The 55,882-nt window shown below is 57.9% G+C and carries 58 protein-coding genes (1 of these 58 cut by a window edge); 29 read left to right on the forward strand and 29 right to left on the reverse strand.

Going from position 1 to position 55,882, the window contains the following annotated elements; translation table 11 throughout:
* Positions 1 to 76: 76 nt before the first annotated feature.
* Positions 77 to 952, reverse strand: coding sequence for a LysR substrate-binding domain-containing protein (locus tag ACNA0J_RS20850; protein WP_415820790.1), 876 nt, complete (start codon positions 950 to 952; stop codon positions 77 to 79).
* 153 nt (positions 953 to 1,105) lie between these two features.
* Here ACNA0J_RS20850 and ACNA0J_RS20855 point away from each other — a divergent pair, with 153 nt between their 5' ends.
* Both ACNA0J_RS20855 and ACNA0J_RS20860 read left to right on the forward strand, forming a co-directional pair.
* Complete coding sequence (locus tag ACNA0J_RS20855) at positions 1,106 to 2,800, forward strand: thiamine pyrophosphate-binding protein (RefSeq protein ID WP_415820791.1); 1,695 nt, start codon at positions 1,106 to 1,108, stop codon at positions 2,798 to 2,800.
* Between the two features lie 63 nt (positions 2,801 to 2,863).
* Complete coding sequence (locus ACNA0J_RS20860; protein WP_415820792.1) at positions 2,864 to 4,057, forward strand: acyl-CoA dehydrogenase; 1,194 nt, start codon at positions 2,864 to 2,866, stop codon at positions 4,055 to 4,057.
* 95 nt (positions 4,058 to 4,152) lie between these two features.
* Here ACNA0J_RS20860 and ACNA0J_RS20865 read toward each other — a convergent pair whose 3' ends face one another.
* The gene (locus ACNA0J_RS20865; protein ID WP_415820793.1) at positions 4,153 to 4,782 is read right to left on the reverse strand and encodes a TetR/AcrR family transcriptional regulator; all 630 of its coding nucleotides are present in this window, start codon (positions 4,780 to 4,782) and stop codon (positions 4,153 to 4,155) included.
* Between the two features lie 112 nt (positions 4,783 to 4,894).
* Here ACNA0J_RS20865 and ACNA0J_RS20870 point away from each other — a divergent pair, with 112 nt between their 5' ends.
* Together ACNA0J_RS20870 and ACNA0J_RS20875 are read left to right on the forward strand one after the other, a co-directional pair.
* A complete protein-coding gene (locus ACNA0J_RS20870; protein WP_415820794.1) occupies positions 4,895 to 5,647 on the forward strand; it encodes an SDR family oxidoreductase in 753 nt (250 codons plus the stop codon).
* Between the two features lie 71 nt (positions 5,648 to 5,718).
* Positions 5,719 to 6,021: an EthD family reductase gene (locus tag ACNA0J_RS20875; protein WP_415820795.1), complete on the forward strand. Its 303-nt coding sequence runs from the start codon at positions 5,719 to 5,721 to the stop codon at positions 6,019 to 6,021.
* Positions 6,022 to 6,125: 104 nt separating this feature from the next.
* On the opposite strand, the gene ACNA0J_RS20880 is transcribed toward ACNA0J_RS20875, so the two are convergent.
* The 5 genes from ACNA0J_RS20880 to ACNA0J_RS20900 all read right to left on the reverse strand — a co-directional run bounded on the left by ACNA0J_RS20880 (position 6,126) and on the right by ACNA0J_RS20900 (position 9,978).
* The gene (locus ACNA0J_RS20880; RefSeq protein ID WP_415820796.1) at positions 6,126 to 7,526 is read right to left on the reverse strand and encodes an MFS transporter; all 1,401 of its coding nucleotides are present in this window, start codon (positions 7,524 to 7,526) and stop codon (positions 6,126 to 6,128) included.
* A gap of 24 nt (positions 7,527 to 7,550) precedes the next feature.
* Positions 7,551 to 7,868, reverse strand: coding sequence for an EthD family reductase (locus ACNA0J_RS20885; protein WP_415820797.1), 318 nt, complete (start codon positions 7,866 to 7,868; stop codon positions 7,551 to 7,553).
* A gap of 237 nt (positions 7,869 to 8,105) precedes the next feature.
* Positions 8,106 to 8,573, reverse strand: a complete 468-nt coding sequence (locus ACNA0J_RS20890) for a GNAT family N-acetyltransferase (protein WP_415820798.1) — start codon at positions 8,571 to 8,573, stop codon at positions 8,106 to 8,108.
* 170 nt (positions 8,574 to 8,743) lie between these two features.
* Complete coding sequence (locus tag ACNA0J_RS20895; protein ID WP_415820799.1) at positions 8,744 to 9,439, reverse strand: aspartate/glutamate racemase family protein; 696 nt, start codon at positions 9,437 to 9,439, stop codon at positions 8,744 to 8,746.
* A complete protein-coding gene (locus ACNA0J_RS20900) occupies positions 9,436 to 9,978 on the reverse strand; it encodes a TetR/AcrR family transcriptional regulator (RefSeq protein WP_415820800.1) in 543 nt (180 codons plus the stop codon). Before ACNA0J_RS20900 ends, ACNA0J_RS20895 begins: the two co-directional genes overlap by 4 nt.
* 274 nt (positions 9,979 to 10,252) lie before the next feature.
* Here ACNA0J_RS20900 and ACNA0J_RS20905 point away from each other — a divergent pair, with 274 nt between their 5' ends.
* From ACNA0J_RS20905 to ACNA0J_RS20920, 4 genes are all read left to right on the forward strand, one after another.
* On the forward strand, positions 10,253 to 10,591 hold the full coding sequence (locus tag ACNA0J_RS20905) for a hypothetical protein (RefSeq protein WP_415820801.1): 339 nt from the start codon (positions 10,253 to 10,255) through the stop codon (positions 10,589 to 10,591).
* Between the two features lie 200 nt (positions 10,592 to 10,791).
* Positions 10,792 to 11,559 (forward strand): alpha/beta fold hydrolase, encoded by a 768-nt coding sequence (locus ACNA0J_RS20910; protein ID WP_415820802.1) that lies wholly within the window; start codon positions 10,792 to 10,794, stop codon positions 11,557 to 11,559.
* Between the two features lie 24 nt (positions 11,560 to 11,583).
* Positions 11,584 to 12,165 carry a sigma-70 family RNA polymerase sigma factor gene (locus ACNA0J_RS20915; RefSeq protein WP_415820803.1) on the forward strand — a complete coding sequence of 194 codons (582 nt, stop codon included), beginning with the start codon at positions 11,584 to 11,586 and terminating at the stop codon, positions 12,163 to 12,165.
* A 70-nt stretch (positions 12,166 to 12,235) separates the two neighbouring features.
* Positions 12,236 to 12,805, forward strand: a complete 570-nt coding sequence (locus tag ACNA0J_RS20920) for an NrsF family protein (RefSeq protein ID WP_415820804.1) — start codon at positions 12,236 to 12,238, stop codon at positions 12,803 to 12,805.
* A gap of 34 nt (positions 12,806 to 12,839) precedes the next feature.
* Here ACNA0J_RS20920 and ACNA0J_RS20925 read toward each other — a convergent pair whose 3' ends face one another.
* Entirely contained in the window at positions 12,840 to 13,658 is an 819-nt protein-coding gene (locus tag ACNA0J_RS20925; protein WP_415820805.1) for a GNAT family N-acetyltransferase, read from the reverse strand.
* 103 nt (positions 13,659 to 13,761) lie between these two features.
* On the reverse strand, positions 13,762 to 14,955 hold the full coding sequence (locus ACNA0J_RS20930; RefSeq protein WP_415820806.1) for an MFS transporter: 1,194 nt from the start codon (positions 14,953 to 14,955) through the stop codon (positions 13,762 to 13,764).
* 399 nt (positions 14,956 to 15,354) lie between these two features.
* On the opposite strand from ACNA0J_RS20930, the gene ACNA0J_RS20935 reads away from it, so the two are divergent.
* From ACNA0J_RS20935 to ACNA0J_RS20960, 6 genes are all read left to right on the forward strand, one after another.
* Entirely contained in the window at positions 15,355 to 16,248 is an 894-nt protein-coding gene (locus tag ACNA0J_RS20935; RefSeq protein WP_415820807.1) for an alpha/beta fold hydrolase, read from the forward strand.
* A 127-nt stretch (positions 16,249 to 16,375) separates the two neighbouring features.
* Positions 16,376 to 16,957, forward strand: coding sequence for a TetR/AcrR family transcriptional regulator (locus ACNA0J_RS20940; protein WP_415820808.1), 582 nt, complete (start codon positions 16,376 to 16,378; stop codon positions 16,955 to 16,957).
* Between the two features lie 169 nt (positions 16,958 to 17,126).
* Positions 17,127 to 17,762, forward strand: a complete 636-nt coding sequence (locus ACNA0J_RS20945; RefSeq protein WP_415820809.1) for a hypothetical protein — start codon at positions 17,127 to 17,129, stop codon at positions 17,760 to 17,762.
* A 57-nt stretch (positions 17,763 to 17,819) separates the two neighbouring features.
* The gene (locus ACNA0J_RS20950) at positions 17,820 to 18,683 is read left to right on the forward strand and encodes a cytochrome b/b6 domain-containing protein (RefSeq protein ID WP_415820810.1); all 864 of its coding nucleotides are present in this window, start codon (positions 17,820 to 17,822) and stop codon (positions 18,681 to 18,683) included.
* On the forward strand, positions 18,680 to 19,456 hold the full coding sequence (locus ACNA0J_RS20955) for a molybdopterin-binding protein (RefSeq protein ID WP_415820811.1): 777 nt from the start codon (positions 18,680 to 18,682) through the stop codon (positions 19,454 to 19,456). The genes ACNA0J_RS20950 and ACNA0J_RS20955 overlap by 4 nt, the downstream gene beginning before the upstream one ends.
* Before the next feature lie 44 nt (positions 19,457 to 19,500).
* Entirely contained in the window at positions 19,501 to 20,436 is a 936-nt protein-coding gene (locus ACNA0J_RS20960; RefSeq protein WP_415820812.1) for an AraC family transcriptional regulator, read from the forward strand.
* Positions 20,437 to 20,449: 13 nt separating this feature from the next.
* On the opposite strand, the gene ACNA0J_RS20965 is transcribed toward ACNA0J_RS20960, so the two are convergent.
* On the reverse strand, positions 20,450 to 21,391 hold the full coding sequence (locus tag ACNA0J_RS20965; protein WP_415820813.1) for a LysR substrate-binding domain-containing protein: 942 nt from the start codon (positions 21,389 to 21,391) through the stop codon (positions 20,450 to 20,452).
* 279 nt (positions 21,392 to 21,670) lie between these two features.
* On the opposite strand from ACNA0J_RS20965, the gene ACNA0J_RS20970 reads away from it, so the two are divergent.
* The 4 genes from ACNA0J_RS20970 (at position 21,671) to ACNA0J_RS20985 (ending at position 25,216) form a co-directional block, all read left to right on the forward strand.
* Positions 21,671 to 22,426 (forward strand): SDR family NAD(P)-dependent oxidoreductase, encoded by a 756-nt coding sequence (locus ACNA0J_RS20970; RefSeq protein WP_415820814.1) that lies wholly within the window; start codon positions 21,671 to 21,673, stop codon positions 22,424 to 22,426.
* Positions 22,427 to 22,508: 82 nt separating this feature from the next.
* Positions 22,509 to 23,294 carry a class II aldolase/adducin family protein gene (locus tag ACNA0J_RS20975; protein ID WP_415820815.1) on the forward strand — a complete coding sequence of 262 codons (786 nt, stop codon included), beginning with the start codon at positions 22,509 to 22,511 and terminating at the stop codon, positions 23,292 to 23,294.
* A 35-nt stretch (positions 23,295 to 23,329) separates the two neighbouring features.
* Complete coding sequence (locus ACNA0J_RS20980) at positions 23,330 to 24,295, forward strand: Bug family tripartite tricarboxylate transporter substrate binding protein (RefSeq protein ID WP_415820816.1); 966 nt, start codon at positions 23,330 to 23,332, stop codon at positions 24,293 to 24,295.
* Positions 24,296 to 24,325: 30 nt separating this feature from the next.
* Positions 24,326 to 25,216: an amidohydrolase family protein gene (locus tag ACNA0J_RS20985; RefSeq protein WP_415820817.1), complete on the forward strand. Its 891-nt coding sequence runs from the start codon at positions 24,326 to 24,328 to the stop codon at positions 25,214 to 25,216.
* A 77-nt stretch (positions 25,217 to 25,293) separates the two neighbouring features.
* On the opposite strand, the gene ACNA0J_RS20990 is transcribed toward ACNA0J_RS20985, so the two are convergent.
* Positions 25,294 to 25,602 carry a chorismate mutase gene (locus ACNA0J_RS20990; RefSeq protein ID WP_415820818.1) on the reverse strand — a complete coding sequence of 103 codons (309 nt, stop codon included), beginning with the start codon at positions 25,600 to 25,602 and terminating at the stop codon, positions 25,294 to 25,296.
* A gap of 146 nt (positions 25,603 to 25,748) precedes the next feature.
* A complete protein-coding gene (locus ACNA0J_RS20995; protein ID WP_415820819.1) occupies positions 25,749 to 26,654 on the reverse strand; it encodes a LysR substrate-binding domain-containing protein in 906 nt (301 codons plus the stop codon).
* A 287-nt stretch (positions 26,655 to 26,941) separates the two neighbouring features.
* On the opposite strand from ACNA0J_RS20995, the gene ACNA0J_RS21000 reads away from it, so the two are divergent.
* Positions 26,942 to 27,889: an aromatic alcohol reductase gene (locus tag ACNA0J_RS21000; RefSeq protein WP_415820820.1), complete on the forward strand. Its 948-nt coding sequence runs from the start codon at positions 26,942 to 26,944 to the stop codon at positions 27,887 to 27,889.
* Positions 27,890 to 28,080: 191 nt separating this feature from the next.
* A complete protein-coding gene (locus ACNA0J_RS21005) occupies positions 28,081 to 28,416 on the forward strand; it encodes a hypothetical protein (protein ID WP_415820821.1) in 336 nt (111 codons plus the stop codon).
* A gap of 323 nt (positions 28,417 to 28,739) precedes the next feature.
* Here the strand turns inward: ACNA0J_RS21005 and ACNA0J_RS21010 are convergent, their stop codons facing one another.
* From ACNA0J_RS21010 to ACNA0J_RS21030, 5 genes are all read right to left on the reverse strand, one after another.
* A complete protein-coding gene (locus ACNA0J_RS21010) occupies positions 28,740 to 29,183 on the reverse strand; it encodes a MaoC family dehydratase (RefSeq protein ID WP_415820822.1) in 444 nt (147 codons plus the stop codon).
* A 128-nt stretch (positions 29,184 to 29,311) separates the two neighbouring features.
* The gene (gene boxA, locus ACNA0J_RS21015) at positions 29,312 to 30,583 is read right to left on the reverse strand and encodes a benzoyl-CoA 2,3-epoxidase subunit BoxA (protein WP_415820823.1); all 1,272 of its coding nucleotides are present in this window, start codon (positions 30,581 to 30,583) and stop codon (positions 29,312 to 29,314) included.
* A gap of 44 nt (positions 30,584 to 30,627) precedes the next feature.
* Positions 30,628 to 32,055, reverse strand: coding sequence for a benzoyl-CoA 2,3-epoxidase subunit BoxB (gene boxB / locus ACNA0J_RS21020; RefSeq protein ID WP_415820824.1), 1,428 nt, complete (start codon positions 32,053 to 32,055; stop codon positions 30,628 to 30,630).
* A gap of 93 nt (positions 32,056 to 32,148) precedes the next feature.
* Positions 32,149 to 33,807: a 2,3-epoxybenzoyl-CoA dihydrolase gene (boxC, locus tag ACNA0J_RS21025; protein WP_415820825.1), complete on the reverse strand. Its 1,659-nt coding sequence runs from the start codon at positions 33,805 to 33,807 to the stop codon at positions 32,149 to 32,151.
* Positions 33,808 to 33,945: 138 nt separating this feature from the next.
* Positions 33,946 to 34,854 carry a helix-turn-helix transcriptional regulator gene (locus ACNA0J_RS21030; RefSeq protein ID WP_415820826.1) on the reverse strand — a complete coding sequence of 303 codons (909 nt, stop codon included), beginning with the start codon at positions 34,852 to 34,854 and terminating at the stop codon, positions 33,946 to 33,948.
* A gap of 185 nt (positions 34,855 to 35,039) precedes the next feature.
* Here ACNA0J_RS21030 and ACNA0J_RS21035 point away from each other — a divergent pair, with 185 nt between their 5' ends.
* From ACNA0J_RS21035 to ACNA0J_RS21075, 9 genes are all read left to right on the forward strand, one after another.
* The gene (locus ACNA0J_RS21035; protein WP_415820827.1) at positions 35,040 to 35,510 is read left to right on the forward strand and encodes a DUF4863 family protein; all 471 of its coding nucleotides are present in this window, start codon (positions 35,040 to 35,042) and stop codon (positions 35,508 to 35,510) included.
* A gap of 93 nt (positions 35,511 to 35,603) precedes the next feature.
* On the forward strand, positions 35,604 to 37,178 hold the full coding sequence (locus tag ACNA0J_RS21040; RefSeq protein WP_415820828.1) for a benzoate-CoA ligase family protein: 1,575 nt from the start codon (positions 35,604 to 35,606) through the stop codon (positions 37,176 to 37,178).
* Positions 37,175 to 38,023 (forward strand): alpha/beta fold hydrolase, encoded by an 849-nt coding sequence (locus ACNA0J_RS21045; RefSeq protein WP_415820829.1) that lies wholly within the window; start codon positions 37,175 to 37,177, stop codon positions 38,021 to 38,023. The genes ACNA0J_RS21040 and ACNA0J_RS21045 overlap by 4 nt, the downstream gene beginning before the upstream one ends.
* 40 nt (positions 38,024 to 38,063) lie before the next feature.
* A complete protein-coding gene (locus ACNA0J_RS21050; protein WP_415820869.1) occupies positions 38,064 to 39,227 on the forward strand; it encodes an ABC transporter substrate-binding protein in 1,164 nt (387 codons plus the stop codon).
* Positions 39,228 to 39,248: 21 nt separating this feature from the next.
* Entirely contained in the window at positions 39,249 to 40,130 is an 882-nt protein-coding gene (locus ACNA0J_RS21055) for a branched-chain amino acid ABC transporter permease (RefSeq protein ID WP_415820830.1), read from the forward strand.
* A 14-nt stretch (positions 40,131 to 40,144) separates the two neighbouring features.
* Positions 40,145 to 41,191, forward strand: a complete 1,047-nt coding sequence (locus tag ACNA0J_RS21060) for a branched-chain amino acid ABC transporter permease (protein WP_415820831.1) — start codon at positions 40,145 to 40,147, stop codon at positions 41,189 to 41,191.
* Positions 41,184 to 41,942 (forward strand): ABC transporter ATP-binding protein, encoded by a 759-nt coding sequence (locus ACNA0J_RS21065; protein WP_415820832.1) that lies wholly within the window; start codon positions 41,184 to 41,186, stop codon positions 41,940 to 41,942. The genes ACNA0J_RS21060 and ACNA0J_RS21065 overlap by 8 nt, the downstream gene beginning before the upstream one ends.
* Positions 41,930 to 42,640, forward strand: coding sequence for an ABC transporter ATP-binding protein (locus ACNA0J_RS21070; RefSeq protein WP_415820833.1), 711 nt, complete (start codon positions 41,930 to 41,932; stop codon positions 42,638 to 42,640). Before ACNA0J_RS21065 ends, ACNA0J_RS21070 begins: the two co-directional genes overlap by 13 nt.
* A 116-nt stretch (positions 42,641 to 42,756) precedes the next feature.
* A complete protein-coding gene (locus ACNA0J_RS21075; RefSeq protein ID WP_415820834.1) occupies positions 42,757 to 43,770 on the forward strand; it encodes a Bug family tripartite tricarboxylate transporter substrate binding protein in 1,014 nt (337 codons plus the stop codon).
* Here ACNA0J_RS21075 and ACNA0J_RS21080 read toward each other — a convergent pair.
* From ACNA0J_RS21080 to ACNA0J_RS21135, 12 genes are all read right to left on the reverse strand, one after another.
* Positions 43,763 to 44,686: a LysR family transcriptional regulator gene (locus ACNA0J_RS21080; protein ID WP_415820835.1), complete on the reverse strand. Its 924-nt coding sequence runs from the start codon at positions 44,684 to 44,686 to the stop codon at positions 43,763 to 43,765. The genes ACNA0J_RS21075 and ACNA0J_RS21080 overlap by 8 nt on opposite strands.
* 27 nt (positions 44,687 to 44,713) lie before the next feature.
* Positions 44,714 to 45,697 carry a Bug family tripartite tricarboxylate transporter substrate binding protein gene (locus ACNA0J_RS21085; RefSeq protein WP_415820836.1) on the reverse strand — a complete coding sequence of 328 codons (984 nt, stop codon included), beginning with the start codon at positions 45,695 to 45,697 and terminating at the stop codon, positions 44,714 to 44,716.
* Between the two features lie 46 nt (positions 45,698 to 45,743).
* Positions 45,744 to 46,838: a TauD/TfdA family dioxygenase gene (locus ACNA0J_RS21090; protein WP_415820837.1), complete on the reverse strand. Its 1,095-nt coding sequence runs from the start codon at positions 46,836 to 46,838 to the stop codon at positions 45,744 to 45,746.
* A 111-nt stretch (positions 46,839 to 46,949) separates the two neighbouring features.
* Positions 46,950 to 48,032, reverse strand: coding sequence for an L-threonylcarbamoyladenylate synthase (locus tag ACNA0J_RS21095; protein WP_415820870.1), 1,083 nt, complete (start codon positions 48,030 to 48,032; stop codon positions 46,950 to 46,952).
* Positions 48,033 to 48,066: 34 nt separating this feature from the next.
* Positions 48,067 to 49,260 (reverse strand): 5-(carboxyamino)imidazole ribonucleotide synthase, encoded by a 1,194-nt coding sequence (locus tag ACNA0J_RS21100; protein WP_415820838.1) that lies wholly within the window; start codon positions 49,258 to 49,260, stop codon positions 48,067 to 48,069.
* A gap of 37 nt (positions 49,261 to 49,297) precedes the next feature.
* Positions 49,298 to 49,819, reverse strand: coding sequence for a 5-(carboxyamino)imidazole ribonucleotide mutase (gene purE / locus ACNA0J_RS21105; RefSeq protein ID WP_415808532.1), 522 nt, complete (start codon positions 49,817 to 49,819; stop codon positions 49,298 to 49,300).
* A gap of 184 nt (positions 49,820 to 50,003) precedes the next feature.
* On the reverse strand, positions 50,004 to 50,885 hold the full coding sequence (locus ACNA0J_RS21110; protein WP_415820840.1) for a phosphoribosylaminoimidazolesuccinocarboxamide synthase: 882 nt from the start codon (positions 50,883 to 50,885) through the stop codon (positions 50,004 to 50,006).
* Between the two features lie 92 nt (positions 50,886 to 50,977).
* Positions 50,978 to 52,042, reverse strand: coding sequence for a class II fructose-bisphosphate aldolase (fba, locus tag ACNA0J_RS21115; RefSeq protein WP_415820841.1), 1,065 nt, complete (start codon positions 52,040 to 52,042; stop codon positions 50,978 to 50,980).
* Between the two features lie 155 nt (positions 52,043 to 52,197).
* The gene (locus ACNA0J_RS21120) at positions 52,198 to 53,385 is read right to left on the reverse strand and encodes an alpha-D-ribose 1-methylphosphonate 5-triphosphate diphosphatase (protein WP_415820842.1); all 1,188 of its coding nucleotides are present in this window, start codon (positions 53,383 to 53,385) and stop codon (positions 52,198 to 52,200) included.
* A gap of 3 nt (positions 53,386 to 53,388) precedes the next feature.
* The gene (gene phnL, locus ACNA0J_RS21125; protein ID WP_415820843.1) at positions 53,389 to 54,225 is read right to left on the reverse strand and encodes a phosphonate C-P lyase system protein PhnL; all 837 of its coding nucleotides are present in this window, start codon (positions 54,223 to 54,225) and stop codon (positions 53,389 to 53,391) included.
* Between the two features lie 4 nt (positions 54,226 to 54,229).
* Positions 54,230 to 55,006: a phosphonate C-P lyase system protein PhnK gene (gene phnK / locus ACNA0J_RS21130; protein WP_415820844.1), complete on the reverse strand. Its 777-nt coding sequence runs from the start codon at positions 55,004 to 55,006 to the stop codon at positions 54,230 to 54,232.
* Positions 55,003 to 55,882, reverse strand: the 3' portion of a protein-coding gene (locus ACNA0J_RS21135) for an alpha-D-ribose 1-methylphosphonate 5-phosphate C-P-lyase PhnJ (RefSeq protein WP_415820845.1). It continues 23 nt past the right edge of the window; only the last 880 of its 903 coding nucleotides appear in the window; its start codon lies beyond the right edge, outside the window — the gene reads right to left on this strand; the stop codon is at positions 55,003 to 55,005. The genes phnK and ACNA0J_RS21135 overlap by 4 nt, the downstream gene beginning before the upstream one ends.

Here is a 55,882-nt window from a genome sequence, read left to right on the forward strand (position 1 = left end):
CTACGGGCCAGCGCGCCCTTTACACGACGATCCCCGGCGCCTAAAGAACCCCGACCACCGCATTGCAAACGCCCCCCTACGCAACCGACCGCAACCACCGCTCAAACACCCTCAACGCCTCAGACCGTTCATCCCGTTGCGAATACCCAAAGTAATACCCCTGCCCCACCGTCAACACTTGCGGCACCGGCTGCACGAGCCGACCCTCCTCCAGTGCCGGATAAGCCAGAAAATGCGGCACCAACCCCACCCCTAACCCGGCCTCCGCAGCCGCCAGCATCATGGTGAAAAGCTCATAACGCGGCCCACCCGCCGCGTGCGGCCCGTAAGATTGATCATTAGCCGCATACCAGAGCCGCCAGGCATCCGGCCGGGAGCTCAAATGCAGATGAGTCAACCCAGCCAGACCGTCCTCCTCGCGGCGCGGCAAATGCGGCGCGCAAACCGGGACAAGTTCCTTTTCCGGAAATAGCAACACCCCTTGAGTCCCCGGCCAGAGACTGCTGGCGTGATACAGCGCGCCGTCGAACGGCTGATCCTTGAACTGAAATGGCAAAGTGCGAACAGACAAGCTCACACTAATGTCGGGATACTGCTGCTGAAAACCTGGCAAACGCGGAATCAGCCACGTCGTCGCCAAGGTCGGCACCACCGCAATGTGAATGCTGCGCCCCATGCCGGTGCGGCTGACCAGGCCGAACGTGTCCTTTTCGATCTGATCCAGATGATGGCGAATGCGGCCGGCATATTCGGCGCCGTGCTCGGTCAGCACGATACGCCGGCGCACACGCGTAAATAATTGCACGCCCAGGCGCGCCTCCAGGCTGGCCACCTGGCGATAGACCGCGCTATGCGTCAGTGCGAGCTCTTCCGCGGCGCGGGAAAAGCTCCCCAGCCGGGCAGACGCCTCAAAAGCCTGCAAGGCGCTCAGGTTCGGAATGCCGTTACGCATAAAAGAAACATCGCAAGGTTGAACACTACGTGCTGACAGGTCACTATATTGTGCAATTTTATCAATTGCATTGTGCAAGCGAGGAACATTATGCTCAGTAGCTTGCTATCCGGCTGATTTTGCCTGCCCGCTTATTTAATTACCGGCTTACCTATGACTATCGCGACGACTCCCTCCCGTGCCCGCCTGGGCGGACACATTCTGGTCGATCAACTGGCCGCCCACGGCGTCAAACACGTGTTCTGTGTCCCCGGGGAAAGCTACCTCGCCGTGCTCGACGGCCTGCATGACGCCAAGATCGACGTCACGGTATGCCGCCAAGAAGGCGGCGCGGCCATGATGGCCGACGCACACGGCAAGCTCACCGGCGAGCCCGGCATCTGCATGGTCACGCGCGGCCCCGGCGCCACCAACGCCATGGCTGGGGTGCACATCGCCAAACAAGACTCCACGCCGATGATCTTGTTTGTCGGCCAGATCGAACGTGGCATGCGCGAGCGCGAGGCCTTTCAGGAAATGGACTACCGTGCCGTGTTCGGCACGCAGGCAAAATGGGTCACCGAAATCGATCAGGTGGAGCGTATCCCTGAGCTGATCTCCCGTGCATTTCATATCGCCACCTCCGGCCGCCCGGGTCCGGTCGTGATTGCGCTGCCCGAGGACATGCTGACCGAGACCGCCACGGTAGACGATGCGCCGCATTATGAGGTCATCGAAAGCGCTCCGACCGCAGGCCAACTGGGCGATCTGGAACAATTGCTGTCTCAGGCGCGTTCTCCCGTGGCCATCCTGGGCGGCACACGCTGGAGCGCCGAGGCGGTCGAGCAGTTCACCGCCTTTGCCGAACGCCTGTCCCTGCCCACCGCGGTATCGTTCCGCCGCCAGATGTTGTTCCCCGCGGATCACCCCTGCTTTATCGGTGACGTAGGCTTGGGGATCAACCCGGCGCTGCTCAAACGCGTGGCCGATGCCGATCTGATTTTGCTGGTCGGCGGCCGCATGTCGGAAAACCCCAGCCAGGCCTATACCCTGCTCAACATCCCGGTGCCGGCCCAGAAACTGGTACACGTACACCCGGACAGCGCCGAACTGGGCCGCGTGTATCGCCCCACCCTGTCCATCAACACCTCGCCCGCCGCCTTTGCCCAGTCCCTGGCTGACGTCAAAGGCCCTGCGCAACCCGCCTGGGCTGCCGACACGGCGACCGCCCGCCAGTCCTATCTGGCCTGGAGCGATCCCACCACAGTACACACGCCGGGCCAGCTGCAGTTGGGCGAAGTCATGGCCTATCTGGAAAAAACGCTGCCTGCCGATGCCATCATGACCAACGGCGCGGGCAACTATGCCACATGGCTGCACCGTTTCCACCGCTTTACGCGCTACGGTACACAGTTGGCCCCGACGTCCGGCTCCATGGGCTACGGCCTGCCGGCAGCCGTCGGCGCCAAACGCGTCCAACCCGAAAAAACCGTCGTGTGTTTTGCAGGCGATGGATGCTTCATGATGCATGGCCAGGAATTCGCGACGGCCGTGCAATACAACCTGCCGATCCTCGTCTTGCTGATCGATAACGGCATGTACGGCACGATCCGCATGCACCAGGAAAAACACTATCCCGGCCGCATATCCGCCACCCAATTGCAAAACCCCGACTTTGCCGCGTACGCGCAGGCCTTTGGCGGCTATGGCGAGCGTGTCGAAACGACAGAGCAGTTTGCCCCGGCGTTTGAACGCGCCCTGGCCAGCGGCAAACCCGCCATCCTGCACTGCCTGATCGACCCGCAAACCATCACCCCGTCGACCACGCTGGACAAGATCCGCGACGCCGCGCTGCAGGCACAGCAATAAACAAATCAACGTATTAACCCGATATACGCATTCCCCGTATTTCGCTCTATACCGGAGACCCGCATGTCCTCGAATCCTTCTTTTCACTGGCAAGACCCGTTGTTGCTCGACCAGCAACTGACCGACGAAGAGCGCATGGTGCGCGACGCTGCTGCGGCCTATGCGCAAGACAAACTCGCGCCGCGCGTGCTCAACGCATTCCGCAACGAACAGACCGATCCGAAGATCTTTGCCGAGATGGGCGAGCTGGGTCTGCTGGGCGCCACGATTCCCGTCGAGTACGGTGGTGCTGGCCTGAACTACGTCAGCTACGGGTTGATCGCGCGCGAAGTCGAACGCGTGGACTCCGGCTATCGTTCGATGATGAGCGTGCAATCGTCGCTGGTCATGGTGCCGATCAATGAATTCGGCAGCGAAGTGCAAAAGAAAAAATATTTGCCCAAGCTGGCCAGCGGTGAATGGATCGGCTGCTTTGGCCTGACGGAACCCAACCACGGCTCCGACCCCAACGGCATGGAAACCCGCGCCGTGCTGACCGGCGACCGCTACAAGCTGAGCGGCGGCAAGATGTGGATCACCAACTCGCCTATCGCTGATGTATTCGTGGTGTGGGCCAAATGCGTGGGCGGTGAATTCGACGGCAAGATCCGTGGTTTCATCCTGGAAAAAGGCATGAAAGGCCTGTCCGCTCCGGCGATTCACGGCAAGGTCGGCCTGCGTGCGTCGATCACCGGTGAAATCGTGATGGACGAAGTCGACGTCCCGGCCGATCAGATGATGCCTGGCGTGTCGGGTCTGCGTGGCCCCTTCACCTGCCTGAACTCGGCTCGCTTTGGTATTGCCTGGGGTGCGCTGGGTGCCGCCGAGGCCTGCTGGCACACGGCTCGCCAATACACGCTGGACCGCAAACAGTTTGGCCGCCCCTTGGCTGCCAATCAGCTGATCCAAAAAAAACTGGCCGACATGCAAACCGAGATCACCTTGGGTCTGCAAGGCTGCCTGCGTTTGGGCCGCATGAAAGACGAAGGCACCGCCGCTGTCGAAATCACCTCGATCATGAAGCGCAATTCGTGCGGCAAGGCACTGGATATCGCGCGCCTGGCTCGCGATATGTTGGGTGGTAACGGGATTTCTGACGAGTTCGGCGTGGCGCGTCATTTGGTCAACCTCGAGGTGGTTAATACCTATGAGGGTACGCACGACGTGCACGCGTTGATTCTGGGTCGTGCTCAGACGGGGATTCAGGCGTTTAGCTGATCCTTTTCTTCGCGCCTTTTAGTTCTTTTTAGAATTCGCCTCAGCATCTTTGGATGCTGGGGCGTTTTCTTTGGGCAGCTCCTGGACTCGGGCGCTCAGGCCCTCACCAGCAGCGGCCAGGCCGCCATGGCCGAGGTGACGGCAGAGTTCAGCTCTTCCGAGCCAGTCCCGCCTCGCGCGCTAAGACTCAAACCCTTGTGGACGGTTGCATAGAAAGCGGCAACAGCGCGGATGTCGGTTCCGGCGGGAACATCGCCGTCCTCAACCCCCTGACGCAGCCGTGCCGAGAAGTTCTCGTCATTAGCTGCGCGCATTTCGCGAAGGCTCGCCACGAGTTCGGGAGACATATCGCAGGCCTCCCCGGCCGTCTGTTCGACCATGCATCCGCTCGGGAAATCGGTACGGGAAAAGACAGTGACGGCGTTGCGCAACAGGCCTTCAATACTTTCATGCGCCGTCGGCAATTCCATGATGCGCCGTACTACCTCCTTGTGAAGCGCCACGTAGTGTTCGAGGGCCGCCCGATAGAGGCTCTCCTTGGACCCGAAGGCCGCGTAGAGGCTGGGCGAGGCGATGCCCATGGCTGCAGTGAGGTCACTCATTGAGGCGCCGGCAAAACCCTTTGCCCAGAACACGCCCATTGCCTGTCCCAGCACCTCGTCACGATCGAAACTGACAGGGCGGCCCCGCTTCGGAGTGCGCGGCGTCGATGGAGGCTGCATCATAAGGTCCTTTTTTTACCGATCATTACATAATTATCTTTGCACTGGCAAAGCAAAAGCAGATACTATTTTTGTAATGATCAACACATAAATAATTTAACACAGGAGTCTCTCCATGAACATGCCCACCCTTCCCCTCGCTGGCAAGCGAGCCCTCGTTACCGGTGCAGCACGCGGCATTGGTGCGGCCATCGCACTGAAGCTGGCCGAAGACGGCGCAGACGTCGCTATCACCTACGAGAAATCGGCCGAAAAGGCTGAGGCGCTCGCTGCCAAGATTCGCGCCCTGGGCCGCAAGGCAGTCGCCATCCAGGCAGATGCCGCCAGCCCTGAAGCCGCGAAGACAGCAGTAGAACAGAGCGTCGCCGACCTTGGCGGCCTTGACATCCTGGTCAACAACGCTGGGGTTCTCTTTTCGGGTGACTTTGCCGAGCAATCACTGGAGGAAATAGATCTGCAGTTGAACGTCAACGTGCGCGGCGTTTTCGTCACCACCCAGGTTGCGCTCAAACACATCCCGAATGGCGGGCGCATCATCACGATCGGCAGCAATGCGGGCCTGTCTGTTCCGTTCACGGGCATCGCAGTCTATGCTGCCACCAAATCCGCGATGGAGAGCTTCACCCGTGGCCTCGCCCGTGAACTCGGCCCTCGTGATATTACCGTCAATCTGGTCCGCCCTGGCCCGATCGACACCGACATGAACCCTGCCGACGGCCCGCTCGCGCCCGCTATCCTCCCGAGCCTGTCGATTGCCCGCTACGGTAAACCCCGAGAAGTCGCCGAGGCCGTCGCCTTCCTCGCCGGGCCTGGCGCCGCCTATGTTACCGGGTCGGGCATTCTTGTCGATGGCGGCATAAGCGCTTGAGTTACCGCCCGAGGAGGACCGGCCTCCTCGGCCCTGCACTCACAACAAATTCAGTAGAGCGAAGAAAGACCATGACAAAGATGATTGTCGTTTGCGCTGGCGACGCCAACGTGAGATTTGATCGAGACTACTATGCGAACGATCATTTCAAGTTAGCGATGGCATGCTGGGAAGAGTATGGACTTCAATCGGCGGAGGCATTTTTTCCGTACGCTGAAGCCGGCAGCTGGAAATCCATTGGCATATACACCTTCTCGTCGGCAGAAGGAGTACATGCCGCGCTGAAGAGCCCAAAAACACAGCAAATAATGGACGACGTGAAGAATTTCACCGACGCCCCAATCGTGCTGCGTAGTCTGTTCACGGAGTTTTGAGGAATACGATGTCAATCGACGCGGGACGTTGACCCGTTGTGCACGTCCCTCGTCACTTCTTGGGATCGGCAGCCCAGCCAACGAAGGTACTCGCAAGCTGCCGACTACCGTCTCCAGCTGAGTCCAACTGCCAATGCCAGCGACGCGCCGATTGCCAATGAGGCCACTGCAAATCCGAGCTGCACTTCATGAGCGGCTGCGCCGTCAGGCGCGATCGCGATGAACAGACCGCCAATGATCGCGACGCATACTGCAGCACTAATCTGCAAAGTGGCAGTGACCAAACCCGAGGCCAACCCGGCCCAACGTGCATCGACCTGATCCACGTTCAATCGCACCAAGGCAGGCAATGCGATGCCTTGTCCAGCGCCAATCAGGAACAATGGCAACGCGAGCCAGGTCGCCGCATCGACGAAGGCGAGCGCTGCGACCATGACCAGACCGAACACTTCCAGGCTCATGCCGAACGCGGCGGTACGTGCCCCGAAGCGCCGGGCGATGCGTGGACCGCACAGCGGACCAAGAAAGAAACCGATACCAAGCGGCAGAATCGCCAAGCCGGTTGCCAACGCATTATTTCCCAGGCCTGCCTGTTCGTACGCCGCAAACACCAGGAAGAACGCCGCGAGAGCGTAAAAGAAGAATGTTGCTGCCAGGCTGCGCCTCAGTCCGGGAGCAGCGAGAATCGAGGGCAGAATCAGAGGCGTTCTGTCAGCGAGCTCCTGTCTTTTTTCATACTTCCAGAACATACACAACAACGGTATGCTCAAGCCAAGTAACGCGACGCACCACCACGGCCAGTGGTGCTCCCTTCCCTCGATGAGAGGCACGACCAAGGCCAGCAAGCCCGACGCTAACAGCAAAGCTCCTGACACATCCAGACGAGCAGAGCGCTCGGCCCGGCTCTCACGCAGCAGCATCAGTGCAGCAGGAACCGCAACGATGATGACCGGGATATTGATCAAAAAAACGCTGCGCCAGCCCAACCCCCACGGACTGGCCGAAACCAGCACGCCGCCCAGCAGTTGGCCACCCACAGAAGCCAAGCCGAACGTCGCACCATACAGACTGAGCGCGCGATTTTTCTCGCTTGCAGGAAAAAGGGAGTGTATCGATGCCAGCGATTGCGGCGCCATAATGGCCGCCGATATACCTTGCAGCAATCGCCCGCCAACGAGCATGCCCGGTGACGGCGCCAAACCACACAGCGCTGAAGCAACGCCAAAACCAAGCATACCGCCAATAAAGACTCGCTTGCGCCCATACAGGTCGCCAAGACGCCCTCCTAATATCAAGGTGACCGCATAGGCTGCGGCATAGACCGAGATCACCAGTTGCGAGACATCTGAAGATGCCCGCAGGTCAGTGCGAATGGCCGGCAACGCCACATTGACGATGAAGAAGTCCAAGGGCGGCAACATTGTGCCGGTCAGCAGAACAACAAGGGCGAGCCAACGGCGCGAATCAGGAGCCACGGGCTCGAACGCTTGAGTCAACGTATTCATGATTTGTAAACCTGTACCAGCGAACTAAAGAGCAACTGCCCGAACGCGCTGAGGTGTCATGGCGGTAAAGTGCGGCACATCGGCCATTACGGCGGAGACCTCCGGTGAGGCAAACGCGGCTTCGAACGCCGCTTCATTCCGGAAAACGCATTCACAGATGGCGATGGTCCCTTCCCGTTCGGTCGATGGGAAAAATGCTTCCAGGCTGAGCAAACCATACTGAGCCCATGCCTTGATGACCAGCGGCAGGTGGACGTTGACGTAATAGCTGCGGTCAAACGCATCTTGTGGCGTGCCTTGATAGGTCACGTAGATAACAACTGGGGCAGTCTGAGTATTCATGGAAGTTCCAGGTCAAGCAGACCCGGAATGGGACAGTTCAACGACAGGCGCAATAGTGACGTCTGCGAAACTGTTTGTGAACCGCCATTTCTGTACGTTTCTTGTACATTTTTGAACGGCGACTCACGGCATGGAATGGGGCGATGTTCGAATCTTTCTGTCGGCAGTCCGCGCGGGCCTTGTCGACGCGGCCGCCTGATCTAACCTAGCGAATAGATGCCTAGTCGTGATGACCGACTAGCCGCCCGATCGGCGTAGTTTCTTGCACATAAAAACACGCCGAAAGCCGTCTTGCTCAGCGCGTCGATATTCTTCCCATCCAAGCTTTTGATAGATTGCCAAGTTCTCACGCATCAGCTCGTTGGTGTAGAGTCGCAACTCGCTCTTTCCATTTTGAGTAGCGAATTCATCGGCAAAATCGAGGAGCCTTCTGCCAAAGCCTTTGCCTTGGCTCCCGCGTTCCACAGCTACGTTACTTACCAGCAAATGATCTGCCTCCATCCGCAACACCATGAGGCCAGCCAGACCCTCAGCAGTGTCTAGCACCCAAACCCTTTTTGCCTTGACATGCACGGTATAGTCGTCGGTCATCGGGGCAGGCTCGCGACCAATACGCTCGATGTAAACCGAGTAGGCATCTTTAACGATGTTTTGAATCTTCAAAACATCCGCTGATACTGCAGGTCGAATGGTGATTTTTGACATTTTCTAGTCGTCCCTGAATGCGCCGATATGGTCAAGAATGCCATCTATCACCCAGAGCATCGAGATAAACCAACGGGCGATTGCTTGCGTCAGCATAAGTTGCCAACATTACGCGAGCAGTAAATACGTATGCGCAATGCCGCTACGAGTCACGACATGTCGACCATCCATCAGTTGTCACCACAAGCCAAATCGATAGCCGACTCGCAATGGATAAGGGTTGTGTCGAAGACGGGAACGGAGACATTGCTTTCGTTGAGCAACATGCCGACCTCCGTGCAACCGAGGATCACGCAATCCGCTCCTTTCTCGACCAAGCCCCGTGCGATGTTTTCATAGATCGTACGGCTGCCCGTGGTCGTAACGTTCAAGCACAGCTCGTCGTAGATGATGCGATGCACCTCGGCTCGATCCGCAGCGTCGGGAATGATAGGCTGGAGTGAGGCTGCCTTGAGGCGGTCGATGTAGAAGGCTTGCTCCATGGTGAACGCGGTCGCCATCAGGCCAGGCGCATTCAGGCCCGCCTTCGTGATTCGATCCGCCGTCGCATCTGCGATGTGCAGTAGCGGAATGCCCACTCCGCTCATCATCTGCCCGGCCAGCTTATGCATGGTATTGGTCGCCAAAACAATGAAGTCGGCGCCGCCGCGCTCCAATGCCTTGGCCTCGGCGTTCAAGATGCCTCCCGCCTCATTCCATTGGCCGTTTTTCTGCAGCGTCTCGATTTTTGCGAAATCCAGTGACCGGATCAGCAGTTCGGGAGAATGCAGACCACCCAGACGTTGGTGCGTAATCTCGCACATCTTGCGGTAGTAGATCTGCGTCGAGGCCGCAGACATGCCTCCCAGGATTCCAATAGTTTTCAAGTCTTTCTCGATCGATCGCTGTGTTGTATCAACAGTAATGCCGCCATACCTCGCGCCGTTTTCACGGCCTGTGGACCTCGGTACACCGCGGCGGCGGTGGCGCCTTCGATCAGTATGAGGAGTTGCTCCACCAATTCCAAACAATCATCTTCGCCACGTTCCAGACAAAGGATGCGGTGGATTTTTTTTCTGAGACGGGCCTTGTGTTTGCGCATGGCTTTCGAAATTTCGGCTACTTCACCCCCGCTCTCGCCCTGGGCGCGCAAAAACAGACAGCCTCGGGCGCCTTCTTCGTGTATCCATTGCTCCAGTGATTCGAATAGCGCGTCCACAGTAGGCACATTCAGCAGCCGCATGAACCTATCGTCCCTTTCCGAGAGCACAGCGGCGATGAGAGCCGTCTTGCTGCCCGCGTACTTATATAGCGTGCGGCTGGACATGCATGCCGCCTGAGCCACGCGGTCCATGCCGGTCGCGGTAAAGCCATGCTGGTCAAAAAGACGCTCGGCGGTAGAGATGAGATGGCTGTCTGTATTCATATAGCCAGTCTAAAACGATCGTTTTACACATGTCAAACCTCCACGTACAGCCCGTTGAGCAGAGCCGATCAATGGTGGGCGACTGAAATTTTTAACAGTGGATGTAATAAATCCCCCCGGTTGCCGAATATCCATACTGAAGCGTCGCGCCGCTACACGCGGGGTGGCTCTTCTATGCGGATAGGCCAACCCTTGGCAACTCTGTGAACCACTTGGGGAATGTGCAAACCACAGGCCTTTGAAATCATTAGCTATTTTTATATCGAGATTCACCATGAAGAAGTCGTTTGTCTCCATCGCCATTGCCCTTTCAGCCCTGGCTGCAGCTGTCTCTGCGCAGGCCGCCAATAGCGCCGCCGTCCAGGACTCATTGCCAGCACAAGTCCAAACCGAACAGCCCGAGGCACGCGTTGCAGACAACGTCCAGCGTGGCGATCAAACCTATATACCTCCCACCTTTTCGACATTGTCGCGAGCCGAAGTCAATGCCGATACGGCAGCATGGCGCAAAGCTGGACTCGCTGACGAATGGCGCGGCAACGCAACGCCCGACATCTATAGCTTGGAATACCGAAGAAAACTCGCTTACTACCAACACCTGATTGGTCAGTAACAACCGCGTACGGGGGGGGGCGTAACCGTAAACAAGCCCAGCGTCTGGGAATCAAAAAAAGAAAGTACGGCCGCAACTTCAGCTCTGAAGGAATGTTCGGCCGTTATTGATTCTCCGATTTTTTTTCCCGCGTAATAAATCGATTCGATTGACGAATATTCATATTGAAACGCTGTGTTTCGCTCAATCAGGAGATCCTCATGAAAACATTCTTGTCTCGCTTTGCACTGATAATCGGGTTGGCCGTCTCTGCTCATACAGGATCCGCATCTGCACAAGAAACAGAACCTATCCGGGCAAAGAATATCGTCCTCGTCCATGGCGCCTGGGCCGACGGCTCTAGTTGGAGTGATGTCATCCCCTACCTGAGAGCGGCTGGGTTGCAGGTCGTATCGGTTCAAAATCCATTGACCTCGCTTCATGATGACGTTGCCGCGGCCAAACGTGCGCTTTCCTCGCTGGACGGTCCCACGGTACTCGTAGGACACTCCTATGCGGGAAATGTCATCAGTGAGGCGGGGGCTGATTCAAAAGTCTCTGCACTGGTCTATGTCGCAGCACGCGCACCGGATGCCGACGAGGACTTCAATGCACTTGCCGGCAAGTTTCCAACGATGCCTGTGAGAGCCGGCATCACGACTCATAATGGCTTCTCGACTATCAACGAAAATGCTTTCTTGAATTTCTTTGCGAATGGCGTGCCTGCAGAGAAGGCGAAAACGCTTTTCGCCGTCCAACAACCCATTGCGGCAGACCTGTTTATCGGAAAAACGACGACTGCCGCGTGGCATAATAAGCCGACGTGGTACGCGGTCTCAAAGAACGATCAAACAACATCCCCTGATCTGCAACGATTCCTCGCCAAACGCATGCATGCCACGACGGTAGAACTAGATTCAGGCCATTTATCATTGGTTTCCCATCCGAAAGCGATCGCCGATCTGATTCTCCAGGCTGCCGGAAAATAGCGGACATGAAGGGAGTAATTCAGCGTGCAACCCCATAGCCAGGAAGCCGATTGGGCGGTCGCGATGCTTAAAGAGCGGTCTGGCGACTGCTCTGCATATGAGCGTTTTCTTCAGGATTTCGCAGCGCATTTACGGCGAATCGTGAGGTGGAGGTTCAATAACCTTCGGCTGAACCTTGATGAGACCGAGGACGTGGTACAGGAAATATTGATCGCGATTCACTCGAGGCGCAATCAATGGGATGCCAACCGGCCCCTCATGCCCTGGTTAAACGCCATTGCACGCTACAAGATAATTGATGCGGCAAGACGCCTGCGTAAAGAAGCTCACCTTAAGACAGATCTTGACGATGCACAGTGGAGCTCGTTGCCCGCCCTTGAACAAACCGCCCTCGCGGCGTCAAGAACGGATATCGATCGACTGATTTCCGAGCTTCCACCGGGGCAGCAATCCGTCGCCCGTGTCATTGGCATAGACGGAGTTTCGCCCAGCGAAGCGGCCATCCAGCTGGGCATGAACGAGAATGCCGTAAGGGTGGCTTTTCATCGGGCTCTGAAGAAATTGATGGCAATGGCAACAGGACAGAAAAATGTCACCCGTAAATGAGAAAAACATACAAACAGATGAGCTGATCCATCGTCTATCCAGACAAGCGGGCACGAAAGAGCATATAACCATGCCTTTCGACCGAGCCTTGATGGCGAGCCTCGTGCTGTCACTTGCTACGGCCATTCTTGTCGTCATCGGCTTGTCTCGCGTTCGCCCTGATCTATATCAGATGCTAACGGCCTGGGTGTTTCAGTTCAAAGTTGCAACGATGGCCTTGCTCGCATGCGGCGGCATTGTTCTTGTTCGTGCCTGCGGAATCCCGGGACAATCGGTACGGCTGACTCAGGCTTTGCTCCCCGGTGCTGTGCTGTTGCTTGCTGGTGTGTTATTTGACGACACGGGCTATCCATTGTTGGGCGAGAATCAATTTTCCGTGCCGTTCTGCGTTGGCATCATTGTTGCGGCCTCATTGCCTGGTCTGATGGCCATCCTGGCCGGATTGCGTCACGGTATTCCGACACGGCCGGTCTATGCAGGAGCGCTCTCCGGCGTCTTGTCCGGCTCGCTCGCAGCATTGGTATACACCATCGCATGCCTCAATGATGGCCCTTCATTTGTAGCAGTGTGGTATGTGGTTGCCATTTCAATTACGGCGGCGATCGGCGCTATTGCAGGCCGGTACATATTGGCTTGGTAAAACCGATGTCTATTACCCGGCTGGACTTGAGTAATCAAGCGCCCGTGGATTTGACGTAGTTCAGCCGGACATACGCACGCGCAAACCCCGCTCGCACATAATTCGAGAACGAACGGTGCTGAGCCTCCTGTCCTGCGTCAGGCTGCCCAGTTTCCGCCGTAAATTCATTACTGCCCAGCGCCATGCCATGCTGCAACCGCGCACGGATCAAATGAGACTGTACGCCACGGCCTCGGAATTCGGGCAAAGTCGTATCCACACCCATCCACGAATAACCTGCGGCGCTATAGATCGCGCCACAGCCAACCGGTACGTCGTCCCAATAAGCGATCAATACACTCCAATTCGGACGCCCCACCAATTCAGAAAACCACTGTCCCATACTCGCGGGAAATCCAAACCCCGTACATACCAGCTGTCCGAATACTGCGGCGTCTTTCTGTTCGGCAACACGACTGTATAGATGAGGAATTGCCGGCATTTCCACCGTTGTCGGTGCATGCCGGAATTTTGCCCATCCATTACCTTTGGCCTCATACCCGAGATCTTCCAGCAAACCGCGTATCGCGGCATTTTCCTGCACTCGTGGTATCTGCAATGACCAGCCCGCAGGACAGTTTTCTTGCATCCATTGGATCGCTTCATCGATATACGCCGATGAAGAGACACCGACCACACGTGCCAGTTCCGTCACAACTAACTGGCCGTGAGATAGACATGCCCCATCGCCTATAAGCGTGGTGTTTAACGCATTCTCGCTTGCGTACGCTACGGGTGCGGCCTTGTACATGTCGTGCCAGGCGACCGCCTCAATATGCTCGATATTTTGGAATGAGGTGCCGCTATCGTTCATAAGAAAATTCCAGTTAAGAAAAGTCCGTCACTGCACCGCACATGGCGACTGACGGGATGTTGCAAATACAGGCCGCATGCGGCGCACTCAAACACGGCAGGTCTCAATTTTTCTCTGCAGCGATAACAGGCTCAGGATCTGGTGCAGAACGCTGGAGAGATGTACGAAAAAAAATTTTTGAATGGTTGAAGAATGCGCATGCCGGCAAAATCGCGAATGCGAACGCGATGCCGGAAATTTTCTCTCCTGCGTGTTCGATCAGATATCCAAATAACGGTGCACCCGCCATCTGCCCAATAGATATAGCTAGAAATCCGACAGTAATCCCAGTGGCGGGCCGGTTGGGCATCGCGCGTACGCCCCAAACGAGATACACACCCGTCAACGTCATGTAGGCAGCGCCGAACAGTCCGCCACTCGCGAGTATCATTGCCGAGTTGGCCAACAGCGTAATAGTCAGTACCGCGCCCGACATACCTAGCAAGCAAAAGACGTGTACCAGATTGAGGCCAAAACGCCGTATCAAAGTACCGCAGGCACCTCCAGCCAGACCGAAGATGCCGATCACGAACCAGAGCCAACCTACATCGTCGCTTGCCCAGCCGAGCGAACGTCTTGTTAGTTCGCTCCCGAACGACCACACTGCTGTACTACCCACACCCATAAGAAACGCCGATATGCATAGACGCTTCACATCAGCATCGAATGACAGCGGGTGTTTTTTGGACGGATCATTCGTCATAGTTTTTTTCGGTGTCGTACGTGTGACCACATAGGTTGTCATGGCGGCAATCATTGCGAAGACCGCAAAGGCTGCTCGCCAATCGCTGCCGAAAATGAACGCTGCGGGTGCAGAAAGTGCGATGCCGCCGCTCGCCCCAGCGTTGATAATCGTGTTTGCGCGATCCTGTAGATTCGACTCCAGAGTGTCAGCAACGGCCGCCGCCAGAGGCGGCGATGCAAGTCCGGTACTCAACCCCGCGAAGAGGACTGCGACAGCCATCATGACACCGTTTGGTGCAAGTACTATCCCTACCAACCCGATAGTAGCAATGCCTCCAGCTATCCCAGCGACGACGCGAGACCCGAGCCGCTCAGTCAACGTTGCCGAGGCAATAATCGCGAGGCAGTAGCCAAGAAAAGAGCCGCCAGAGATTAGACCGCTTAAGGATTCCGAAAGCGCAAGATCGGTTGCGATAGCGGGCAGAAACAGGCCAAAGGCAAAACGAGTGAGGCCATAACATGTGGCAATGAGACAGAAGCCACTCACTACGAAGGCCAGACGCGATTTATCCATGAACTATCCTCCCGTTCGGAGCGTTCGGCCGGAACTATCCGCCGCTCGCGTGATCGAGTTCAGGTCAGTCGTTATGGTCTCGCTCTTGCTCAATAACGATTCGACGGACGTGATGATAGAGATTCGTTCAGCCATGCTCAAAGTGTAAAACGATCGTTTTACCGTGACAAGTTAGATTCAGTGTGGACTAGTGATCTTGATCCGAATAAACGACGCAACACGATTCAAAATCAGGAATAGGCCATGATGCAGTAGCTTTGTGGCTAGTCCGATCCTTTTTGCATATCTAACATGTTCAGTTCGGTTTCAACCGCAAACAGAAAGAGCCTCTCATATTAATTTTCCCAGTTCATTGTCCGGGCTCTTGAATACCAATACATACGTTTAACCAAGTGCTAAATGAAAACTTCTATCCTGAAGAAAGCAATGACGGCGGCGCTTGCTGGTGTTGCGCTGACGTCTGTCACGCATTCCTCGTTGGCTGGAGTGGGTACACAGCAAGCGTTGCCGCTCGCGCGTTGGCAGACATTGCCGCCCACGCCCTCACCGCCTCATTATGATCATGTGGCCCATACCAGGCTGCGCGGTGTCCAACTCTACAGCGCAGAGGTGGGGCACGGTCGACCCGTGATTCTGCTGCATGGCGGATTAGCCAATTCTGATTGGTGGGCTCTGCAAGTGAACGCGCTACGCCGCCATCATCGCGTCATCGTGGTGGACTCACGGGGGCACGGCCGCAGCACGCGCGATACGACGCCGTACAGTTATGATCTGATGGCTGACGACGTGATCGCGTTGATGGACAAGTGGCACATCAAGCGCGCCGACATCGTCGGCTGGAGCGACGGTGCTGTGCAGGCGCTTGACATCGCCATGCGCTATCCGGATCGTGTGGGCAAAATTGTCGCGTTTGGCGCCAACACGAATACTGCTGGCTCGAATCCGGACATCGAGCAGAACGCCACATTTGGGGCGTTCATCGAACGGACTGGCAACGAATATGCGCAACTCTCACCGACGCCGAATGAATACGATGACTTTGTCGCGCAGATCGGCCAGATGTGGGGAACGCAGCCCAATTGGACGGATGAGCAGCTCGGGACGATCCAGTCCGAGGTACTCGTGCTGGATGGCGACCATGACGAAGCGATCAAGCTCAGTCATGCGGAATACATCGCCATGACGATTCCGCATGCTCGCCTGCAGATCCTGCCTGATACCAGCCACTTTGCATTTATTCAGGATCCGGCGGCGTTTAACCGCGCGATCTTGCAGTTTCTTGACGATGAGTGACAAGAGCCGGCTTGACAACTTACCGACCAACTAGTAGATTGGCAACTGTCACGAGCGACAGAAAGCTGATCTAGAGACGGCAGTTGTCGCGTTTGCGTATCCCGTCAGCCATCAAGGAAATGTTCTTGTGAGTGTGGAACTCTCTCCCCGCGCCACCGAAATCGCCGAGCAGACAAAGATCCTGCTCGCCGCCGGTGGCTACAACGGGTTCAGCTATGCCGATTTGTCCAAACGCATTCACATCGGTAAGCCCAGCATTCACCATCATTTCCCGAGCAAGGCGGAGTTGGTGCTCACGGTCGTGCAACGGCACCGCGAAGAGGCCCTTTCCGGATTAACGGCCTTGGCGCAACAGGTCGATGACCCTCTCGCGTGTATAACCGCGTACGCCGACTATTGGGCGCAATGCATTCACGAGGGCACGTTGCCTATCTGCATTTGCGCCATGTTGGCGGCCGAGTCGTCAATGCTGCCCACAGACATCGCAGATGAGGTCCATGGTTACTTTGACGACCTGGCCGCCTGGATCGCGTCTGTATTGGAAAAAGGCGCCTCACGGGGGCAATTTCACCTGCGCAACGGTGCGTCTGACGAGGCTCAGGTCTTGATGGCCACGGTGCATGGTGCGATGTTGTCGGCGCGGGCGGCCCGCCGGCCAGAGGTTTTTCGCACGGTAGTGAGTGCTGCTATTCATCAACTGACTGTGTGAATCAGGTCGCCTGTCCGTATGGGAACAAGGCGGCCATTTTTTTAGTTTACCAATCGACCAACTAGTTGGTTGTTTATCGAAAGTTTTCTCGGCGCGGCTTTCGACTGCTTGCTTCACCTCACACGCCGATTGTTCATTACGTGGTGTTTTCATCACCAGGAAAATCTGTATGCATCTCTCAACATTACGCAAATACCTCATCAACAGTGTGGCGGGTATCGCCCTTGTCGCTGGTGGCCTGACTGCAGCAACGGCTGCCAATCCAGCAGATCAAATCGTACGCGTACGCGGCACCGTGGTCTCGCTGGCTGGTGATCAACTACAAGTGAAATCACGCGAGGGTCAAGCACTGACGATTACGCTTAACAAAGGATGGATGGCGTCAGCTGTCGTGAAAGCCAGCATCAGTGATATCAAGCCGGGCGATTTCGTGGGCATTGCTTCGCTGCCCAAGTCCGCCGGCGGCGACGGCGCGTTGGAAGTGCTGATCTTCCCACCCGCACTCAAAGGAACCGGGGAAGGCAGCTATGGCTGGGACCTGAAACCCAATAGCACGATGACCAATGCTACCGTCGGCGACGCCGTCAAATCGGTGGATGGCAGCACGGTGACGGTCAACTATCACGGCAAAGAAAAGAAAATCTCCATCCCCAACGGCACGCCGGTGGTGACGCTTGCACAAGCTACGGCTGAGGACGTGCAACCCGGCACCGCTGTTTTCATCCCCTCGCAAAAGGATGCAAAAGGCATGCTGTCGACGGGTCAGTTGATCGTAGGCAAGAACGGTGTCGTGCCTCCGATGTAATGGGATCACAACGATGTCCGGCTGGCATCCAATGCCAGCCGAAAAGAGACCCTGTCCATGAATATCACTAATTCAACCTCTATCCGTGTTGCGGATAGTCCAACGCGCCGTCGTCGCATCCAGCGTCATTCTGTGACCGTGCGCATCACGCATTGGATCAACGTGCTGTGCTTTTCAATCATGTTGCTCAGCGGGTTGCAGATTTTCAATGCGCACCCCAGACTCTACTGGGGTCAATATGGCGCCGATACGGAGCATGCGCTGCTGGAGATTGGTTCACAGCAACGCGACGATGGCACGCACGGATTCCTTCGCATTGGTGCACTTCGTATCGAGACAACCGGCATTCTCGGCGTCTCTAACGTAGACGGTGCCGATACAGCACGAGCATTTCCTGCCTGGCTGACCATTCCGTCCTATTACGATCTGGGCGCAGCCAGGAACTGGCATTTCCTGTTTGCCTGGCTGCTGGTGATCAATGGTCTGCTTTATCTGGTACACGGACTCTGGCGAAATCATATTCGCGGGGAACTGTTGCCGGATCGGGATCAGCTGACGCCGCGGCACCTGTGGCGAGAAATCGTGGATCATGCACGCCTGCGTTTCGCCAAAGGCGACGAAGCACGGCGATATAACGCCCTGCAAAAACTCACCTATCTGATGGTCGCGCTGGTATTGCTGCCCCTCATGGTGTTGACAGGGTTGACTATGTCGCCAGGTATTGATGCGGCCTTTCCGTTTTTACCCGATTGGTTCGGGGGCCGGCAGTCGGCACGTACCTTGCATTTCATCACGGCATCATCGCTCGTGTTGTTTGTCATTGTGCATGTACTCATGGTCGTGTTGTCTGGTTTTTGGAACAACATACGATCGATGATCACCGGACGCTATGACATCGATCACTCAGGACATGAATCATGACAACAGGATTTTCCCGGCGAAAAATGTTGGCCAGCCTGGTTTCTGGCGCCAGCACATTGTTGCTGGCTGGCTGTGACCGCGTGACGCAGAGCGAGTCGTTCGGTACCGTGTTGCGCAATACCGAAAAGCTGACGATGGCCGGTCAGCGATTGCTGCTGGACCGTCAATCGCTGGCGCCAGAATACAGCGTGGCCGACTTATCACCGGTATTCCGCGCCAATGGTACCCAAGCACCTGACTCCGAGGAATATAACCGCCTGCTCGAAAATGACTTCGCCGATTGGCGGCTGCAGGTGGATGGGTTGGTGCAACAACCTCTCAGCCTGTCCCTCGCGCAACTGAAAAGCCTGCCGTCGCGCACGCAGATTACCCGGCACGATTGTGTCGAGGGATGGAGTGCTATCGGACAATGGCAGGGGGTCTCCCTCGGCCGGATATTGGATCTTGCGCGATTGAAACCGGGCGCGCGATATGTCGTGCTTCACTGCGCGGATGAGCTGGAGGTTACGTTTGACGGCAGCGGCCGTTATTACGAAAGCATCGATCTGCTCGACGCCTATCACCCACAAACGATTCTGGCGTACGCGATGAACGGAAAGAATCTGCCGGTTGCACATGGTGCGCCGCTGCGGCTGAGAGTCGAACGGCAGCTCGGCTACAAACAGGCGAAATATCTGATGCGCATCGAAGTCGTGTCGTCGTTCGACACGTTATGGGGCGGTCGAGGCGGCTACTGGGAAGATCGTGGTTATGAGTGGTACGCAGGTATTTGAAGGCGTGTCGGTGCGGCGTTCTGATGGCCAGGGTGAGTAGTTTCATGACGAACCCGAATACTGCCGAGTCTTGGCAAACCGAAATGGCTACGCTGGTTCGCCAGCTCACCCCGCATGAAGAGGATACAGGCTCACTGTGGGATGATGTACGGCTGATACGAATGAATCGGCCGGTGAGGTGTATGCCGGTCTTGTGCGAGCGGAGTATTGTGATCGTTTGCCAAGGGGGGAAACATGGTTATCTGGCTGGCCGGGCCTATCACTATGACGCTCGGCACTATTTGGTGCTTTCGGTACCTCTATCGCTTTCATGTGACACCGATGCCAGCCCAAAGGAACCCTTTCTGGCTGTTTCTGTGCGATTCGACATGACCGTCTTCGCAGAGCTGTCGATCACGGATGTGGATGATCGTGCCTATGCTGAAACGATCAACCCGCTGGGAATAGTTTCCGCTCCGTTGGATGCGGAGTTGGCGGATACGACCGTGCGCCTGCTTAGAGCATTAGCCTCCCCGATCCAGGCTCGTGTGTTGGCACCGACCATCGTACGTGAACTGTGCTTGCGAGCATTGACGGGGCCCAAGGGCCGAGAGATCCGAGCCGCATTGACTGGCCAGAGTGGCTTTGGCAGGATTGCACGCGCCTTGCATCGGATTCACACCGACTATGCGAGCAAGCTGGACGTTGGTTCGCTGGCGCGTGAGGCAGGCATGAGCGCCCCTGCGTTTCATGCACGTTTCAAGGCGGCGACCTCTGCGTCTCCGATCCAATACATCAAATCTGTACGTTTACATCAAGCGCGTCTCTTGATGATTCGAGATGATCTCACGGCGGCAGCAGCAGGTGCGCGCGTCGGCTATGGCAGCGCGTCGCAATTTGGCCGTGAATTCAAGCGGCTGTTCGGGCGGAGTCCAGGAGAGGACGTTCGTGCCAATCGGCAAGTCTTCCGTTCCAGGGAGTCTGAGCCGTTGTCTCAATAGCCCAGTGCCGTTTTCAGCGAAAAGCCGTCGCTGTTGCGTCTACGGATGCGCCATCCCATAGACCACCCTCTATAAGAGCCTGTACCACACTTTTAACCATCATCCGGGTCGCTAATGCTGCAACCGATAGTTCTTCGTCCGGTTGGCTGATCAACAGGCTGGATCGAAACAAGGACTGGTCGATAATTGGCATGGATACGATACTGTCGGCATGAATGAGCGCCATGGCACTACTTGGATGGATCGTCGCAGCCATCCCTTCCTGCACCACCGCCATCAATGTATTAAGGCCATCGACCTCAAGAACGATATTCGGCCGGACGTTCTTAAGCCTGAACGCATTCATGATAATACTGACGAGCGTATGCCGGCCCGTGGACATCACCAATGGCAACGCTTCAAGATGCTGGATCCCGCAATCCCGCCCGTTTGGCATACCCGGTAAATCCCGGCGCCCTATTACGAAAAGGTCCTCCTTCAGTAGGGGCAGAATGCTTAATCTCGGATTGCCTCCTATCTCAAAACCTATCAGTAAATCAAGTTTACGAGCGTCAAGCTGCGTGGTCAGATGACCGGACAGACCTTCCACGATTTGTACGCGTATCTTTGGATAGCGTTCTCGCATTGCGCGCAACAACGGCAGCGCAAGTTTCAGTGCCGTAGTGGGCGCCATACCAATGCTCACCCTTCCTGAAAGCCGCTCGCTCTGTGTCGCAGAGGCTGCCATTTCAACGTGATGCACGATGGTTTTTGCACGCTGGAGAAACTCCAATCCGGCGTCTGTAGGCACGACGCCAGTGGAGGTCCGCTGAAGCAGCATCGTGGACAGCTCGCCCTCCAAGCGGCTGATCTGCTGGCTCAAGGTCGAAGGCGTCACACCCAGTGACAGGGCAGCCTTACCCATGCTCCCACATTCGACAACCGTGATGAAGTAGTTTATTTGCCTCAGTTCCATGGGGGATACCAGCGTGAGCGTTGGACTGCATACGGGCAAGGATGCCCCAAGCCAAGTGAGAATCCTACGGCACGTGGAGTTCGGTGCGAATAAACCAGACTTCATACGAGCGGTAGTTAAATAAATTTAACACCCCCTCCATTTTGTAGGCTGGCGAGCGTGAGAAGCACTCCATAGAATGAAAAATCCAGCGCGTCATGCTCGCGCCACATCGAACTTATCGCAAGCAGACACAGCCTTGAAAAGCCGCCTAGCCCGAACCACCACCCCAGGGACACCATGAAACTCATTCGTTCTGCTCTCGTTACCGGTGCCGCCAGTGGCATCGGCCTCGCCATCGCCACGCAACTGGCGCGTGCGGGCTACCGCGTTCTACTCGCTGACCGCGACCCGGCGGTGCATCAAATCGCGGCGACCCTCCCCTATAACGGCCAACCGCACCTTGCCGTCACCGTTGACCTCGGCCAAGAAGACGAAGTCCTGTCGCTTGCGCGCGCAGCCGTTGAGGACTTTGGCGGCTGTGACATCCTGGTCAACAACGCAGGGATCAACATCAAGAAGCAAGGTGGACCCTTTCCCCTCGAAGAGGTGTCCAACGCCGACTGGGAGCGGGTGTTTCGCATCAACGTGATGGCGCCTTTCATGCTATGCCGTGCGCTCCTGCCGGAAATGCGCTCACGCGGATGGGGTCGCGTGATCAACATTGCCTCGCGCGCCGGCCGGACTTTCATTCCGAACACCAATCTCCATTACGCGACGACCAAGGCCGCCATCATTGGCATGACCCGCCAGCTAGCCGGCGACTTTGCGCCGAACAACATCACCGTCAACTGCGTATCTCCTGGCCCAGTGGATACTCCACTGGCCCGGCAGAACAACCCCGAAGTGGCGGCAAGGCTGCGGGCTGCCGTGCCGGCCGGGCGATCGGGCACTGCCGACGAAATCGCCTGCGCCGTGGCCTTTCTTGTCTCAGAAGACGCTTCGTTCATTGTGGGCGCATGCATCGACGTGAATGGCGGCGCCTTCATGGGCTAAATGAAATGCAGCAGGCCACTGAACGAATCGAAGACCTGGCGTAGACAAACCCAATCCCAACTTATCACAAGCACACACATCCATGAAAAGCTACGAGCTGTCTATTTCGTCAATGCGGGGAAAATGCACGCCGGAGGAATGGCAACGAAGAGTCGATCTAGCAGCCTGCTACCGGCTGATCGCCCTTTATGGCATGTCCGACATGATCGCCAACCATATCTCTGCGAACGTACCTGGCGAGAATGATGTTTACCTGATCAACGCCTATGGCATGCTGTACGAAGAAATCACGGCGTCCAGTCTGATCAAGGTGGATGTGAATGGCAACGTGCTGGCGGGCCCTGATTTCGGCGATCTGAACTATGGGATCAACAGAGCCGGACTGGTCATTCATAGTGCGATCCATCAGGCCCGTCCCGATGCCCAGTGCGTGATACATACCCATAGTTGGGCGTCCATGGCCATATCTACGCTGGAATGTGGCCTCTTGCCACTGACACAGACCGCGATGCGTTTCTTGAAAATAGGCTATCACGACTACATGGGCGTTGTGTTGAACGATGATGAGAAGGAATCGCTGATAAAAGATCTGGGCACCAATGAGGCCCTCATTTTGCGCAACCATGGCGCCCTGGTTACGGGACGGAGTATCGGCGAAGCGTTTAACTGGATGCATCGGCTGGAGCTCTCCTGCGTGTCCCAGCTAGCGGCCATGGCATGCAACTCGCCTTTGAGGCAAGTCAGTCCCGCCGTGCAAGAAGAAACCTGGAACAACTATCAGCCGGGGACCAGAAGACCGTACGGGCAAATGGAATGGGCCGCATTACTGCGCAAGCTGGATCGCCTGGACCCAGGCTATAGAAGCTAGATAACGATTTTATTTAAATATATCTGGAGACGAAAATGAAAATCAGGAATCTTGTTCTGCCACTTGCATCGATGTGTACGGTGATGATGCCGGCGCTCGCGCTCGCAGACTACCCGGACAAACCCATCACAATGGTCGTCCCATTTGCGGTCGGAGGAAACTCCGACATTACGGCACGTATTATTGCCCCCGCCCTGGGAAAAGCTCTGAACACAACGATTGTTGTCGTGAACAAACCTGGCGCCGGCGGCATCATTGGCACGGCCCAAGTTGCAAAAGCGGAGGCAGATGGATACACGCTGCTGATGACCACTCCCAATGCCATTGCCGTGGCGCCGTTTATGGCTCCGACCGGCTACAAAACCGCCGACTTCAGCTCGGTAGGCATGATTGCCGAAACGCCGCTGCTGATCGACGCAAACCCAAACGGAAAATACCAAACGATCCAGGAACTGCTGAAGTCCGCCTGCGATAAACCTGGAACCGTGACGGTGGGGCATTCGGGCATCGGCACGACTAACTATGTCGCACTCATTAACCTGGAAGAAGCGACCGGCTGCACATTCAATGCAATTCCGTATAAAGGGGCAGGCCCTGCGATCGTTGATCTCGCTGGCGGGCAACTCGACTTTGTGATTGACCAACTCAGCAGTTCTACCAGTCTGATCGCTGGCGGAAAAATAAAGGTGCTCGCTGTGATGACTGCTGAGCGCGTGCCTGCACTAAAAGACATTCCGACGTTGCGAGAATCCGGTATGGCCAGTATAGACGCCTCGACAGTCATTGGTGTCGTTGCACCAAAGTCAACCCCGGAAACTATCGTAAAAAAACTGAACGCCGCACTACGACAGGTCGCAGAAGACGACATCGTCAAGCGTGCGTTCGACGGAGTCGGCAGCACCGCCAAGTGGTCCTCCCCCGACGACTTTGACACCCTGCTAGGCAAAGAGGAAGAACAAGCGCGTCGGTTGAGCGACGCCGGGAAACTAACAGTGAAATAGCGCCTTTAGGTATATGGCGCTGGAGATGAAATGATGTCAAAGCTTTGCCTACCGCCGAAAGACTCGATGCAGCGAGTCCAATTCGAAATTCCGGCCCATGCATGCGATAGCCACGCGCATATTTTCGGCCCCAACGAGCTTTATCCTTTCGCACCGGACCGCAGCTACACGGCACCTGAAAGCCCGTTGGAAAGTTTCATCCAGCATTTGGAGCGGATGGGCTTTGAACGGGGTGTTCTTGTGACGCCGAGTCCGTACGGTACGGATAACCGATCCGTCTTGGATGCGCTAACTGCGTATCCCGATAGATTAAGAGCCGTAGCTGTCGCCGACACCGGTGTCAATGTGGACACGTTGCGCGTCTGGCGAAAAGCGGGTGTTTGTGGAGTACGCTTCAACCTATATGCTGTCGGCGGAGACAAGGTCTATAAAAATGGCGCTGGACTTGATGTATTGGAAACGTTGGCGCCGATGATGCGCGACCTGGACCTGCATGCGCAGATATGGATTCACGCCCCAGATCTGGTGGAATTGGCGCCCCGTTTGGAAAAATTGAATGTGCCTTTAGTCATCGATCACATGGGCCGCATGAACGCTGCGTTGGGTAGAGACAACCCAGGATTTCAAAAACTTTGCCAGATGCTCGGTGCTGGGAACACCTGGACGAAAATATCCGGCGCGGACCGCAACAGCAACCAGCAAGGTCAATATGGTGATATCGATGACTTTGCCAGCGATCTTATCGCGGCCAATCCAGAAAGAATTGTCTGGGGTTCAGACTGGCCACATACTAATTATTTTGATTCGACGATGGTTCCCGATGACGGTATTCTGCTGAATACGCTGCATCGCTGGTTGCCAGACGCTGATGTCAGACAGAAAATTCTTTGCGACAATCCGGGGCAGCTTTATCGGTTCTGAGCCCGCCGAGGGAATCACGCTGCATGGTGATTCCGTTCGCCATCCGCCACCAAGTGAGCTCGCTGGCTCACTCCTGGCTAGCGCTGCTTGGCTGCGTACTCAGCCGCGATCTGACCATGTCGCAGCACCACCTCTTTCATGATGGATTTCATGAGGCTCTCAACCAGATCCGGGTCCACGTTGGAATCCAGGGCAGATTGTCTCAACCTGGAAAGCTGACGTGCTTCCCGATCCGGATCCACAGGAGGGAAATTATTTTTTGCTTTCAGCAGACCGACCTCGTCGGTACAACGAAAACGTTCGGCCAGGATATACACAAGCGCATTATCGAAAGAGTCAATCACCTGCCTATAGGTTGCGAGTTGAGATTGTGCTTCGGACATCATTGTGTATTCCCTTCATTCAATGCAGGAAAGCCCTGCGGTAGATGATCATGACGATATGGTAAAGGGACCAACGAAAGCAGAACAGCGACAATCCTATTGAGCTGTAGCCCATTTCTCTTTTTTATATGGCTTGTACGGTGCTGAAACTACCAAGCTGCTGCTTCCTTTGCGAGGAGCTCGGCGCACCAGTCAATGAAAGCGCGAATTGCCGGAGAAAGATGGCGGCTTTGCGGATATAGGATGGAGATGGGCTCAGGCGGAGCTTCGATATTCGCCAATAGCCTGACAAGCCGACCGTCGGCGATATGCTGGCGCACCATATAACTCGCAACACGGATCAGGCCAAAGCCAGCCACGCCGGCAGCGACATAGGCATCAGTGTCGTTGACACTGATGCGGTTCACCATCGGAACCGTAATCACTCGCGCGCCGTCGCGGAAGGTCCAGTTGGAAGAATGACCAGAACGGTTGCCGACGTACCCTACCGCAACATGCTTCCTGAGTGCAGCCACGCTTGTGGGTTTCCCGTGCCGCTTTAGGTAGTCAGGCGAACCGCACAGGTACCAATGAAAGGCGCCTATGCGCCGCGCGACGAGTCGTGACGGCTGCAGCGCTCCAGTCCTGATGACGCAGTCGATGCCATGCTGAACGATGTCTACAGTGGCATCGACTAGATGAAAATCCAGATCGATCGCCGGATAGCGATCCGTAAAGTCCCGCAAGGCTGGAATGATGAAGTTCCTGGCCAATGTGGGCGTCGTGCCGATCCTGATTGACCCGCGCAATGCGCCTGATTGTTGCGACGCCATCTCCTCGGTCAACTGTACATCGCGCAAGAGCACCTTGCAGCCATCGTAATAACGCAGGCCGGCATCCGTGACGCTTAACGCGCGCGTGGTTCTATTCAATAGACGCACGCCTAAATGCGATTCGAGTTCCTTGATCGTGCGCGTCACGGTGGAGGCAAGCACCTGCATCGTGTCAGCGGCTTTCTTGAAGCTACCAGCCTCAACCACCCTCACAAAGGTTTCCATGGCCTGCAGTCGATCCATACGGCGTAGCTCCTCGGATTAATCGTAGCCGGGCTCGCTTTTGTGAAGGCTGCACCCCGCGACAACGTAAACAGCCTGACTATTATTGCAAAAAATCAAATTTTAAATTGTCCTGACCGAGCTTTATCACCATCAAAATCTGAGTCATCATCAAGCCATAAGCCTCGAAATTTCGTGGAAAAACACGACTTTTACCGACGAATCCGAATCGCTGAAATTTCTCTTGGAAATTCGAATTCGTATGTTTGATCACGACAATTACATCGAAATTATTAAGGAATCCTACGATGAATCATAGTGAATTGGAACGGCAGCATATGCTTGTGCTGGGAGCCGGCCAGCTTGGAATGGCGGTGCTGCGCGAGCTTGGCCCCCGTGCTCGTGCCTCACAGATATTGGTGACCGCTTTGGTATCTCCGGACACTGTCAATCGTCCATCGGGGCAAAGTACCGAAATTCTCGCCGAGCTTGATGATATGGGCATCAAGGTTATTGGCTTTGATCTAGCGTCCGATGAGGCATCACTGGCGAAGCTCTTTGAGAAGTACGACACAGTCTTGAACTGCTCGGGCTTCGTAGCCGGTCCTGGCACACAGTTGAAGATCACCAGAGCGGTGCTGACAGCCAAAGTCAGGCGTTACTTCCCGTGGCAGTTCGGCGTCGACTACGACATCGTTGGCCGTGGCAGCGGGCAACCTGTGTTCGACGAACAGTATGCAGTGCGGCAATTGTTGCGAAGCCAACAACACACGGAATGGGTGATAGTTTCGACAGGGATGTTTACGAGTTTCCTGTTCGAACCAACGTTCGATGTCGTGAATCTGGAACAACGAACCATTCACGGCCTAGGCAGTTGGGACACAAAAGTGACCGTGACCACCCCCGAAGATATCGGTCGGCTCACCACGGAAATTTTGCTGACCCAACCAAGAATTATCAACGAGGTGGTCTACGTGGCCGGGGACACGATCTCATATGGGCGACTTGCAGAGGTGATTGAGCGCGTCGCGGGTCAGCGCTTTGAGAAAAGCGTATGGACCTTGGATCAATTGCGCGCCTATCTAGCGGAAACACCAGACGACGTAATGGCACGCTATCGGGCCGCGTTCGCCCTGGGAGACGGGATGTGGTGGGAAAAGTCCCAGACTTTCAATGTGCGCAACGGCTACGAGACGACCGACGTTGAGCGCTACCTAAAGACTAAACTATCCGATAGGTCTGCATCACATATGTAGCGAGAGAAACACCCGCCATCTGCAGAACAACGTCTTATTCTTTTCGGCAATGCCGGCATTAGCGTGTCCGACAAATCATTACCGCTACGCTCTTAACTCCGAATGTGCCGCACGTTGTTTAACAAGTGCGGCCTCTTAGCATCCTTCGATGCTTTGAGATTCGATTTTTCTCATATTCAAAATTTGGAGAAATGATGCGTGAACTCTTTTTACATGAGATCTCGAGTGTCAGTGGTGGAATGGGCATAGCAACTTCAGCGAAAGCCATCACCGATGATCGCGTCCATGCCGACCGCTCCGCGGAAGTAGCCGTGCGCACATCGGATCACAAAACAGGCTCGATTTTCCCTCTGGTGATAGGCGCCGGAGCCATGGCTGCTGCAGCACTCTCCATGCAAAGTTGGTTAGCACGCGCCGCGATCGCAGGCGCCGGCATGGTAGCTCTCCGCAGCGCGTCACTCATGTACTACGACGTTGATGCCGATAGCCAGCGCAGTGATGCCGTATCACTTACGCAAAGGGCATAGCGCTCAGCAAATATCGTCACCAACATGATGCTCATCGCAATAACGCCCCGACACCTCTAACAACTGCGAGTCCCGGCCGCGTGCCCGAGGGGTGTGCCGGGCCGTTGAGCGCGGATTTAGTCCGCGTAGCGGACCGAGCCCCCTGCTAATGGGGCGAGTCCGTGCGATAGGCCCGGCACACCCCTCGGGCACGCGGCCGGGACGCCTAAATAGAGACGCCCGACGCCAGCAAACAAGAATCGCCGAACGTCACCAAGCCTCATCCTGCTCCCCCCAAGCCAACACCATCCAGCATCAGCAAGAAACCCACTCCGCAACACCCCCTAACTAGCCTGCCCCAAATCAAACAAGCTAGTCGCATCCAACTCCAACACAGCCTCATCATGCTGATTCAAAACCGTCCAATTCCAAGTAATAATCCCCAGATCATCCCGAGAAGTAGACCGCCGCACCGCCTGCACACGCGCATCCAACCGCAACGTATCTCCAGGCCGCACCGGCACTCGCCAACGAACCTCCCCCAGCCCTGGCGAACCGAACGATTCAGAATCATGCAGCGCCACCTCAACCGCCATACGCATCGCGAGCGCACACGTATGCCAGCCACTAGCGATCAAACCACCCCAGCGACCTTGAGTGGCTCGTTCCACATCGGTGTGAAACCATTGGGGATCATATTGGCGGGCAAATGTCAGGATCTCGGCCTCGGTGACCGTCACCGGACCACCATGGATCAACATGCCTTCCTTGAATTCTGCGAATTTCATTTTTTCGGCGTCTTCAGCAAAAACCGGCGCACCTGAGTACGCCGGTAGTTTGAGTACAAGACAGGCAGAGTGCCTGCGCCGAATAGCGCGATGCAGGGCACCTACAAAATGCCCCGAGCCCCTGCCAGCTAGTACGTCTCGAAATGCAACCGCCCCTCGCGGCGCAACACATCATGCAGGATAGTCCAATCCTGGCCGGATTGCACGACGACATCACGCAAAGCGTCCAAAACGCCGGTTTCCATTCCCTTTAGCCCACAAACGTAAATACAGGTATTTGTATCCTGCAGCAACGTCCACACATCGGCGGCGCGCTCGCGAATCAAATCCTGGACGTAACGGCGCGGCTGCGCCGCATCCCGCGACAGGGCCAGGTTGATATCGATGAAATCGCGGGGGAGTTTCATCAGTGGACCAAAGTACGGCAGCTCACGTTGCGTACGCGCGCCAAAGAACAACATCAGGCGGCCATTCGTGCCGCGTGCGATCCGGCGCCGATAACGCTCTGTCATCGCGCGCATGGGCGCCGACCCTGTCCCCGTGCAGATCATCATCAGATTGGCCCTCGCATGATTGGGCATCAAAAAGGTATTCCCAAACGGCCCGATGACTTGCACCGTATCGTTCTTGGCCAGATCGCAGAGATAGTTCGAACATACACCGCGTGCCGGCTGCCCTTGATGGTCCTCGGTGACGCGTTTCACGGTCAACGATAAATTGTTGTAGCCCGCGCGTTCGCCATCGCGAGGGCTGGCCAGCGAATATTGACGCGCGTGATGCGCACGGCCCTGCGCATCGGTGCCAGGAGGCAATATCCCAATGGACTGCCCTTCCAACACCGGAAACGGCACATTGCCGAAGTCCAGCACGATGTGATGAATATCGCTGTCGGTATCATCATCGGTCACACGATAATTGCCGACGACCGTCGCGAGAGCGGGTGTCTTGTGGCCGTACAGATTGACATAGGGATGCGCTGCAGACCACGGAGGAATCGTTGCGCCTGAGGACGAAAAAACGATGGCGGGAGCAGTGGCGGCATCGGCATCCTCGCCACCATTGGATGCCTGGAGTACTGCCTCCTCACCATGGGATGCTGCATTCGCAGACACCGCATCGGGTAGCGCTTTTTCGCCGGGCAACTCATCCCAGCCGAATTGCTCCTCGACACTGTAGGCCTCGGTTTTCAGCACCAGCCGCCAATTATCAATTGACCCCGTCGGACAAGGCGGCACGCAGGCCATGCAGCCATTGCAAATGGCGGGGTCCACCACGTAGTTGGTGCCATCATGCGTGATGGCGTCGATGGGGCAAGTTTCCTCGCAGGTGTTGCAGCGTATGCAGATCTCGGGATCGATCAAGTGCTGCTTCAACACCTCGGGCGGCAAAGGTGCGTTCATCTTTTGCTCCGAGAATTCCCGGCATGAATGCCGGGCGCCGGGATTCAGTTAAAACGGACGTACTCGAAGTTCACGGCCTGTCGATTCACACCCATGACAGGCGGTGCAATCCAGTTGGCGAACTTGCCTGTCTCGACGACACGGCCCATCAGCGAGGCCACGAATGCACGGTCCTCCGGCGTGGGCAGCCATTTGTGTTGATTGGCCTGCCACTGCGCTTCAGACAGGACTTCGCCATCGGGTGCAACACGGATGCCAGCGAGCGTGCCGATCTGACGATTGAATGCTTTGTGCGGTACAGACAGACGGAATGGCAGTCCGCTTTTCTCGATGACTTTGTTCCAGCGTCCCACGCCAGCCATGGAGTCCTTGATGAAATCATCGCGCAGCACCTCGTTCAGGGCATTCAGCATCGGGACTTCGATTTCGCGCAGCTTGCCGCCGTCGACGGTCAACACGCGATAGGTATCATTTTTCAGTTGATGATCGTCCGTGCGCTTGCCTTCTTCGTAGCGGCCTTTTAGACCCGCACTGTAAAAGATGGCTGCGTTCGAGGACTGATCCGCGCCGAACAAATCGATGGTGACGCTGTAGTGGAAATTCAGATAGCGCTGGATAGTGGGCAGATCGATCACACCGGCAGCGCGTATCGTGGCCGGATCATCGGTTTTCAGCTCGCGCATGACTTCGCAGGTGCGTTGAATGATACGTGAGACGCCCGATTCGCCCACGAACATGTGGTGGGCTTCTTCGGTCAGCATGAATTTGGTCGTGCGGGCCAAGGGATCAAAGCCGGATTCCGCCAACGCGCACAACTGGAATTTTCCATCGCGGTCGGTGAAATAGGTGAACATATAAAAGGCCAGCCAATCGGGCGTCTTTTCGTTGAATGCGCCTAGGATGCGTGGGTTATCCGCATCGCCGGAGCTGCGTTGCAACAAGGCATCCGCCTCCTCGCGGCCGTCGCGGCCGAAATAGCGATGCAGCAGATACACCATCGCCCACAGGTGACGGCCCTCTTCGACGTTGATCTGAAATAGATTGCGCAAGTCGTATTGCGACGGTGCGGTCATGCCCAGATGGCGTTGCTGTTCGATCGAGGCGGGCTCGGTGTCGCCCTGCGTGACGATGATGCGGCGCAGGTTGGCGCGATGCTCGCCCGGCACGTCTTGCCAGACATCGCGGCCGAGGTTTTCGCCGAAATGAATTTTGCGCTGGCCGTCTTGCGGTGCGAGGAAAATCCCCCAGCGATAATCAGGCATCTTCACATGATCGAAATGCGCCCAGCCATCGGGCTCGACGCTGACGGCAGTACGCAAGTACACGTCAAAACCGTGCGAACCGTCCGGGCCCATGTCCTGCCACCATTGCAGGTAGTTGGGCTGCCAGTGTTCCAGTGCGCGCTGCAGCGCGCGGTCGCTGGACAGGTTGACGTTGTTGGGGATTTTTTCACCGTAGTTGATGCCTGACATGTCTGCTCTCCAGGTCGGCGGCATGGCTGCTGCCGAATTGTTCTATGTGTGTTGCGGTTGAATCAGGATGGTCCGGGTCTGCGTTCTGTGCTGCTACACGCGGTTCCAATCGAACGACGCCTGCTCGCCTTTACCGTAGAGTTTCAGTGCACCCTTTTCACCCGCGGCATTGGGTCGATTGAAAATCCAGTTCTGCCAGGCAGTGAGGCGGCCGAATATACGGGTCTCCATCGTTTCGCGCCCGCCGAATCGCAGGTTCGCTTCCAGCCCCGTCAATGCATCGGGAGACAAGGCGCGGCGTTCTTCGAGCGCGAGACGGACTTCGTCATCCCAGTCGATACTGTCGGGCGCAAACGTCACCAGTCCCAGCGCTAATGCACGCGTGGCGGGCAATAGCTGCCCGCCCACTGCACGCACGGCCTCGAGCGGCAAGGTTTCTTCGTAAAAGCGGCGCTGCAGACGGCTTTGGCCATTGACCAGCGGATACGCGCCGAAATTACGCTCGCCCACGACGATCTGTGCAGGCACATCGGCATCCTCGTCGTCCAGCATGTAGATGCGGTCGGCAGCCAGGGCCAATTCAAACAAAGTGCCGGCAAAGCACGAACCCGGTTCGATCAGCGCAAAGAGAGAGCGCGAGGTCACGTCCAGGCGCGCCAGGGTACGGCGCAGCATGCCCGCGGTTTCGCGTACGAACCAGTGATCGGCATGCTGCTGCAAGGCCGCGTCAGCGGCGAGCACCGACGCCATATCGCCCTCGGTTTTCAGCACCCACGTGCCCAGGTCGGGTTCGTTGGTGCGCAGATTGAGAATCGCATCATCCAGCTCGCGGGCCATCTGCAGCGGCCACCAGGCAGCACCGGCAGCCACGATGGTGTCGATATCCTGCTCGACCGATGCCTGCGGACCGCGGATGGTCCAGGTGGCCAGGCGTTTCTCACGATCGTAGGTGACGTCCACGTATTGATAGGACAACCGGCTTGCTGTTTCGGTACGCGACAGCGGTGTCAGGGCAATGCCTTGCGCTTGCGCAGGACGGTCGCTCCCGGCGGCCAATTCGGCAGCCCGAGCCTGCACGGCATCCTGGAATTGCGCGGGTTTGATGACTTGATCGACCAGGCGCCAGTCCTTTGCACGCTGGCCGCGCACGCCCTCGACCAGGGTGCAAAAAATGTCGGCATGATCGTGCCGCACCTTGCGTTTGTCCGTCACGCGAGTCAGCCCGCCTGTGCCGGGCAGCACACCGAGCAAAGGCACCTCGGGCAATGCCACGGCCGACGAACGGTCATCCACCAGGAAAATCTCGTCGCACGCCAAGGCCAATTCATACCCGCCCCCGGCGCAGGCGCCATTGAGAGCAGCGATGAATTTCAAGCCGCTATGGCGGCTGGAGTCTTCGATACCGTTGCGTGTCTCGTTGGTGAATTTGCAGAAGTTCACTTTCCAAGCATGGGACGACAAGCCCAACATGAAAATGTTGGCGCCGGAACAGAAAACGCGGTCTTTCATGCTGGTGACCACGACCGTACGCACCTCAGGATGCTCGAAACGGATGCGCTGCAAGGCATCGTGCAATTCAATATCGACCCCGAGGTCGTAGGAATTGAGCTTGAGCTTGTAGCCCGGCCGCAGCCCGCCGTCCTCGGCGACATCCATGGCCAGGGTGGCTACCTGTCCCTCGAAGCTGAGTTTCCAATGGCGGTACTGGCTAGGATCGGTCTGAAAATCCACACGGGATTCGGGGCTGCTCATGGTTTGTCTCCTGATCGCCTGACATGAATAATACTGCATTAGATGCATTAAAATGCAGATTAATGCGCAAAGAAACTCGCGTCAAGCGAAAGATGCATAAAAATGCAGTTTTGATATCAGGCGACGGGAGCAGCGCTTTTAAAGCGGTAACCCGCAGGCCTTGCGCACCTGCGCACGCAGACCGCCAAAGCTTTCTTCCAGACTCAAGCCACTCGTCATCCAGGTCATGTCCGCTTTGGCATAGAAGGCCTCGCGCCCGGCCAGGATGCGTTTCAGATCCGCCATGGCTTCGCTATTGCCCGACATAGGACGGAAATCGCCCTGCGCCATGACGCGTGACATGTGCTCGTCCGGGGTGGCGCGCAGCCAGACGGTGTAGCAGTGCGTCAACAACAGATTCAGGGTCGCCGGCTCGGACACCAGGCCTCCGGGTGTAGCCAGCACCATTTCCGGGTAAAGCTGCACGGCCTCTTCCAGCGCCCGGCGCTCGTAGCGGCGATAGGCATTGGGGCCATAGAGATTGTGGATCTCAAGAATGCCGCAACCGGCAACACGCTCGATCTCGCGATTGAGCTCGACAAATGGATAGCCTAGATCATCGGCCAACATCGGCCCCAGCGTGGATTTGCCCGCTCCGCGCAATCCAATCAAGGCCACGCGCTGAAAGCGATTGGGCCGCTGCGCCCCCTCGCCCACGCCGAACAACTGCGTCAGCGCCTCGCGAGCCCGCTGTAAATCGGACTCGGTGCGGCCGCTGAGCAGTTCGCGAATCAACAGCCAGTCCGGCGACTCGGTGGTGACGTCCCCTACCAACTCGGCCAAGGCGCAGTTAAAGGCCTTGGCGATCTGCAGCAGCACGAGGATCGAAGCATTGCCGACGCCGTGTTCCAGATTCGCCAGGTGACGCTCGGATACGCCGGTGGCTTGCGACAAACTTTTGCGCGTCATGCCCCGGATCGCGCGCAGGCGCCGCACTCTCTCGCCCAAGGCGATCAAAAACGGCTCTCGGCGCAACTCCGAGGATTCCTTGTCTAGCGGGTGAACCATATTGATTGAGCTCCGAGGAAACCCTGATACCAGCAATTTTATGCACTATAGTGCTTGACTTGCTTGGTGTGAAGCACTATTTTTCCATTAACCCGGCTCGCAACCGGCACGCATGCCCGCCACAAAAAGCAATTCATTGCATACGCTGCAGCCGAAGCGCCACAGTGTAAAGGACGAGACAACGCATGAGTACGCCAGCTTCCTTCCACGATTTGATGTGCCGCATTACCTCTCCTATTGCTGGCCTGCCGCTGGACAGCTCCCTGCAAGCCCGGTTGAACCAGGAGATGGGGCCAGACAGCGAGCTGTATCGAGCCGTCTTTGCCGCCTGTAGACAGGGGGTTGCCGAGGGCTGGATGTGCAGCCGGGAAGGCGGCGGCATCCGCTACGGCCGCGTCCTCAAGCCCGAGGCGGGACTGGGCGGGTTCTCGGTGGATGTCGTGGACATGAATCGCCTGGCTGGTCCGCACCACACTCATCCGCAAGGCGAGATCGATCTGATCATGCCGCTCGACGACAGCGCGAAATTCGATGGCCATGGTGCCGGCTGGCTGGTCTATGGCCCGGGCAGTGCGCATCGGCCTACGGTCAGCGATGGACAGGCGCTCGTGCTGTACCTGTTGCCCAACGGCGAGATTGAATTCACCGCGGCTTGACCGCTCTGCGGCGCGCGGTGTTGGTGCATGCCGTGCAGGCTACGAGACCTAAGTGACAACGTCAGGACTGACCATAAAAATACGGAGACCTCGATGAACCCCTGCCCCACCGAGTTGAACTTTGCCAGTCACCTGGCGGCACTGAACGCGCCACGCGCCGCCAAGCTGGCCTATATCGACGACACGCGGCGCATCACGTATGGAGAGTTGGCCGAGCGCGTCGCGCGATGTGCCGGCGCACTAAGGCAACTGGGATTGCGCCGCGAAGAGCGTGTGCTGCTCTTGATGCATGACAACGTGGACTGGCCTGTCGCATTTCTAGGGGCACTGCATGCGGGCATCGTGCCGGTCGCGGTCAACACGCTGCTGACGCCCGAGGATTATGCCTACATTGCCGGGCACTGCCGTGCGCGCGCGGCATTGGTATCGGGGGAATTGCTAGGTACGCTGCAGACCGCTTTAGGCAAGGGTCCGCACGAGATCGAAAACATCATCGTATCTCGCCCCGCAGGCGCGTTGCCGGCGGGAAACCGGGATTTCGGGCAGTGGCTGGCTGACGCGCCGCTGGCGCCAGCCGTACGCACCCTATCCGATGAGATCGCCTTCTGGTTGTACTCGTCGGGATCAACAGGCAAGCCAAAAGGCGTAGTGCATACCCATGGCAATCTCTGGCACACGGTAGAGCTCTATGCCAAACCCGTTCTGGGCATACGCGAAGACGATATCGTGTTTTCAGCAGCCAAGCTGTTTTTCGCCTATGGGCTGGGCAATGGGCTGAGCTTTCCGCTGGCGGTTGGCGCAACAGTGGTCGTCATGAGCGAGCGCCCCACGCCACAAGCCGTATTCAAGCGCCTGACCGAACATCGTCCCACCGTGTTTTACGGTGTGCCCACGCTCTACGCCAGTATGCTCGCCAGCCCTGACCTGCCGGCGCGCGAACAAGTGGCCATGCGAGTCTGTACCTCTGCCGGTGAAGCCCTGCCGCGCGATATCGGCGAACGCTTCACGCGTCATTTTGGTTGCGAGATCCTGGACGGGATCGGCTCGACCGAGATGCTGCATATTTTCCTGTCCAATCAGCCGGGCAGTTTGCGCTATGGCACCACGGGTAAACCGGTGCCGGGATATGAGGTGCAATTACGCGATGAGGACGGCCGCATCGTCGCCGCAAATATGATCGGCGATCTGTATATCAAGGGGCCCAGCACGGCGCTGATGTACTGGAACAACCGCGATAAGACGCGGCAATGCTTTCAGGGGGAATGGCTGAAAAGCGGCGACAAGTATCAATGCGATGCGGACGGCTATTACACCTATGCGGGCCGCAGCGACGACATGATAAAGGTCAGCGGCCAGTATGTGTCGCCGGTAGAAGTCGAGAACGTGCTGATTCAACATGAGGCCGTCCTGGAGGCCGCGGTGATCGGCGTTCCCGATCATGACGGACTGATCAAAACCAAGGCCTATGTGGTGCTGCGCCCGGGATTTCAACCCAATGCCGATACCGGCGAGGCACTGCAGCAATATGTGAAGCAGCATCTGGCGCCGTTCAAATATCCGAGGCAAATCAACTTTACCGAGGACCTGCCGAAAACGGCGACAGGAAAAATACAACGCTTCCGGTTGCGGCAATTGGAAAGCAACGAGATTTCCCGGAGCATTGCATGAATACGGCCGCCACCGTCAAGGTCCTCGATACACAAGGCACGCAGACTGCGTGGGCCGATCTGCACGTGCAGGGACGCTCGATGCGCCTGGAATATCGCTGGCTATCGCCCGAACGGCAGGATGCCCCGCTGTTGATATTCCTGCACGAAGGACTGGGCTCGGTCGCCATGTGGAAAGACTGGCCGCAGCGCGTGTGCGATGCAGCGGCCTGCCGTGGGTTGGTGTTTTCACGCTATGGCTATGGGCAATCCACGCCGCGCCCAGCGGCAGAAAAATGGCCCGTGACATTCATGCACGATCAGGCGCGCGAAATCTTGCCTGCGCTCTTGAAGGCGCTGCATATCGATGCCGAACGCGATCGCCCTATCCTGTTTGGCCATAGCGATGGCGGCTCGATTGCATTGCTCTATGCCGCCATGCATCCTCAGGCTATCGCCGGCCTCGTGGTTGCGGCCCCTCACGTGTTCGTCGAGGACGTCACCATCGCCCATATCGAGCAAGCGCGCCAAGCCTACTTACACACAGACTTGCCCGCCAAGCTGGCGCGCTATCACGCCGATGCGGATTCGGCATTCTGGGGATGGAACGACATCTGGCTGAATCCCGCATTTCGCGCCTGGAATATTCAGGAATATTTGCCGCGTATCAAATGCCCTGTATTGGCGATACAGGGCCAGGACGATGAGTACGGCACGATGGCGCAGATTCACAGCATTCGCGAAGCGGCTGCACAAGCACGATTGTTGAAAATTCCTGATTGCCGTCACTCCCCGCACATAGACCAACCCGATGTTGTCATCAGGGCTGTCGCTGAATTCATCGACGGCCTGAACAAGCACGGCTGAGCTCGCGAGCCTGCCAACAATAACCAGGAGACAAACCATGATGCATCGCGCCCTGAATCGCGCCGTGATTGCCAGTGCACTCGCGTTGACCGCCAGTCATGCACTGGCTGCGGACAAAATCAAAGTGGGGTTCATGCTGCCCTATAGCGGCACCTATGCCGCACTGGGCACTGCCATTGAAAATGGATTCAAGCTCTACGTCGCGGAACAGGGAGGCAAACTCGGTGGACGCGAGCTGGAGTATTTCAAGGTCGATGACGAGTCCAATCCGGCCAAGGCATCGGAAAATGCCAATCGCCTGATCAAACGGGACCAGGTCGATGTGGTGATCGGCACGGTGCACTCGGGTGTGGCCATGGCGCTGGCCAAAGCGGCCAAGAGCAGCGATACCACGCTGATCGTCACCAATGCCGGCGCTGACGCCATCACCGGCGCCATGTGTGGACCGGGCATTTTCCGCACCTCGTTCTCGAACTGGCAACCGGGTTATGCCATGGGCCCGGTGGCGGCTGCCAAAGGTCACAAGACGGCGGTAACGATTACGTGGAAATATGCCTCGGGCGAAGAACAGATGGCAGGATTTCGCGAGAGCTTTGAAAAAGCCGGCGGCAAGATCGTCAAGGACTTGACGCTGCCCTTTCCCAATGTGGAGTTTCAATCGCTCTTGACGGAGATCGCTTCGATCAAGCCCGACATGGTGTTTGCCTTTTTTGCCGGCGGCGGCGCGGTGAAGTTCGTACAGGACTACCACGCGTCCGGCCTGCAGAAATCCATCCCGCTCTATGGCACAGGTTTTCTCACCGATGGCACGCTGCCCGCACAGGGCAATGCCGCACAAGGCCTGCTCACCACGTTGCATTATGCCGACGGCCTGAACACGCCACGCGACAACGCTTTTCGCGCGTCCTATGCCAAGGCCTATAACGACCTGCAACCCGATGTCTATGCGGTGCAAGGCTACGATGCCGCGCAACTCATGCAAAGCGGCTTGACTGCCGTGCAGGGCAACATCGCGGACAAGGCCAAGTTCCGCGATGCCATACGCAGCGCCACGATAGACAGCCCGCGCGGCAAATTCACGCTATCTGCGGCCGGCAATCCAGTGCAGGATTTCTATCTGCGTGAAGTCTCCGGCAAAGAAAACAAAGTCGTTGACGTCGCAGTCAAGCAGTTGGCTGATCCCGCTCAGGGCTGCAAGCTCTGATCACCGGGCGCGAATGCCATCATGGATACCAGCACCTTTCTCATCCAGTGCCTCAATGCCCTGCAACACGGTCTGCTGCTGTTTCTGGTCGCCAGCGGTCTGACATTGATCTTTGGCATCATGGGCATCATCAATCTGGCGCATGGCAGTTTTTACATGATCGGCGCCTACATGGCATTCGCGCTGAATCCGCTGGTCGAGCGGTGGCTGGGCGGCGGCTTTGTCACGACGCTCGTGCTGTGCGTCGTATTGGCCATCGTGCTCGGCTATGTGCTGGAGGCGGCGTTCTTCAGCTATCTGTATCGGCGCGATCATCTGCAGCAAGTGCTGATGACCTATGGGTTGATCTTGGTATTTGAGGAAATCCGCAGTCTGCTGGTAGGCAATGATGTGCATGGCGTACCGGTACCTGCCTGGCTCGCCGGCAGCGTGCCCTTGGGCGATATTCTCACCTATCCCGTTTATCGGCTGTTCATCTCGGCGGTCGGCATCGGCGTGGCGATATTGCTTTATTGGGTCCTGACGCACACGCGTCTGGGCATGATGGTGCGGGCAGGCGCCAGCAACCGGGAAATGATCGGTTCGCTCGGCATCGACATCAATCGTCTATACCGCATCGTATTCGCGGCAGGCGTCGCGTTGGCGGCATTGGCAGGCACGATTGCTGCCCCGGTATCGTCGGTCTATCCCGGCATGGGCAATAGCGTGCTGATCATGTGCTTTGTCGTGGTGGTGATCGGCGGCATCGGCTCGATTCGCGGCGCGTTTCTGGCAGCCATGTTGGTGGGGACGGTCGAGACTTTTGGCCAAGTGTTATTCCCATCGGCGGCCGGCATTCTGGTGTACGTGCTGATGGCCGTCATTCTCCTGTGCAAGCCCGAAGGGCTGTTCAAGCAGGGTTAGGCATGGGGCAGCTGATGAACTACGCACGCAAACTGATCCCTATTGCCGTACTGCTCGTACTCGCCGTCTTTCCGCTGTCGGGTAATGACTACTACATCGGACTGGCGATCAAGATCATGATCTATGCGATCTTTGCGCTCAGCCTGCAATTGCTCGTGGGCGGGGCGGGATTGATCAGTCTGGGGCACGCAGCATTCTTTGGCATTGGCGCTTATGCCGCAGCATTGTTGTCGCCGGAATCAGAGGCTGGAGGACTGTTGTGGCTGCTCGTGGCAGCGCTGGGCAGCGCAGCGATCTATGCATTGATCACGGGAGCCCTCGCGTTGCGCACGCGTGGCGTCTATTTCATCATGGTGACCTTGGCCTTTTCGCAAATGGCCTATTACGTGTTTCACGACACGGACATCGGAGGAGGCAGCGACGGGATTTATCTGTATTTCCGCCCACAGATCTCATTGGCGAACTGGATGCCTTTCGATCTCGAAAATCCTGGCGCCTATTACCTGTTTGTCCTGGTCTGTCTGGCATTGACATGGGGCTTTCTGGCCCTGCTCGGACGTTCGCCCTTTGGCGCAGCGCTGACGGGCATTCGCTTGAATGAACAACGCATGCGGGCTGCCGGTTATTCCACCTTTCCGTACAAGCTGACGGCTTATGTCATCGGCGCCACGTTGGCGGGGCTGGCGGGGTTTCTCTATGCATTGAAGGATGGTTTCGTTACGCCGGAGCTGCTGACCTGGGAGCAGTCTGGATTGGTGTTGCTGATGGTCATTCTGGGCGGCATGCATCGCCTCGGCGGCGCAGTGCTGGGCACCGTGACGCTGATCCTGTTGCAAGAGCTCTTTCAGTCGCAAGCCCTGTTTGGCGATTATGCAAAGCACTGGCATCTGACACTGGGGCTGGCCATCATCGCGCTGGTCGCGTTGTTGCCTAATGGCTTGGCCGGGCTGCCTGCTCAATGGCGCGAACGCCGCGAAGCGCGTCTCGCTGCCGCATCAGGCACGCCGAACAACGCGGCTGCAGCTCAGTCCCTATCCATTTCTGGAGGCCCTCATGCCTGACACCATGTTGGCCGCACGCGGCATCACGCGCCGTTTTGGTGGCTTGGTCGCCGTCAATGAGGTGTCGTTGGATTTGCATCGCGGCACCGTACACGCCGTGATCGGAACCAATGGCGCAGGCAAATCCACGCTCATCAACATTCTGTCCGGTGAGTTGCCTGCCAGCGCGGGCCAGGTCCTGATGAATGGCCAGGACATCACCGCCTGGCCACAGCCTCAGCGAGCGCGCCAAGGCCTGGGACGCAGCTATCAACGCTCAACGATTTTCCCCGCACTCAGCGTGTTCGAGAACTGCCGGTTGGCAGCGCAGGCCGGCAATCCGAGGTTCTGGCACTGGTGGCGGCGAGCCGATGGCTGCGCCCGCAGCCGCGAGCTCGCCCACCATGCGCTGGAGCGCACAGGTCTGGCCAGCCGCGGCAGCACCCCTGCAGGCCTGCTGCCGCACGGCCACAAGCGTCAACTGGAAATCGCCATGTGCCTGGCTGGCGAGCCGCAAGTGCTGTTGCTGGACGAACCGCTGGCAGGCATGGGCCCCGAAGAAACCGAACGCATCCTCGCCTTGTTGCAAAACCTGAAGACCGAGCACGCGATCTTGCTGGTGGAACACGACATGGATGCGGTATTCGGCAACGCCGACCGCATTACGGTGATGGTTAACGGTTGCGTCATCGCCTGCGGCAGCCCCACAGATATCCGGGCCAACCCGCAAGTCCAGGACGCCTATCTGGGAGACGGCTCATGCACGCACTGATCGACGCCAGCGGCCTGCATAGTTACTACGGCGCGAGTCACATACTGCGAGGTATTGATTTGCAGATCAGTGCAGGCGAATCCGTCGGGCTGGTGGGCCGCAACGGCATGGGCAAGACCACCCTGATTCGCACACTGATGGGACATGTGCGCAGCCGCCAGGGGCAGTTCGCTATAGGCGGCAAAGACTGCACCCGGGCACAACCGCACGCCATTGCACGTCTGGGCCTGGCATATGTCCCAGAGGGGCGCGGCGTGTTTCCGAATCTCAGCGTGCGCGAAAATCTGCTCGTCGCGGCGCGCCCCGGCACACGAGGGCAGACGGACTGGACCTATGAGCGCGTGCTCGCGACCTTTCCGCGTCTGGCCGAGCGCCTGCATCACGGCGGCCAGCAATTGTCCGGCGGCGAACAGCAGATGCTGGCCATCGGCCGCGCCTTGACCACTAACCCCAACCTCCTGATCCTGGACGAAGCCACAGAAGGACTCGCGCCGCTGATTGTGGCCGAGATCTGGAAGATCGTCGCCGCAATCCGCGCCACGGGTATGTCGACCCTGATCGTCGATCGCAACTACCGGGCAGTCCTGGCACACACCGATCGATGCCTGGTCATGGAAAAAGGCCGTATCGTGCACGAGGGCGCCAGTCCAGCGCTGGCGTCGCAGCCCGAACAGTTGGCGCGCTATCTGGGAGTGTGAGCCCAGTGAGGCCGACTCAGGGGAAATCCCGGTCGTGCTCTCGCCATTTTCCAGGCACTCTGTGCAGGCCCGCAATCCATAACACTCAGACCAACCTCACTGGCGGAGACAAGCTTATGGCATTTCATTTTTCCCGCAATGGCGGTAAACGGCCGGTGCGCCGCGCCATCCTGACAACCTTGCTGTCGGTGATTGTCGCCGGCACCGCCTGGCAGAGCCGTCCCGTCCAGGCTGCAGATACCTGGCCCGGCAAGCAGATCAAAGTCATCGTGCCGTACACCCCTGGCGGTGCCACTGATACCGTCACTCGCGTCGTGATGGAAAAGCTCTCGGCACGGCTGGGCCAGGCCATCATCATCGAAAACCGGCCGGGCGCCAATAGCACCTTGGGCTCTGCCATCGCCGCCAAAGCCGAGCCCGATGGCTATACCTTCTTGAGTATTCTGCCGGCTTACGTCATCAACACGCATCTGTACCAGCTCACGTTTTCTCCCGACCAGCTCGAACCCGTCGTCCACATGGCCGATCTGCCGCTATTTCTGTTTGTCAGCAAGGATTTGCCGGTCAAGACACTGGCCGAGCTGATCGAATACGGGCACGCACATCCTGACACACTGACCTATGCCTCTAGCGGGACGGGATCCAGCGCGCATTTGACAGGAGCAGACTTTGCGCTGCAAGCCAAGATCAAGATGACGCATGTGGCCTACAAGGGTAGCGCGCCCATTCTGACGGATCTATTGGCTGGACGCGTATCCATGGTATTTGATCCGATTCTTGTCCCTATGCAATATGTGAAGCAAGACAAACTCAAGGTGCTCGCTTTCACGGGAAAAAAACGCTGGGCTAGCGAACCCGATGTTCCCACTATGGAAGAAGCTGGCATCCCCGGATTTGTCACCGGATCATGGGCCGGATTACTAGCTCCGGCGGGGACGCCCAAGCCCATCATCGATCGCATGGCTAAGGAAATCAGTGAGATTGTCCACGAGCCTGACGTCACCCAGAAGTTCCTGGATGCAGGCTTTTTGCCAACCGGCAGTACCCCCGGTGAGTTTGCTGAATTGATGCGTACCGACTCTAAGCGCTACGCGAAGATCATCAAAGAGGCGAATATCACGGTCAACTAATGTGGCCAGCCTGCGGAGCACCGCCGTACGCCCTATCGGCGAACCGGCATAACCGCACCGCAGCATCACTCGCATGTTCATTTCGCACGGCCAGCACGATGGGATAACCCAGCGGCTGGCCGTGGGATGTGCAGAGATCAATGTATTGCACACCGGGTATGCCAATGCAGCGTGTGGATGCGGGGATCAGAGCAATACCCAATCCTAGTCGCACCAGCGTCAGTGTGGCCAATAAATCGGGCTCGGACTGCAAGACTTGCACCTGTGCACCGACTTGCTGCAGGATGACGCTGACTGCCGCGTGATAGCCGGGACTGGCCGTATGCGGATAATGCGTGACGAGTTTTTCGTTCGACAGCTCCGGCAAGCTCACCGAGGTTTTGCCTGTCCATCGATGAGTGACAGGCACGGCGAGACAAAAACGCTCCAGGCCAAATGCCTGTGTCTGCAAATGCGGATAGCTGCCGCCTCCCGGTACGCATACCCCTACGTCGATGCTACCGTTCTCCAGCGCAGAGATGATTTCTTGTGTGGAACCGGTACTGAGCGACAGGCGGATGCCGGGCTCCACCGCCTGAAAGCGCTCAAGTAGCGAAGGCAGCAACGTCAGCATGGCACTATCAATACTTTTGATCCGCAGCACCTCATGCGAGCCCTGTGCGGCCCCACGCGCCACCTCCACTGACACCTCTGACTGTCGCAACAAATAGCGGGCTTCGCGCAGAAATACGACGCCCGTGGGCGTCAGTGACACAGCCGAACGTGTGCGGTCAAATAGCGGCGCCCCTACGACCTGTTCCAATCGCTTGATGGCCGCACTGAGTGGAGGCTGCGTCATACACAGGCGTGTGGCTGCGCGCCGAAAATTCAGTTCTTCGGCGACCACGATAAACTGGCGGAGTTGTTTCAGTTCCAAAGTGCTCTCTCGGCTTACGATACCGAATCACTTCAACGTAATGCCCGTACGCTTCACCACATCCGTCCAGTAAATTTTATCGCTAGCGATCATCGCATTGAACTGTGTCGGCGTGATATCGCGCGACTCGATAGCCCGTTTGGCGAGCGCATCGCGAAATGCCAGGTTGGCGACGACATTTGCCCAGGCATCTTGCAGCCGTTGACGCACCGTATCGCTCAACCCTGCCGGCGCAAAAATACCCAACCAGCTCTCGGGCTCCAACCCGCCGATCCCCTGCTCTGAAAACGTGGGGACTTGGGGCAGCGCAGTCAGGCGCTTTTTGCCCGTCGAAGCCAATGCGCGAATACGCCCAGTGTGAATAAGGTCTTCGGAGCCTGCTACCGTTTGCAGAGAGAAGTCGACCTCACCGCTCAACAGAGCCAGGATCGCAGGATTTTGGCCTTGATAAGGTATATGCACTACGTCCAACTTCTGCACGATGCTCAGTTGCTCGGCCATCACGTGGGATGGAGCCCCCACACCGCCTGAAGCGTAGGTGTACTGACCGGGATGCGCCCGGATCAAGTCGATTAATTCGGCGGTATTCCGTGCCTGGATTTTCTGCGGATTCACCATCAGCACGAACGCTTGATCGCCTAGATAGCCAATGGTGGTAAAGCTTTTCAGGGGGTCATAATCGACCTCCGGCCTCAACACCTTGTTGATCACCATGCCGAACGATCCCAGACCCAGCGTATAGCCATCAGGCTGGGCCTTGGCGAGGCGAGCGGCACCAATCGTCCCACCCGCACCCGCGTAGTTCTTTACCACCACAGCTTGATGCAGCTCTTTGCCCAGCGCGTCCGCGGCCAAGCGCGCCGCCACGTCCAGCAGTCCTCCAGGCGCATAGGGCACGATTATCTCGATCGGGTGATCGGGAAAACTCTGGGCACAGGCCGCGTTGGCGGCCATGATCATCGTCAAGCCTAACAATGCGCGTCGGACGAGGCGCGTAAAAACACGATTCATGCGGTATTCCCCTTGTATGGTTCTTGTGATCATCGCTCGGCCGGGATTACGCCGCTGCATTTGCCGTGGCGCGCAGTGAGTCGATATAGGCGTTGGGCAGTTCCAGCGCAGCATTTCGACGACGTAGCCATAGCGCATGATCCGAGTCGCTATGCATGATTTGCTCGGAGGGCAGCGTTGGCCAACTGGGCGCGCGCAACCACATGCGCAGCAAATGCCGCCGATTTTCGATCTCTGGACTGTCCTCGTAATGCGTACGGCCGTGCAAGATAACGCGGTTGTTCAGAAACTGGATATCGCCGTCCTGGAATTGCATATCCAGGTAATACTCGGGAGACTCAGCCATGATCTCAATAGCCTTTACGGCGTCCAGGTCTGCATCGCTCAACCGAGCATGCCCGGCCTTGGCGGCATTACGGATATAGCTGCCCAGGAAATAGCAGGCTACCTGCTGCGGCCAATCCTGCAACCGCGTATAGACAGGAATAGGCGACACACTGGTGCGCCGTCCATCACCGAGTTGAGCGTCCTTCTCGCCCCGCATGAAGGTAAACCCGGCATACAACCGTGCTAACAGATCAGGTCTGGATTGTGCTAGCGCGTCGTGGATTGCCAGCGCACTGGAGATACGGCTCGCGCCCCCCGAACGCGCCGTACGCAGGCACATCAGACCGATGATGTCGCATGAGTCGGTGTGCATGTTCATTTCGCCACCGTTCTGGTAGGCGCGTGCCACGTCTCCATAGCCGGATAAATTCAATACATGACCCAGCAATTCGCCGCGATGAGACTGGGACATGGGGATACCCAGATAGATCGATAGTCCGAAGTAGATCTGTGCCATCTGATCGGCGTCGAACTGGTCGCGCGGCAAGCCTCGCAACATGGCAAAGCCTTTGCCCGCGTGCAGCTGCCGCGCTACCGCACCCAGTTTATCCGCGACACGATTGAGTGGAAATTCCGCTTGAGCCAAGGGCAAAGTCTTAGGGGGACGATGCGTACCGAGATAATCCAGCGCCTGGCGGATTTCGGCTATGTCGTCCGAGTCGAACTGCACCAGGCATTCGCGCATCCAATCAACGTCCGGGCCCCGCCAAGCGGAAGGCGCTCGCGTCGGAGACAAGGAAGATAAGACAGACATATCGCTCTCTTGGGTCGTTTTGAAGTGGACCTAGTATCGATGGCGAGTACTGATATGTCTAATCCTATTGAAGCGATCCTCTGATACTTTTGAAGCGAATTTTCGATGGCCTCAGGTGCCAGGCAGTCCTGCTGTATCCAACGAAAATGCTGCGGCGGCCCGTCCAATACGATCATTGACCGCACGCCACGCCGCATCCATCGGGGGTGCCTGCACCACAATGCGGGCATAACTGCTGCGATCGAGCTCGCGCAACATCGCATAGAGCGATTGCGCATAACGATCAGGATCCTTTGCCACCACATGCCAAGCGATATGCGAATTCATCTCGGCGGGAGCATTGTCGAAAGCCACGACGGCGATGCGGCCGTCAGGCATATCGATGCCGCGAATCACTTCGGCCAGGCGTTGAGACGTTGCCAGCTCCAGCGGCGTGTGCGGTGCGTAGTGGGCTTTTAGCGTGCCTGATGCACGTGGCGCGGCGTCATCGGGCATGCCTACGGGCTCGACCAACACGGCCTCGATCTGCGCGGGGGTAATATGACCGGGCCGCAACAACACAGGACCAACACCCTGCGCTAAACGTGACAGATCGAGAATGGTCGATTCAATCCCCACATCGGATGGGCCGCCGTCCAACACCGGCATGCCTTGCGCGACCTCGTCTGGAAACTCGTTACGCACATGGTCCGCATGCGTCGGTGATACTTGGCCAAATTTGTTGGCCGACGGGGCCGCTACGCCGCCCTGCCCATTGGGCTTTCCAGCTGCGAACGCACGAAGCAAGGCTTGGGCCACAGGATGCGAAGGGCAACGCAAACCGATGCTATCTTGCCCACCGCTGACCACGTCGCCTCTATGTGGCACACGCGGCAGGATCAGCGTCAATGGACCGGGCCAAAAGGCCTCGATCAAACGCTGGGCCTGAGGGGGAATCTCGCGAGCCCAATAGTGCAGATCCGCGCCGGGCGCGACGTGCACGATCACGGGATGATTGGAGGGACGTCCTTTCGCGGCATAAATGCGCGCGACGGCCTGCGGGTTTTCCGCGTCGGCGCCCAGGCCATAAACCGTCTCTGTAGGAAACGCGACCAGTTCGCCCGCCAACAGCCGATCCGCTGCACGGGCAATCGATACTTCATCGACAGGACTGCTGGCGCCCGCATCGCGCCTGGCATTTGCACCGGCAGACATTTCGGACGAAAAAGACGATCGCGTTGACATGGTGTTATTCGGGTGCAGCCATGCCCAGCGCAGCGGCAACGCGCGCGGCATCGGCACGCGCTTGATCCAGGGTCGCGGCGACTACGGTCACGTGACCCATTTTGCGGCCCCGGCGGGCTTCGTGTTTGCCATACAGATGGAGTTTGGCAGACGGCACCGCCAGCGCAGCCGACCAGTCGGGCTCACGAGGCGTCGTCGCGCCAGGCTCGAACCAGATATCGCCCAGGATGTTCAACATGACAGCGGGGGCCAGCAATGCAGTGCTGCCCAAGGGCAAACCCGCCATGACGCGCGCTTGCTGTTCGAATTGGCTGCTGACACAGGCATCGATGGTGTAGTGGCCGCTGTTGTGCGGACGCGGCGCGATTTCGTTGACGATCAGACTGCCGTCGGTCAATACGAAAAACTCGACGCACAGCACACCGTGGTAACCCAACCCCTGTGCAATGGCGCGTGCAGCCTCGGTAGCCTTGGCCTGCCGTTGAGCGTGTGCGGGATCGCTATCAGTAGCCGCCACTGTCGATACAGCCAGAATCCCATCGCGATGCAGATTGCGTGCGACCGGAAAGACGACATCTGCGCCATCAAAACCGCGTGCCAGGACGACGGAAATTTCGTAGTCCAGCGGCATCAGGGCCTCGAGCACGCACGGCACGCCGTCGAACTCGGCAAAGGCGGCTTGCGCCTCGGCGCGCGTGGCTACGCGTGCCTGGCCTTTACCGTCGTAACCCAAGCGGGCGACTTTCAGGATGCCCGGAAACAGCGTAGCCGGTGCATCAAGCAAATCCTGTTGCGCGCGGATCGCGGCATGCGGGGCAACAGGAATGCCCTGGGCTGCGATGAAGGTTTTTTCGGCAATGCGATCCTGGACAACAGCCACGGCGTCGCCGGCTGGGCTGACGCGGCATTGCGCTGCGGCCAATGCGCGCAGGCTGTCTGCCGGCACATTTTCGAACTCGGTCGTCACCGCGCGGCAGCTACGGGCGAGCTCAGCCAAACCCTCCGCGTCGTCATAGGCTGCCTGAATATGACGATCCGCCACGACGGCAGCAGGGCCGCCGGCGTCTGGGTCCAGCACGACCACGCGATAACCCAGGCTTTGCGCAGCGTGGCAGAACATCCGGCCCAGTTGGCCGCCGCCCAGCATTCCCAGCCAGTCGCCAGGTGCAATCGTGAAAGAATCAGTAGAAGAAGTCATACGCATAAGCGGCCCGCCACGCGGGCTCGTGGCAAGGTCAGGGCTGCGGGGGAACGATCATGTTGCGGGCCGCTTCAGTCTGGCGGGCACGGAATGCCGTCAGTTGGCGGTGCAACGCGTCGTCGGTCGTGGCCAAAGTGGCGATCACGTGCAAAGCAGCGTTCGCGGCGCCGGCCTCGCCGATGGCAAAGGTCGCGACCGGCACGCCCTTGGGCATTTGCACGATGGACAAGAGGGAATCCTCACCGCGCAAGTAGCGCGACGGGACGGGGACACCGAACACGGGAACCTCGGTCAGCGCGGCCATCATGCCGGGCAGATGGGCAGCGCCCCCTGCCCCGGCAATAATGCCGCGCAGGCCGCGGGAACGCGCCGCGGCGCCATATTCCGCCATGTCCTGCGGCATGCGATGCGCCGAGATGACGCGCGCCTCATACGGCACGCCAAAGGCCTCCAGCATGTCTACGGCGTTTTTCATGATGTCCCAGTCACTGGAGGAACCCATGATCACGCCCACCACAGGGGTAGCCGGCGCAGAGGCGGAAGAAGTCGTCGTCATAGCTAAATCGCAAGGCAAGAAGGCGCCGCGCCAGGGCGCGACGAGCGGAAAACCTGGTATTTTACCCGGCCTTTGCCTGCGGGCTGCGCAGCGTGCCCCGACGCGCCAACAAAAACGGGGCTCTACGCCCCGTTTTATCTATCCCACCGGCCGTGTAACGCCGGAACACCACATACGACCGCGCTTACGCCATCAGGCGATCCAGCGCCTCGCGGTATTTTGCGGCGGTTTTTTCCAGGACTTCTTGAGGCAGACGCGGGGCCGGCGGGGTTTTGTCCCAGGTCTGGGTTTCCAGCCAGTCGCGCACGAATTGCTTGTCGAACGACGGGGGGCTGATGCCTTCGCGATAGCCGTCGGCGGGCCAGAAACGCGACGAATCGGGTGTCAAGACCTCGTCCATCAGGTACAGCTGGCCGTCGTCGTCCAGGCCGAATTCGAATTTGGTGTCGGCAATGATGATGCCCTTGGTCGCGGCAAAAGCGGACGCCTCGGCGTACAGACGCAGGGTCACGTCACGAATACGCTCGGCCATTTCCTGGCCGACTTCGTTCACCACATGGGAAAAATCGACGTTTTCGTCGTGCGTGCCGAACTCGGCTTTGGCCGCCGGCGTAAAAATCGGCTCGGGCAGCTTGCTGGCCTGGTTCAGCCCGGCGGGCAGCTTGATGCCACACACGGAGCCGGTGGCTTGGTAGTCTTTCCAGCCCGATCCGATCAGATAGCCGCGCGCCACGGCCTCGACCAGGATGGGTTTCAGGCGCTTGACCACAACGGCGCGGCCACGCACTTGGTCCAGCTCGTCGGGAGCGACCACGTCCTCGGGTTTCACGCCCGTGGAATGGTTCGGCAGAATGTGCGCGAGCTTGCTCAGCCAAAACTCCGTCAACTCGGTCAGGACCTGGCCTTTGCCGGGGATGGGGTCGTCAAGGATCACATCGAACGCGGAAATGCGGTCGGACGCGACGATCAACAATTTGTCGTCACCCACGGCGTACATGTCGCGGACCTTGCCGCGACCCAGTAGCGGCAGAGATTTGATGCTGGATTGGTGCAGAGCGGAAGTCACGGATCGGCCTATCGCAAAAGAAGCATAGATTACTGCAAATGCAGACGCCGCCCCGGTGGGCGGCGTCTGCAACGGACAATAAGAAGCAGGCCTTATTGTACGACTTGCGTCAGCTTGCCCGAGGCGTACTGCTGGGCGATCTCGGTCAAGGGGACGGCCTTGATCTTGCTGGCGTTACCGGCGGTACCGAATTCGGTGTAGCGCTGGACGCAGATCGCCTTGGCGGCGGCACGGGCCGGCTTCAGGTATTCGCGCGGGTCGAATTTGCTGGGGTTTTCAGCAAAGAAACGACGGATCGCACCGGTCATGGCCAGACGGATGTCGGTGTCGATATTGATCTTGCGCACGCCGTACTTGATGGCTTCCTGGATTTCCTCGACGGGCACGCCGTAGGTTTCCTTCATGTCGCCGCCGAATTCACGGATCTCGGCCAACAGGTCTTGTGGCACGCTGGAGCTGCCGTGCATCACCAGGTGGGTGTTCGGCAGGCGAGCGTGGATTTCCTTGATGCGGGAGATCGACAGGATGTCGCCGGTGGGCTTGCGGGTGAACTTGTACGCGCCGTGGCTGGTACCGATGGCGATGGCCAGGGCGTCCAGTTGGGTCTTGCGCACGAAATCGGCGGCTTGCTCGGGATCGGTCAGCAATTGATCGCGGGTCATGGTGCCCTCGGCGCCGTGACCGTCTTCTTTGTCGCCCATCATGGTTTCGAGCGAGCCCAGGCAGCCCAGTTCGCCCTCGACGGTCACGCCCAGCTTGTGCGCGGCATCGACGACGGTTTTGGTGACGTTGACGTTGTAGTCGTAGTCAGCGATGGTCTTGCCGTCCTCTTTCAGGGAGCCGTCCATCATGACGCTGGAGAATCCCAGGTCGATGGCGCCTTGGCAGATCTTGGGGGATTGGCCGTGATCCTGGTGCATGACGACGGGGATCTGGGGATAGGATTCCACGGCGGCCTGGATCAAATATTTCAGGAAACCTTCGCCCGCGTACTTACGTGCACCGGCCGAGGCCTGCATGATCACCGGGCTGTCGGTTTCGGCAGCGGCTTCCATGATGGCCTGGACTTGTTCCAGGTTATTGACGTTGAACGCGGGAATGCCGTAACCGTGCTCAGCCGCGTGGTCGAGCAGCTGGCGCATGGAGACTAGGGCCATGAGGTGGTCCTCCTGAGTGATGAATGATAGGTTGGAGCCTTGCTGAATACCGGGATTTTAGCTGGGATTGTGGCAAGCGCTGTGTGACGCGTGTCACGGGAGGTGTCAGACCGCCCCAAACCTTTCAATTTGTTGCCGATTAGGCAGGTTTTTCCTCAAGCCGCGACCACTTCACGCTCGTGCCTGGGCGACGTGACACGATAGTGTGACGAGAACACCAGCCGCCCCGCAGACCAGGCATGTGTCACCATCGGTAAATCCCCCAGCAGCGTCACCGCCACCATATCGGCGCGCAGACCTTCGACCAAGCGGCCGCGGTCGCTCAGTTTGCAAGCGTCCGCCGGATTGGCGGTCACCAAGGCAATCGCCTGCGGCAAGGTCAGGTCAGTCTGTGCCGCGACAGCAAAAGCGGCGGCGATCAAGGTTGACGGCTGGTAATCGGAGCACAAGCAACCCGCCACGCCGGCGCGCACTGCGTCAATGGCCCGCATCGAGCCGCTCTGGCTTTGGCCGCGCAGGATATTGGGCGCCCCCAAAATCGTAGGCAGGCCGCAAGAAACCGCCGCCGTGGCCGTGTCCAGGTTGATCGGGAACTCGCTCATCGACACACCCAGATTACGCATGGTCGCAATACGTTGCACCGAATCGTCATCATGGCTGGCCGTGGGGATACCAAGACGATGCGCCTGCGCCAGCAGGGTCTCGACACGCTGCGCAGCACCATCGCGCGCCTGCAGTTTGGCGCGCGCCACCTCTTCGGCTTCGTCACGGCTCATCGCGTGGTTGCCCATCATGTATTGCAGATAGGCCTCCAGGGTCTTGAACTGCCCTTGCCCCGGTGAATGGTCCATCACGGAAAGCAGGTCGACCGCGGCCTCCTCCAGCAACGCCTGCAACACGGGCATGGCGGCGGCGTCGGTAATTTCGTAGCGGCAATGGACCCGATTGTCGACCAGGCTGTGCGTACGGAATGCCTGCACCGTGCGCGCCAACCTGGACGCCGTCTCGTTATTGCGCACGCCCCATTCGCTATTGGAGAACGACAACGCGTGGTAGGGAGTCGTGATGCCCGCCGCCGCGTTGCGCCGGTCCACCTGCGCCACCGCGAAATCCAGCGGAAACAGCACACGCGAGCGAGGCTCGGCTTCTTTCTCGATGGCATCGCAATGCACGTCGATCAGCCCCGGCAACAAGGTCTGGCCTTGCAGATCGACCTCTTCGGCATCGCGCACGCCCTGAGGCTCGATAGCGGCGATGACACCGTCCTGGATCAAAATGGCGCTGTTGGTCAGTACAGCGTCCGGCAACACGATGCGGGCATGAGTGAGGTACTGGGCTGACATGGATTACTCCGAGGCGCCGACAGGCACGGCCGGCTGAATGGGCAAAATGCGTGTCGCGACTTCGTCGCGTACCGCTTCGTCATGAAAGATGCCGATGAGACACCGGCCCGCGGCAACGGCCTCGCGGATCAGCGCAACAACGACGGCACGGTTATCCGCATCCAGCGACGCGGTCGGCTCATCGAGCAGCAATATCGGGTGGCCGCCGATAAAACCCCGCGCAATATTCACGCGTTGCTGCTCTCCGCCGGAAAAGGTCGCGGGAGGCAAGCCCCATAACCGCTGCGGTACGTTCAAACGGTGCAGCAACGCTGCCGCCTGCTCGCGAGCCGCCTCTGCATCCTGACCTCGCTCGCGCAAGGGCTCAGCCACCACGTCCAATGTGGACACCCGCGGAATCACCCGCAAGAACTGACTGACATAGCCAATGACGTCGCGCCGCAGCCGCAAGATCTGCTGCTCGGGTGCTCGTGTCAATTCGACCCAACGCTCGCCGTCGCGCATACGAATGCTGCCTTCGGTCGCCAAATAGTTGCCATAGAGACAACGCAACAACGTGCTTTTCCCCGTCCCCGAAGGACCCGCCAACACCAGGCAGTCTCCAGGACCAGCGTCGAAATCGACGTTTTGCAGGACCGGCAGGCGCACGCCTCCCTGGTTATGCAGGGTGAACATCTTGCCCAGCCCGCGAACCTGGACCAGGGTCGTATCGGACGAACCAGATTGTGTCCGCCGGTCCTGTTGAATGGCCTCGGGATCGCCTGCCAACGTTGCGACTGAGACATTCGAATCCGATTGCGCCGCCGCTGATGCAGACGACAATACATGTGATGTGTTCATAGAATCAGCTCTGCAATATCGAAGACACCAGCAACTGCGTATACGGATGCTGGGGGTCATCCAGAATCTGGTCGGTCAGGCCGCTTTCGACGACACGGCCGCCACGCATGACCAGGGTGCGATGCGCGAGCAAACGCGCCACTGCCAGATCGTGCGTCACGACAATGGCGGCAAGCTTGAGGTCGGCAACGAGTTGACGCAGCAGATCCAGCAATCGCGCCTGCACCGATACATCGAGCGATGCCGTCGGTTCATCCATAAAGACCATGCGCGGATACGTAACCAGGTTGCGAGCAATCTGCAGGCGCTGCTGCATCCCGCCCGAAAATGCGGCGGGTGCATCATCCAATCGGTCCGCATCGATTTCCATTTTTTCCAGCCAGGCGCCTGCTGTGCTGCGCAAGTCGCCGTAGTGACGCTCGCCCACTGCCATCAGGCGCTCGGCAATATTGGCGCCTGCACTGACCTGCATGCGTAATCCATCACGGGCGTTCTGACGTACAAACCCCCAATCCGTGCGCGCGAGCAATCGCAAATGCGCAGCAGACAGAGATGCCAGGTCTACGAAACCGCGATTACGGATGTCGTACCGGACGCTGCCAGATTCGGGTTGCATCTGCCATGACACGGCTTGCAGCAAGGTGCTCTTGCCCGAGCCCGACTCGCCCACTACGCATAGCACCTCGCCGGGGTGCAAATCGAAACTGATATCGCGGCAGCCATGCACGCCATCCCAGGTGCATGTCATGTCCCGCACAGAAAGCAAAGGTTGGGGATTCATACCGAGGCCTCCGCGTCTGCAGTAAAGGCCGGCCCCGTGTGGCCGTTGGCCTGCCGGTCGGCACAGTATTCCGTGTCCGAACACACGAAGCGCCGTGTGCCCTGATCGTCCAGAATGATTTCATCGAGATAGGTATGCGTCGAACCGCAGAGATCACAACACTGATCCCATTGCTCGACACGAAAGGGATGATCCTCAAAATCCAGGCTTTTCACGCGGGTATAAGGCGGCACCGCATAAACGCGTTTTTCACGGCCTGCGCCAAACAACATCAAAGCCGGATTGTTGTCTAGTTTGGGATTATCGAATTTCGGAATGGGAGAAGGACGCATCATGTAGCGGCCATTGACGATCACGGGATAGTCGTAGGTCGTCGCAATGTGCCCATGCTGTGCAATGTCTTCGTATAGCTTGACATGCATGCCGCCATACTCCGCCAACGCATGCATGGTGCGCGTCTCGGTTTCGCTGGGCTCCAGCCAGCGCAGGGGCTCGGGGATCGGCACTTGATACACCATGATCTGGCCCTCGCGCAGCGGCGTCTCGGGAATACGGTGGCGCGTCTGCACGATCGTGGCCTCGCGCGTGGATTCCGTCGTACGCACCCCCGTCACGCGGCCAAAGAATCGGCGGATGTTGATCGCGTTGGTCGTGTCATCGGAACCCTGGTCAATGACTTTCAACACATCGTCCGTGCCGATGATGGCTGCCGTCACTTGAATGCCGCCTGTCCCCCAGCCATAAGGCAAAGGCATCTCGCGGCTGCCAAACGGCACTTGATAACCCGGAATGGCAACTGCTTTGAGCAACGCCCGGCGCAGCATGCGCTTGGTGGACTCGTCCAGATACGCGAAGTTGTAATGGTCGTCGCGGGCG

Source organism: Bordetella tumbae (genome assembly GCF_965139195.1).
GTDB lineage: Bacteria > Pseudomonadota > Gammaproteobacteria > Burkholderiales > Burkholderiaceae_B > Bordetella_A > Bordetella_A tumbae.

Excerpts from the sequence above, each read along its gene's own strand:
- ACNA0J_RS20850 (WP_415820790.1), bottom strand. The coding sequence starts at position 952 with ATGCGTAACGGCATTCCGAACCTGAGCGCCTTGCAGGCTTTTGAGGCG.
- ACNA0J_RS20855 (WP_415820791.1), top strand. The coding sequence starts at position 1,106 with ATGACTATCGCGACGACTCCCTCCCGTGCCCGCCTGGGCGGACACATT.
- ACNA0J_RS20860 (WP_415820792.1), top strand. The coding sequence starts at position 2,864 with ATGTCCTCGAATCCTTCTTTTCACTGGCAAGACCCGTTGTTGCTCGAC.
- ACNA0J_RS20865 (WP_415820793.1), bottom strand. The coding sequence starts at position 4,782 with ATGATGCAGCCTCCATCGACGCCGCGCACTCCGAAGCGGGGCCGCCCT.
- ACNA0J_RS20870 (WP_415820794.1), top strand. The coding sequence starts at position 4,895 with ATGAACATGCCCACCCTTCCCCTCGCTGGCAAGCGAGCCCTCGTTACC.
- ACNA0J_RS20875 (WP_415820795.1), top strand. The coding sequence starts at position 5,719 with ATGACAAAGATGATTGTCGTTTGCGCTGGCGACGCCAACGTGAGATTT.
- ACNA0J_RS20880 (WP_415820796.1), bottom strand. The coding sequence starts at position 7,526 with ATGAATACGTTGACTCAAGCGTTCGAGCCCGTGGCTCCTGATTCGCGC.
- ACNA0J_RS20885 (WP_415820797.1), bottom strand. The coding sequence starts at position 7,868 with ATGAATACTCAGACTGCCCCAGTTGTTATCTACGTGACCTATCAAGGC.
- ACNA0J_RS20890 (WP_415820798.1), bottom strand. The coding sequence starts at position 8,573 with ATGTCAAAAATCACCATTCGACCTGCAGTATCAGCGGATGTTTTGAAG.
- ACNA0J_RS20900 (WP_415820800.1), bottom strand. The coding sequence starts at position 9,978 with ATGAATACAGACAGCCATCTCATCTCTACCGCCGAGCGTCTTTTTGAC.
- ACNA0J_RS20905 (WP_415820801.1), top strand. The coding sequence starts at position 10,253 with ATGAAGAAGTCGTTTGTCTCCATCGCCATTGCCCTTTCAGCCCTGGCT.
- ACNA0J_RS20910 (WP_415820802.1), top strand. The coding sequence starts at position 10,792 with ATGAAAACATTCTTGTCTCGCTTTGCACTGATAATCGGGTTGGCCGTC.
- ACNA0J_RS20920 (WP_415820804.1), top strand. The coding sequence starts at position 12,236 with ATGCCTTTCGACCGAGCCTTGATGGCGAGCCTCGTGCTGTCACTTGCT.
- ACNA0J_RS20925 (WP_415820805.1), bottom strand. The coding sequence starts at position 13,658 with ATGAACGATAGCGGCACCTCATTCCAAAATATCGAGCATATTGAGGCG.
- ACNA0J_RS20930 (WP_415820806.1), bottom strand. The coding sequence starts at position 14,955 with ATGGATAAATCGCGTCTGGCCTTCGTAGTGAGTGGCTTCTGTCTCATT.
- ACNA0J_RS20935 (WP_415820807.1), top strand. The coding sequence starts at position 15,355 with ATGAAAACTTCTATCCTGAAGAAAGCAATGACGGCGGCGCTTGCTGGT.
- ACNA0J_RS20945 (WP_415820809.1), top strand. The coding sequence starts at position 17,127 with ATGCATCTCTCAACATTACGCAAATACCTCATCAACAGTGTGGCGGGT.
- ACNA0J_RS20950 (WP_415820810.1), top strand. The coding sequence starts at position 17,820 with ATGAATATCACTAATTCAACCTCTATCCGTGTTGCGGATAGTCCAACG.
- ACNA0J_RS20955 (WP_415820811.1), top strand. The coding sequence starts at position 18,680 with ATGACAACAGGATTTTCCCGGCGAAAAATGTTGGCCAGCCTGGTTTCT.
- ACNA0J_RS20960 (WP_415820812.1), top strand. The coding sequence starts at position 19,501 with ATGACGAACCCGAATACTGCCGAGTCTTGGCAAACCGAAATGGCTACG.
- ACNA0J_RS20965 (WP_415820813.1), bottom strand. The coding sequence starts at position 21,391 with ATGGAACTGAGGCAAATAAACTACTTCATCACGGTTGTCGAATGTGGG.
- ACNA0J_RS20970 (WP_415820814.1), top strand. The coding sequence starts at position 21,671 with ATGAAACTCATTCGTTCTGCTCTCGTTACCGGTGCCGCCAGTGGCATC.
- ACNA0J_RS20975 (WP_415820815.1), top strand. The coding sequence starts at position 22,509 with ATGAAAAGCTACGAGCTGTCTATTTCGTCAATGCGGGGAAAATGCACG.
- ACNA0J_RS20980 (WP_415820816.1), top strand. The coding sequence starts at position 23,330 with ATGAAAATCAGGAATCTTGTTCTGCCACTTGCATCGATGTGTACGGTG.
- ACNA0J_RS20985 (WP_415820817.1), top strand. The coding sequence starts at position 24,326 with ATGATGTCAAAGCTTTGCCTACCGCCGAAAGACTCGATGCAGCGAGTC.
- ACNA0J_RS20990 (WP_415820818.1), bottom strand. The coding sequence starts at position 25,602 with ATGATGTCCGAAGCACAATCTCAACTCGCAACCTATAGGCAGGTGATT.
- ACNA0J_RS20995 (WP_415820819.1), bottom strand. The coding sequence starts at position 26,654 with ATGGATCGACTGCAGGCCATGGAAACCTTTGTGAGGGTGGTTGAGGCT.
- ACNA0J_RS21000 (WP_415820820.1), top strand. The coding sequence starts at position 26,942 with ATGAATCATAGTGAATTGGAACGGCAGCATATGCTTGTGCTGGGAGCC.
- ACNA0J_RS21005 (WP_415820821.1), top strand. The coding sequence starts at position 28,081 with ATGATGCGTGAACTCTTTTTACATGAGATCTCGAGTGTCAGTGGTGGA.
- ACNA0J_RS21010 (WP_415820822.1), bottom strand. The coding sequence starts at position 29,183 with ATGAAATTCGCAGAATTCAAGGAAGGCATGTTGATCCATGGTGGTCCG.
- boxA (WP_415820823.1), bottom strand. The coding sequence starts at position 30,583 with ATGAACGCACCTTTGCCGCCCGAGGTGTTGAAGCAGCACTTGATCGAT.
- boxB (WP_415820824.1), bottom strand. The coding sequence starts at position 32,055 with ATGTCAGGCATCAACTACGGTGAAAAAATCCCCAACAACGTCAACCTG.
- boxC (WP_415820825.1), bottom strand. The coding sequence starts at position 33,807 with ATGAGCAGCCCCGAATCCCGTGTGGATTTTCAGACCGATCCTAGCCAG.
- ACNA0J_RS21030 (WP_415820826.1), bottom strand. The coding sequence starts at position 34,854 with ATGGTTCACCCGCTAGACAAGGAATCCTCGGAGTTGCGCCGAGAGCCG.
- ACNA0J_RS21035 (WP_415820827.1), top strand. The coding sequence starts at position 35,040 with ATGAGTACGCCAGCTTCCTTCCACGATTTGATGTGCCGCATTACCTCT.
- ACNA0J_RS21040 (WP_415820828.1), top strand. The coding sequence starts at position 35,604 with ATGAACCCCTGCCCCACCGAGTTGAACTTTGCCAGTCACCTGGCGGCA.
- ACNA0J_RS21045 (WP_415820829.1), top strand. The coding sequence starts at position 37,175 with ATGAATACGGCCGCCACCGTCAAGGTCCTCGATACACAAGGCACGCAG.
- ACNA0J_RS21050 (WP_415820869.1), top strand. The coding sequence starts at position 38,064 with ATGCATCGCGCCCTGAATCGCGCCGTGATTGCCAGTGCACTCGCGTTG.
- ACNA0J_RS21055 (WP_415820830.1), top strand. The coding sequence starts at position 39,249 with ATGGATACCAGCACCTTTCTCATCCAGTGCCTCAATGCCCTGCAACAC.
- ACNA0J_RS21060 (WP_415820831.1), top strand. The coding sequence starts at position 40,145 with ATGAACTACGCACGCAAACTGATCCCTATTGCCGTACTGCTCGTACTC.
- ACNA0J_RS21065 (WP_415820832.1), top strand. The coding sequence starts at position 41,184 with ATGCCTGACACCATGTTGGCCGCACGCGGCATCACGCGCCGTTTTGGT.
- ACNA0J_RS21070 (WP_415820833.1), top strand. The coding sequence starts at position 41,930 with ATGCACGCACTGATCGACGCCAGCGGCCTGCATAGTTACTACGGCGCG.
- ACNA0J_RS21075 (WP_415820834.1), top strand. The coding sequence starts at position 42,757 with ATGGCATTTCATTTTTCCCGCAATGGCGGTAAACGGCCGGTGCGCCGC.
- ACNA0J_RS21085 (WP_415820836.1), bottom strand. The coding sequence starts at position 45,697 with ATGAATCGTGTTTTTACGCGCCTCGTCCGACGCGCATTGTTAGGCTTG.
- ACNA0J_RS21090 (WP_415820837.1), bottom strand. The coding sequence starts at position 46,838 with ATGTCTGTCTTATCTTCCTTGTCTCCGACGCGAGCGCCTTCCGCTTGG.
- ACNA0J_RS21095 (WP_415820870.1), bottom strand. The coding sequence starts at position 48,032 with ATGTCTGCCGGTGCAAATGCCAGGCGCGATGCGGGCGCCAGCAGTCCT.
- ACNA0J_RS21100 (WP_415820838.1), bottom strand. The coding sequence starts at position 49,260 with ATGACTTCTTCTACTGATTCTTTCACGATTGCACCTGGCGACTGGCTG.
- purE (WP_415808532.1), bottom strand. The coding sequence starts at position 49,819 with ATGACGACGACTTCTTCCGCCTCTGCGCCGGCTACCCCTGTGGTGGGC.
- fba (WP_415820841.1), bottom strand. The coding sequence starts at position 52,042 with ATGGCCCTAGTCTCCATGCGCCAGCTGCTCGACCACGCGGCTGAGCAC.
- ACNA0J_RS21120 (WP_415820842.1), bottom strand. The coding sequence starts at position 53,385 with ATGTCAGCCCAGTACCTCACTCATGCCCGCATCGTGTTGCCGGACGCT.
- phnL (WP_415820843.1), bottom strand. The coding sequence starts at position 54,225 with ATGAACACATCACATGTATTGTCGTCTGCATCAGCGGCGGCGCAATCG.
- phnK (WP_415820844.1), bottom strand. The coding sequence starts at position 55,006 with ATGAATCCCCAACCTTTGCTTTCTGTGCGGGACATGACATGCACCTGG.